The following is a 57671-nucleotide window of genomic DNA, read 5'->3' on the forward strand; positions in this document are numbered from 1 at the left end:
GTAGGATTAGGGTCTGCTACCATTACCACACCTAAAACGGAATATGTGGTCTCTTTAACCTATAATGGTACCAATATTCAAGGTAAGATCAATAATACCTCCAATAAACTCATTGTAAAAATTCCTTACACCAATGGTAGTGGTTCTTATACCAAGGTAACCTCTCAAGCAGTAACCACCGCCGTGGGGCAGAATAATGATACCAATACTCTTACGCTAAATATTCCTCAGGGTAATTTTGGGGTGAATGGTTATTTAGATGCTACCATTACCGTGAGTGGTAGAGATCAAGAATATTTAGTAAAACAGATGGCACCAGGCAAGTCTTACACCATTGCCACTATTCCTTATCAGCTTAATGGAAAAAGTTATCAGTTGGTGTTGAAAGGCATTGGTGGTATACCAGATAAGAAGTTTGGGGTGCAGACCAATGGCAAATTAGAGCATCAGTTTGTTTATATTCCTATTATGGGTAGTGATGGTAAATTATGGTTAAATAACAATTTAGGAGCGGATTATTCGAATCTCAATTCTTCTGCTTTTAATCCGTTACAACAAGCCACCAGTTTATCTGATAAAAATGCTTATGGTTCTCACTTCCAGTGGGGTCGTGATGCTGATGGCCATGAGTTGATTACTTATCCAACTTCGACTTCAGGGCAGAGGGTACATCAAAATATCCCATTATATCGTTACGACCAGTTACAGACTTATACTAATCCATGTCCAGCTGGTTATCATGTGCCGACTAAAGATGAATGGCAGGCTTACTTGAATTTGCTTTCTTCTAAGAATGCGGCGGGTTGGTTTGCAGATCCGTTAAAATTAACTTATGCTGGAGACCTTAACCAACAAGGCAGTTGGCATCCTGCTCCAGGTGCTAATAGCGGCTGGTTCTGGTCGTCTTCTCCTAATAGTAGTGGCTACGCTTGGTACTTGACCTTCAATGGTAGCGATAGCTACACGAGCAGCAACAACTACGGCAACCGCAATCGCTACTGGGGTCGCCCGCTCCGCTGTCGTCAGGATTAAGCGTGCGTTCACATCTGTTTTCCGCCAGCCCGCCGTAGGCAAGCTGGCGGGGATATCTCGGCAAGCTTTATTTATAAGCGTTGCCCTATCTCTAAAATAAAGAGATACTTGTAAACTTTAGTTTGCAGAGCAGAGTTCTTTAAAAGTGCAAAAAATAGAAAGGTCTTGTTCGCAGACATACGAATTCCGTAGTAGCCACATCTGAGTATGTAACACAAAGTTTTGGAAAGAGTAAATACCTATCGGCTATGTTTACACAAGTACAAAGTGGAGGGGTTATGTTGGGAGCTTGTCTGTAGTATGTTTTGTAAAAAACACACAAGAATAGGTTTGGCTAATCCAAGTTTACCCCTATGTCCCGTTTGTGGATAAGGGATAAGGTATGGGGCAGTACCCATTTTATCTATAGGCATAGGTAAGATTAAAAGTAAACTTATTTTGGTTGTTGGGTTGCCGCCCGTTCCCGTTAGGCTTCGCCTTTTCGGGCTTGGGCTTTTGGTTCTTCGGGCAGTTGGAATCCTGCTCCAGGTGCTAATAGCGGCTGGTTCTGGTCGTCTTCTCCTAATAGTAGTAACAACGCTTGGAACTTGAACTTCAATGATAGCAATAGCAACACGAACAACAACAACAACAACAACAATCGCAACTGGGGTCGCCCGCTCCGCTGTCGTCAGGAATAGCTCCACAGAGTGTTTATTATAACGCAAGTAGGCTTTAGTTTCCCTTTGTTTTTGGGAAACGGTTTTTGCACTTTTTAGAACTTATGTTATAAAGTTAATTTAAATAAAAAATATATAACCTATGACTATTCATGATATACTAAATATAGTAGGAGTTCATCAGCAAGCTGGCTTGTGTTTCTTTAAGGAAGGTGGCTTTAGAAAGTGCTATAATCAGCACGCGATGTACTTTACAGAACACATTAAACCTATGAAAGTGCATACCCGTTTCTATAAAAATGCCAATACCCATGTGCATAGTATGGGGTTCCCAGAGATGGCACTGCCCCGCTATATAGACTATTGCCAAAACCACTACCAAGCTCAAATTGCAACAGAAACACCAGAATATGTTCTGCTAAAAACCCAACCGTGGCACACCACCACACCCTACGAAATATGGAGTAGCCTAAAAATACAAAAACACCACCAGCTGAAGGACTTACAAAACCAACAGGACTTACTTATCCAAGAAATAGAGCAAAATACCCTGCCCTACGAAAAATTAACGAAAATGATACAGCAGTTTAGAATAGAATCTGCCACCCCTATAGATGCTTTTAACCTAGTACAAAAACTAAAAAAATTACTGCCTTATGAGTAAGCTCCTCTATCAGCAATTGTACAAAGCGTACTTCGCCGCCCGAAGAAACAAACGCACGAAGCCTGAGCAACTTCGTTTTGAGGTAAATTACGAAACGGAAATTACCCAACTCTACCAAGACATTATCCAGAGAAACTATACCCCGCTACCTTCTAAAGTCTTTGTTACACGCAAACCTGTGGACAGGGAAATCTTTGCCCCAAGGTTTCGGGATAGGGTAGTACACCATCTGATTTATCAATACATTTATAAACACTTAGACCAAAAATTCATCTACGATAGTTATAGCTGTAGAGTGGGGAAAGGTACATTGTTTGGGATAGAAAGAGCCAAAGGTTTCCTAAGAAAAGCCACGGCTAATTATACTCAAGATGCTTATGTGCTAAAGCTGGACATTAACGGCTATTTTATGAACATCAACCGAAACCTGCTCTGGCAGAAGATAGAACAATATTTGGATTATTCTGCGCTCAACATTACCCAGACCGAGCAAGATGTACTCCACTATCTTATCCGCCAGGTGGTATTGCACGATGTCTCTACTAGTGCCAGACGCTGCTCGCCACTATCCTACTGGGCGCGTATCCCTGCTAGTAAAAGCCTATTCTGTACCGCAGAGACTTGTGGGCTGCCCATCGGCTCCCTTACCAGTCAGCTGTTTAGTAATGTGTATCTTAATGATATAGACCACAAAATAAAAGCCCATTTTAAATATTACGGTCGCTATGTGGACGACCTCCTTCTGGTGGATAGAGATAGAGAAAAACTACTGGACATCATCCCTCAAATCAATACTTGGTTGGCAGAAATGCAACTAAAACTCCACCCGAAAAAAATCTATTTTCAGCACTATACCAAAGGGTTTTATTTCCTCGGACAGTATATCAAACCGTATAGAGCCTACATCAGTAAGCGTATAAAAAAACATATCTACCAATTTATAAAAGAAATAGAAGCGTATAGCACCGCTATAAAACAAGGGCAGGTATGGCTAACCGTAGCGGATTTGGAGCGTATAGAAAACCGTTTAAACTCCTACTTCGGAATCCTTTGTAAAGCCCATACTTATCGGTATGTTCATCATATTGTTTCTTGTGTACCGCAACAAATTGCCCAATATATGAGTTTTACATTTATCCCTAGTCAAAACCAAATGAAAGCAACCCTACACCCAGAACTTAAAATGATGTATTCCCAATTACAAATCCAATGATAGAATTAGCTAAAATTCCTGTATACCGTCTGGTGTTTCGGTTTCATATCTATTTAGATCGAGTGGTTCATACTTACCCTAAAAAATATTATTATATGATAGGAGAACGCATCAGAAAAGTGAATTTAGCCCTAGTAGAAAAAATACATGCCATTGCCAGTAGCAAAGGTAAAAGCCAACAAAAGCATTTTGAAAGTCTCAAAAAAATAATAGAAAAACTAAAGTTCTATATGCGATTAAGTTTTGAATACCAACTGTTGAAAGAAAAACAAATGATTTATATTTTTAGCGAAATCATCAGAATAGAAAAACAACTTTATCTATGGCAGGAAGCAGGAAAAGCGAAAGAAAAAAGGCAAACTTAAAGGGTAGAGAGAAGAGCGGTGTTTTATATGGCTATTGCCCTATGGAAGAAGAAAATTAGTATTGCAACAATAAATAGAAAATAAAGTTTAATAAAAAATAAACAAATTATGAGTATCAAGTACAATGTAATAGAAAAAGGACAGCCAGGTGTAGCTGGCGGTGGAGAGAAAAAGTGGTATGCCCAAGTGGCTAACAATGGGGAGCTAACCATAGACGATTTGGTAAAGCAAATAGAGAAGTTTTCTGCCCTAAGTGAGGCGGATATCAAAGGGGTGCTAATCGCTTTGGAAAATGTAGCCCAAGAAGCTTTATCAGAAGGTAAAAAAGTAAGGTTAGAAAAGTTGGGGACACTCTACCCAACACTCAGCAGTAGTGGTGCTGCTACGGAAAAGGATTTTAACCAAAGTCTAATCCGTTCGGTAGGGGTTAATTATAGAGCAGGGAAACGCATATTAGACGCGATGAAAGCGGCAGGCTTTGAGCGTATAAAAAAAGCTAATCCATAACCTCTTGTAAAACCTTTGCAATAGGGCGGTAAAAAATCAGGCGTGGTTTCGTAAGAAACCACGCCTGATTTTATATAAAACCTGCGGTGATTTGGGGTAAAACCTAAGCAGGTTTTAAGGGGATTCAAATCGTTCATTGCTTTAACTTAAATTTTTGTAAATTTGCCATTAACTAAAACAGATTGATAATGTCAAAAAACACGAACACTAAGAATTCTCAGTATTTCATTGATTTAGAAGACCGCCACGGCGCTCATAACTACCACCCGCTACCCGTAGTATTAGACAAAGGCGAAGGAGTACATGTATGGGATGTGGAAGGTAAACAATATTACGATTTCCTATCGGCTTATTCTGCCGTTAACCAAGGGCATTCGCACCCAAAAATTGTAAAGGCCTTAGTAGACCAAGCGCAGCAACTCGCCTTGACTTCCAGAGCGTTTTATAACTCAAAATTAGGACTTTACGAAGAAAAAATTACAAAGTTACTAGATTTTGATAAGGTATTACCAATGAACTCTGGGGCAGAAGCCGTAGAAACAGCCATTAAATTGGCCAGAAAATGGTCTTACGAAGTAAAAGGCATCAAAGGAAATAATGCGAAAATCATTGTTTGTGAAAATAATTTCCACGGAAGGACTACAACTATTGTGTCTTTCTCTAATGATCCCGATGCGCATAATAATTATGGACCTTTTACTCCAGGTTTTGTGCGTATTCCTTATGACGATATTGATGCTTTGGAAAAAGTATTACAAGAAGAAGGCGACCAAATCGCAGGATTTTTAGTAGAGCCTATCCAAGGGGAAGCAGGTGTTTATGTACCAACCGAAGGCTTTTTGAAAAAAGCACAAGAATTATGTAAACAACATAATGTATTATTCATTGCTGATGAGGTGCAAACAGGAATTGCCAGAACAGGAAGATTGATCGCTTGTCATCATGAAGAGGTTCAACCCGATATTTTAGTACTTGGTAAAGCTTTATCTGGTGGTATGTATCCTGTGTCTGCTGTTTTAGCAAATGATGATATTATGAAAGTGATCCACCCAGGGCAACATGGTTCTACTTTTGGAGGCAATCCATTGGCTTGCGCTGTGGCTATAGCAGCACTAGATGTAGTAGAAGAGGAAAAACTATCCGAAAGAGCAGAGCGTTTAGGACAGATGTTCCGTGAGGAAATGAAGAAAATTATCACAAAAACCGATTTAGTCTACCAAGTGCGTGGTAAAGGATTGTTGAATGCCATTTTAATTAACGATTCACAAGATAGCCCTACCGCTTGGAATTTGTGTTTAGATTTAGCCAAAAATGGATTGTTAGCCAAACCAACGCATGGGAATATTATCCGTTTAGCCCCACCATTGGTAATTACAGAAGAACAATTGATGGACTGCGTGGCAATTATTGAAAAAACGATAATGGAGTTTAAGAAATCATAAAATGGTTACTATTATCATACCCATCTATAAGGAAAATCCTACACCTTTAGAAGAAATTTCGATATTGCAAACTTTTAAAGTTCTGGGTGGGTATGATATTGTTTTTATTTATCCCGAAGGGCTTAATCTTACTTACTACGAGACACAATTTCCAACGGCTCAATTTAAAGTTAAGGCCTTTGAACCATTTTATTTTAAAGGGATTTATGGATATAATAGATTAATGCTTAGTATGGTATTTTATCAATCATTTACAACCCCTTACCTATTGATATGCCAAACAGATGCTTTTATCTTTAAGAATACCTTAGATGATTGGATGAGGAAAGATTATGATTATGTAGGTGCACCTTGGCTAAGGCGCAAAAATCGTATTCCTCTTTTTAAACAACTATGGGATAATACCCTATGTTTTTTTAAAACTCAGTTGAACTATCGTGGTAATCAATTGGCTCAAAAAAACAAATCTTTACTTTATAATGAAGTGGGAAACGGGGGACTTTCGCTAAGAAAACGAGAGACTTTTATTAAGATACTTAATGAATTACCCGAAGTTGTAAAGATATATCTAAAACCTGAGAATAAACAAGCATTTTATGCTGAAGATGTTTTTTTTAGTATAGAGCCCCAAAGACATTCGCTTAATTTTAAGAAACCTAGTTATCGTGAAGCATGTTTGTTTGCGATAGAAAATAAGCAAGAGAAAGCATTTGCTTTTAATAAAGGTGTGTTACCAATGGGTTGCCACCGTTGGGATAAGGAGTTAGATTTTTGGCTGCCTTATATTGAAGCACAAGGCTATAATATTCGTAATATATGATTCTGCCATTTGAAGGGAAAAGTATCATTTTGGGGGTGCCTAATCATTTTGGGTTACCAGAATGTTTTAGGAAAAACCTAGAGTATTTAGGATTTACTGTATACCTCATTCCTCATGATGAAAATGTGAAAAGACAACTTTCTTGGCAAGATACTGTTGTGCATGGAGTAAAAAAAATATGTTTTAATAATCGGTTATATAAACCTGAAAAAATTGCAATTTTCCAAGAGTTAATGCAATTACCACTTATAGAAACATGGGGAAATGTAGACTATGCCTTAATTATTCGTCCAGATTTGTTCTCGGAGACTGTTCTCAAAATGGTAAAAGATAAGTCGAACTTCCTTATTGGTTATCAGTGGGACGGTATGCGGAGGTTTCCATTAGCAGAAAAACGAATACCTTATTTTGATAAATTTTATGTTTTTGATAAACAGGATGTTCATCGTTTTTCTAATATATTTCATACTACTAATTTTTATTTTGATTATCTATCAATGCCAAATGCTACTCAGCAAGATGTTTTTTTTATCGGTACTTTTATGAAGGATAGGATGGCAATTTTAGCAAAATTATCTCAAACCTTCGAAGCATTGGGTATATCTCAAAATATGACTGTTGTTTGCCATAATAAGAAAAAAATAAAGCCTTATGAAAGTTTGTTAATCCACTTTGAAAAGTCAGGTCAAGCATTTGAGCAAAGTATAAAAACAAGTATGGCGTCTAATATTTTAATAGATGTAGAGAATACAAAACATCAAGGTTTATCGTTTCGTTGCTTTGAGGCCATAGGATATTCAAAAAAACTTATTACGAATAATCCTCTGGTTAAGAAATATGACTTTTACAATGAAAACAATGTTTTGGTATTAGATGATAATTGGCAATCTTCTGATGTAGCACAATTTATCAAAAAGCCTTATATTGCACACCCAGATATAGAATCATATTATAGTTTTAGCAACTGGATTTACCGTATAATTGATAAGAGATGAAAAAGCTTCTTTTTATTTCACCTGATTACTATGGATTTAATGAAGTGGTTTATGACGGATTGAAAAAATACTCGGGTATGAAGGTTACTCATGTTATAAGTGCCTATACGCAGAGGTATAAATATAAAAATGCCGGTGAGCGTATTCAGAACTTTTTTATGAAAACTTTTTTGAACAGAAACTTAAAAGACGAAAAACAATATACCGAGTTAAATAAGATAATTCATAATAACTATAGCTATGACCAGATTATTGTAAATCGACCTGATGTGCTGTCTAAAGAGAATCTGTCTAAGTTGAGGCTAAAAACTGAATGTTTAAAAGCTTTTTTTTGGGATAGTATTGATAAGATTCCAAAACAGATAGACACTATTTCTTATTTTGATCAATGTTTCAGCTTTGATGCTTCAGATTGCAATACTTATGGCTTTATAAAGAATCAAAATTTTTTCTTTGCAGAGCAACTTGGAAACTCTGAGCGTGATATTATTTATGATGCTTTATTCTGGGGAACAGAGGATAAACGGATAGATAAACTAATCTTTCTATTAGATTATCTTAATTCCAACGGTATCTCTGCAAGAGCTATTTTGTACAATCATTTGAGTGGAGCAGAAAAAATTCATGAACAGTCTAGATATATTACTACTACTAACGCTTTAGTGCCTTTTTCAGAATCATATAAGATAAGTAATAGGTCTAAAATATTGATAGATTTGGCGCATGATAATCAAAGAGGGCTTTCTTTTAGACCCTTTGAGGCGTTAGGATTGCAAAAGAAACTCATTACAGATAATCCAAACATAAAACATTATGATTTTTATAACCAAAATAATATTTGTGTAATTGATTCAAACCATATTTTAATACCAAAAGAGTTTTTTACTACTCCTTATGAACCAGTTGATCCCAAAATTGTTGAACAATACACTTTAAAACAATGGGTTCATACTTTAATAAATAACTAATGAAATCAATCTATTTTTTTTGTCCATCTAATGATAAGCCAACAGGCGGTGTAAAACAAATATACCGTCAAGTACAGATGTTAAACCAAATGAAATACAGAGCTTTTCTCTTGCTCAAAAAGAAGGAGAAGAGAAAAAATAGTTGGTATTCAAGTGGACATACTATATATAATTATAATATTTTCTTTAGTGTTTTAGAAAGTTTGGGGGCTAAGAAAAAAACTATTTTTAATACAATTAAAAAAGTATTTAATAAAAGTAATGATACCATGATAGAGCCAGACGCTATTATAGTAATGCCAGAAATTTATGGTAAAAATATGCATAAAGCATTAGGGAGTAGGAAGTATGTGATTTTTAATCAGAATTGCTTTTATACATTTCAACATTATGGATTTGAATATGATAAAGATAATCCATATTTGAATACTAATTGCTTAGGTGTAATAGTGGCATCTGATGTAGCTTATGAATACTTAAAATATACTTTCCCCAATATTAATATTCAAAAAATTACATTAGGTATTGATGATAAGGTTTTTCATTATAGCTGTGATAAAAAAAAGAAAATTTGCTATATGCCTAGAAAATTGTCAGAGGATTCTGAGCAAATTATATGTATTTTAAAGGCAAAATCTATTACCGAAGGTTGGGAGTTGTGTGCCTTGGATAACCTAGCGGAAGATGAAATCGCAAAACACATGAAAGAATCGGCTATCTTTTTATCTTTTAATCATAGAGAAGGTTTTGGATTACCTCCTGTAGAAGCTATGGCTTGTGGATGTTGTGTAATTGGTTATGCTGGGCAGGCAGGAATAGAATATTTAGATTCTGAGTTTTCTTATCCTATACCAGACGGTGATGTCATTGCTTTTGTAAAAACAATAAAACAGGTGATTAGTTTATTTAATGAAAATGCAACATCCATTTTAGCAAAAGGGAAAAAAGCGTCAGAGTTCGTATTAGAGAAATATAGTTTAGATAATGAATTTGCAACGACTAAAAAGGCGTGGGAAAATCTTCTTAAAAATTAATTGATAGTTAATTCAAAATATTTTCTCAGTACTTTTAAACTACATAAATCTTCAATATCAGTATTCCAAAACTGTTGACAATATGTGTTTGCATTTTTAATAATTTCTAAGCAAGCTTCAGGGTGGTTGATGTAAAAATCTAGTTGAGTTTCTAAATCAGAATAATCGGGTTTTATTTCGATATAATGTTTGCCACCTTCCAAAGTTCCTTCCATAAACCAAGTTTCAATAGTGGGTTTGGGCATTACCGCAATGGAATTAGAAGACATAATCCATTTAAGATTGCTAGCGACATCATTTCCTTGCAAACTTAGGATAAACTTATAATCTAAGTGTTTTTCAATAGATATTTTAGGCTTTACCCATTCAGGATTCCCCCCTTCGGTGTTGGTTTGTCCCAAATCGCATAAGGGATGCCCAAAATATTGATTATAGAATTTAATACGATGATTTTGTACTATGGCACCACGCCCAATTAACAAATTTTTCTTTTGTTCAAAAGGTATATCATTTTTTATCCATACAAAATGACGAGCTTTATCAAGATTTAATAGAATGCTATTTTGATTATTATTAGAAATAGGTCTACTCTTTACAATGCTGGGAGTATTTGGAATATGCGTTACATCACCAAATTCAAAATCGAGAAACAAATTTTCATCAAAAAATCTAGCATATTCATAAGTATCAAAATAATAGGATTTAGGAGTTATGGGGTGTCTTAAATCTTTTACTTTTATTTGGGCGTTTATTTTTGTAACTTCTTGTAAATTATTATAGTAATTAATTCGTTGGTCTAAAATTTTTTTTTCATATTCCAAAATTGAGGCTTCTAATCGTGCTATCTCTTTATCCAAAATAGGTTTTGGTAACAGAAACCTCATATAGCTTCTTAGATAGTATAGGGGTTTTAATACTTTAATGACTTTCATTTATCCAGATTATTGTCTTGAATAGTCGTCTTGTAGACGGATGATATCGTCTTCCCCAAAATAAGTACCCATTTGTACCTCAATGAAAATAAGCACATCCTCACCCACATTTTTTATTCTATGTTTGGCGCCTAGAGGAATCAATACGGTATCGCCATATTCATAAATTGTATCAATGCCATCTAACGTCACTTGGGCAGTTCCTTGGATAATGGTCCAAGTTTCTTGTCTTTTATGATGGTATTGATAGGAAAGTCGATGTCCTGGTAGAACCTCTATTCTTTTTAGCTTGTAGTGTGGTTCATCTGCCAAAACATAATATTTGCCCCATGGTCTTTCGCCTATTTCCATAATTGTCTTAAATTTATTGACAGCAAAATTATAAATTTTTAACCATTAAAAAACCTTTATTTTCTGTAAATTTGCGTTTTTAAAAGATTTTAACATCAAAAAACCAATTCTGTTATGGATAAAGTTCGTGTTCGTTTTGCCCCAAGTCCTACGGGGGCTTTGCATTTAGGCGGTGTAAGGACGGCGTTATATGATTATTTATTTGCTAAAAATCAAGGCGGCGATTTTGTGCTAAGGATTGAAGATACCGATACAGCACGATATGTGGAAGGTGCAGAAGATTATATTATGGAAGCGCTAGAATGGTGCGGCATTATCCCAGATGAAAGTCCAAAGCACGGCGGAAATTATGGACCTTATCGCCAATCAGAGCGTAGAGCCATTTATGACCAATATACTCAAGATATTCTAAAGACAGATTATGCGTATTTGGCTTTTGATACCCCTGAAGAGCTAGACGCCATACGAAAAGAATACGAAGCCAGAGGCGAGGTTTTTGCCTATAACCATATTACAAGAAATCAACTTAAAAACAGCATCAGCTTATCAAAAGAAGAGGTAGAGGAATTACTATCTAAGCAAACTCCTTATGTGGTAAGATTTAAGATGCCTATGGATAGAGTCATTAGCCTAGAGGATATTATTCGCGGGAATTTCAGTGTAAACACAAATGATTTAGACGATAAAGTCTTGGTGAAAAATGATGGTATGCCGACTTATCACTTTGCTAATATTATTGATGACCACGAAATGAAAATTACCCATGTGATTCGTGGGGAAGAGTGGTTGCCGTCTATGGCACTACATACTTTGCTTTATGAAGCCATGGGTTGGGAAGCACCGCAATTTGCACATTTATCATTAATTCTAAAACCAGAAGGCAAGGGTAAACTAAGCAAAAGAGATGGGGCTAAGTTTGGCTTTCCCGTATTTCCATTAGATTTTAAAGACCCAGAAAGCGGCGAGGTTTGGAAAGGTTATCGCGAATCGGGGTATTTTTCTGATGCATTTATCAATATGGTGGCGCTATTGGGGTGGACACCTTCCGAAGATAAGGAAATTTTATCTATGCAAGACATGATTAACGAGTTTGATTTGCATAAAGTCCATAAAGCAGGGGCGAGATTTAGTTTAGATAAAGCCAGATGGTTCAATCATCAATACTTACAGAAAAAATCTAATGAGGAGCTGTTATCAGACTTAAAAGCTTTAGAAAGCGTTAACTTAGAAGGTGTTTCTGATGAAACTTTACTTAAAGTAATTGGCTTAATGAAAGAGCGTGCTACTTTTGTAAAAGATATTTATGAGGAAGGGCGTTTCTTCTTTGAAGCGCCTACGAGCTATGATGAAAAAGGAGTAAAAAAAGCATGGAAAGGCGATGTAAAACTGACTATGACTCAACTGGCAACGGCTTTAGAAACAACAGAGTTTACACCAGCGCATATTAAAGAAAGCCTTCATTCCTTTGCGGAAGCTAACGGTTTAGGTATGGGTAAAGTGATGATGCCGCTAAGGTTGACTTTAGTTGGTGAACTAAAAGGTCCCGATGTTCCAGATTTAATGGCGATTATCGGTAAACAAGAAAGTTTAAATAGAATTCATAAGGCATTAGAAGTTTTGGATTAATATTTAATCTGAATCATCAATTTGAAAAAAATTACTAAATTTGAAACTTTAACAGACCTTTAAACTATGGAATATTTAGAATTTGAAACCCCGATAAAAGAGCTGATGGAGCAATACGAAAAGTGTTCGTTAGTAGGAGAAGAAAGCGGTGTAGATATGAAAATGGCGTGTAGCCAGATAGAAGATAAGATCATCGAAAAGAAAAAAGAAATTTATGGTAATCTAACCCCGTGGCAAAGGGTGCAGTTATCTCGTCATCCAGACCGTCCTTATACTTTAGATTATATCAAAGGGGTTGCCGATGAGGGGAGTTTTGTAGAACTTCACGGCGATAGAAACTTTGCCGATGATGCCGCTATGGTGGGAGGATTAGCCAAAATAGATGGTCAATCTGTGATGCTGATTGGCACCCAAAAAGGAAGAACCACTAAGGAAAGACAATTCCGAAGATTTGGAATGAGTAACCCCGAAGGTTATAGAAAAGCACTAAGGCTAATGAAATTGGCAGAGAAATTTAATATTCCTGTGGTCACTTTTATTGATACCCCAGGGGCTTATCCAGGATTAGAAGCGGAAGAGCGTGGACAAGGCGAGGCTATTGCAAGAAATATTTTCGAGATGTGCCAACTCAAAACGCCTATTTTCTGCTATATCATTGGCGAAGGTGCGAGTGGTGGCGCGTTGGGTATTGGCGTGGGTAATAAAGTGTATATGATGGAAAACTCTTGGTATTCAGTGATTTCGCCAGAAAACTGTTCGGCAATTCTTTGGAGAAATTGGGAACACAAAGAGGAAGCCGCTTCAACCATGAAACTAACTGCACAAGATTCATTAAAAGAAAAAATCATAGACGGTATTATAGAAGAGCCGCTAGGAGGCGCACACTACGACCCAAGTGTGGCATTTAATAATGTAAAATCTTCTATTCTTAATAATATTAAAGCCTTTAGAAAATTCTCTGGTAAAGAACTGGAAGAACAGCGACAAGAGAAATTTATTGCGATGGGGCAGTACAAAGGATAATTATACAATAAACACTAAAACAAAAATATAATGAAATTAACAAAAGTTTTCACATTAGGAGCGGTGGCACTAGCGCTGACTTCGTGTGTGAGTAAAAAACAATTCGATGCACTGAATCTAAATTATAAAAGTTGTTTAGAAAGTGCAGCTGAGCGTCAAAGAGAAATTCAAGATTTAAAATCGGCTAACGCAGGACTTACCAGCCAAAACGATTTATTAAATCGTCAAAACGATGCGTTAAAATCTTCTCTAGATGCGTGTTTATCTAATAGTGGTAAATCTTCGGCGAATATTGATAAATTGGTTGGCGAAATTAACGCCTCTAATGCTTATATCAAACAATTGATTTCTACCAACGCCAAAAACGATAGTTTAAATTTAGCTTTGTCTAATAAACTCAAGCGTTCTTTGGATAATGTAGCCGACCAAGATGTTCAGGTTAAAGTGTTAAAAGGTGTGGTTATGATTTCTCTATCGGATAAAATGTTATACAAGACGGGAGATTATAATGTACAGCCTTCTGCACAGGAAGTCTTAGGAAAAGTAGCAAAAGTCATCAACGATTATGATAAATATTCAGTGTTGATTGAAGGAAACACAGATAATGTGCCTTTAAACTCCAGCAACTTACCGAAAGACAACTGGGATTTATCAGCACTTAGAGCAACGGCAGTTGCCAAAATATTACAAAATCAGTTTGGTGTAGACCCGTCTAGAATTACGGCAGGTGGGCGTAGCGAATACAACCCTAAAACGACCAATATGAGCGTATCGGGTAGAGCAGAGAACCGTAGAACGGAAATTATCATTATGCCAAAACTAGATGAGTTTATGAAACTAATGAACATTGCACCCGTTAAAAAATAAGCTTTTTTAGCAAAAGATAGATAAGCCTCACAGCCATATTGGGTTTGTGAGGTTTTTTCTTTCTGAAATTTATTTATCTTTGTACTATGTTAGTCCAAGAGTTTCAAAGTACCACATTAAACGACTTATGTAGAATACATAAGGTTAAGGATTTGTTTGTATTTGGCTCGGTGCTTACGCCAGATTTTAACGAGAGTAGTGATATAGACTTTTTGGTGAAGTTTCAGGACATGGATTTACATCAGTATTTTGATAATTTTCTTTCTTTAAAGGAGAGCTTAGAGCAATTATTTAAAAGGAAAGTAGATTTAGTAGAGCAACAAACTTTAAAGAATCCCATTTTAATCCAATCGATTAACCAAACAAAACAGCCTGTCTATGTCTCATAAAGTAGAAAAATATCTTTACGATATATCCAACTCTATTGAAGAGATAGAGTCTTTTTTTAATACGATACCTAAAGATTTTTTTTCGTATATACAAAATGTAATGCTCAAAAGAGCGGTTGAACGGAATTTAGAGATTATAGGTGAAGCGGTTAATAAGATAATTAAATTAGACCCTACTTATTTAGAAAATATTTCAGAGGCACGCTCTATCATTGGGTTAAGAAACTTGATTATTCATGCTTACGATAATATTTCCGATGAAAATATATGGGCGATTTTAATTAATCATTTACCAAAACTAAAATCAGAAGTAGAACAACTATTGAAAGAAAATTTATGAGTTTTTTTGAAGAACAATGCCCAGAAATGGATCGCTATTTGGAAGATCATGTGTCCCAAGAGCCAGCGCTTTTAAAACGGTTAAGGAAAGAAACCTACCAAAAAACTACTCAGCCACATATGATTTCTGGCTATCAGCAGGGGCGTTTGTTAAGTATCATTTCTAAACTTTTACGCCCAAAATCTATTTTAGAAATAGGAACATTTACGGGTTATGCTACGCTTTGTATGGCAGAAGGTTTAGCCACGGGTGGCACTATTACCACATTAGATATTAATGAAGATTTAGCCTATTTACCGAAAAAATATTTTACCGAAAGCGAATATGCTTCTCAAATAAAATTTAAGTTAGAAAATGCCGTAGAGTTTTTAGAACATACTACCGAGACCTACGATTTAGTTTTTATAGACGCCGATAAAGAAAACTATGTACAGTATTTTGAACTAGTGAAGCCTAAACTCAATTCTGGCGGCGTGCTGATGTTTGATAATGTATTGTGGTATGGTAAAGTTTTAGATGAAAATCCTAAGAAAAAATCTACGCTCAACATCAAACAACTCAATCAACGATTAGCAGAAGATCCCGATTTTGAAAACCTTATCTTACCATTGCGAGATGGTTTAAATTTAGCCCTTAAAAAATAATCTACCTTATGAAAAAAGCCATTGCCCAAGTTTCTGTTGTTCCCGTGCGTTCGGATAAATCGGATAAAGCCGAAATGGTCACGCAAATGTTGTATGGAGAATCTGCGGATGTTCTGGAAGTTCAAGCCAATTGGACAAAAATTAAAATGCACTTCGATGACTACGAAGGTTGGGTAGATACCAAGCAACTCAAAGTTGTTTCTGATGAATTTTTGGAACAACGCAAGATAACTTTAGTGGCTCAACCTTATAAAGTGGTAACTACAGGTAGCGGGACGATACTTTTATCTATAGGGGCTGAGGTGGAGTCGGATAAAGCTTTTGATGGAACGGAAACGAAAAGGGAAACACTTGGGCTGTTGGCAAGGCAATTTGAAAATGTTCCTTACTTATGGGGTGGTCGCAGTTTTTTCGGAATTGATTGCAGCGGATTTACCCAATTGGTATATAAAGTCAATGGTGTTTCTATTCCTCGAGATGCCTATCAACAAGCAGAACAAGGTGTGGTATTAGATTTTATAGAAGAAGCCCAATTGGGCGATTTAGCCTTTTTTGAAAATGAAGAGGGGTACATTCATCATGTAGGAATGATGCTGGAAGACAACAAAATCATCCATGCCCATGGCAAAGTTAGAATAGATGTTTTAGATTCTATCGGAATTTTTAATCAAGAGCAAAATAAACATACGCATAAACTTAGGTTTATTAAAACCCTATTATAATGTTGTTGTTTTTTGATATACTGAATGGACTTATATTAGCTTTTCTTTTTGTAAAAGCCGTTTTGATATACCCTAAATTGCCAAATAAAATTCCTGTTCATTTTGATATAACTTTAACGCCAGATGCTTGGGGAACAAAAAAGATGATTTTCTTTTTACCTACTGTTGCGTTAGTACTTTTTGTTATATTCTATCTTACTTCTTCAACACCAGAAAACACCAATTTTATCGTACCTATCACGCTAGAAAATCAAGCGTGGCAATTTTGGTTAAGTGAATTGACTTCAAAGATCTTATTATTGGACATTTTATTCTTGCTTTTTGTTTTAATGAAAATGATGATAGTAGAACATCGTAAAAAATATAAGCCTTATGCCGTGGGGTTATTCATTATGGTATTTGTTATATTAATGGTATATGGTATAGTCTCTTACCTTTATAGATGATGGCATTTTTTTATAACATATTGATTTCATTATTGACCTTTGGATTTCGCTTGGGGCAATATTTCAATCCAAAAATCCAAAAAGGGTGGTTGGGTCGCCGTGAAAGTTTGTCTAAAGTGAAACAAACTTTTCGCAAAGACGATAAAGTCCTATGGATGCACGCTGCCAGTTTGGGAGAATACGAACAAGGTCTACCAGTGTTGCAAGCATTAAAGGAAAAACATCCCGATTATAAAATATTAATCACCTTTTTTTCGCCATCGGGATACGAGCAGGTGGTAAAGAAAAATAATATTGCCGATGTCATTTGCTATTTACCGTTTGATAATAAAAATAGTGTTCAAGAATTTGTCAATGCGTTTGATACCAAAATATTTTTTACCGTTAAATACGACTATTGGTATCATTTATTAAAGGCTTTAAAGCAGGCTCAGGCTAAAGTCTTTGTGGTGTCGGCATTATTTTATCCGTCGCAGGTATTTTTTAGACCTTATGGAAAATGGTTTGTGAGGCAATTGCAACCGTCTGTGGATTGGTTTTTTCATCAGACCCAAACCTCTATGGACTTAGCCACCTCTATTGGCTTAAGGCAATCATCCGTTTCTGGGGATACGCGTTTTGATAGGGTAAAAGCCATCAAACATCAAGCCCAGAAAGTTCCTTTTATTAAAGTGTTTAAACAAGATAATCCGCTGGTTATTTTTGGAAGTGTTTGGGAAGCAGAAGAAAATATAGCACAAGGGATCAACACCATGGAACATATTAAAATAATCATTGCACCTCATGATTTAAAACGGGTATCACATATTAAAACGCTATTTCCTGATGCTTTGCTTTACTCCAATATTGAGCAGAAGACCGAGCAATTAAAAGAGGCTAAAGTGTTAATTATAGATAGTATAGGTTGGTTATCTAAGTTGTATGCTTATGCCGATATCGCGGTGGTAGGCGGTGGCTTTCATTCGGCGGGACTGCACAATATTTTGGAAGCGGCAACTTATGGGGTACCTGTATTGTTTGGAAATCATTATCGAAAAAATCCCGAAGCAGATGCGTTGATTAAAGCCAACGGTGGACAATCATTTTCCGAGCCTAAAGACTGTATCCATTTTATCAAAACTTTATTACAAAACAAAGATATGGTAATACGAATGGGTAAAAATGCCGAATTTTATATACACCAACAGCCTAACGCCACCCAAACGGTGGTAGAGAAAATTAGTAATATCACTACCAAAAGGTAAGTCTGTCTCATACTATCGTATGATACCCTATCATATTACCGTATGAGGTACCGTCCTATTGTAATGGGGAGAGAGAGCGGTAGTAAATAAAAAAGCCTCTTTACTATCAGGTAAAAAGGCGTTATATAGTTAAGCAATGGTAACTGTTGTAGATAGGGCTTCGGTTCGTGGCTCTTTTAGTAGCGTACCGCTTCTGCTAAACTGCGTGGTTACGCTCACCTCATAGTTGCCATTAGCTAAATCTGCTGGGACGAGGATGAGCAAACGCGAAGGTTCGTTGAGGACGATATTTTCCATTGGGAGCTTAGTTTCTTGGTTGTTGTCTAAGTTTTTAAAGACAATACCATTTTTAGGGTCTTCGCCTGAAACTTTAATATAAGTCCCTTTGATTTCTGCGTTTTTACCTTTGGTAAGCGTGCCGTCTGTATTGCCTGTGGCTTTATCGGTAATATTGAACAAGCTCATAGGGCTGGCTTGTTCGCCAAGGATTTCTACTTTGGTTTCTGCCGAGGCTTTTCTTAGCTCTGTCCCTTGGTTCATCGCCACATATACGGAGTGCTTCTCTTTATCCCAAGTTTTGTCATAAAAAACGCCTTTAATGGCGGGGCGCATATAGACCAAACCGGTATTAACGCTATAACCATTCAGTACCAGTTCTGAGGTTTTACGGTTAAACCTTGAGATAATATCCAATGCCGTTTCCGTTTGGATTTCCATGCCCTCTTTCTTTAGGGCTTCTATCACTTCGGTAATGCCAATGCTACCGCTGGAAAGCGGAATGGCCACAAAATCATTAGGGTCATCTTTGGTGAGGAGGTTGGGACGCAACCAGGCTTTTAGTGTATTCATTGTTTACTTTTTATGGGTTAAACTTTATTTTTTGTAGGGATAATCCCCTATTTTAGTAGGATGGCAGGCGATGGCTAACGGGTTGTGATGGCTTACTGCACTCATATCACAAACCTTTCGCTTTTTGTAAGAGGAGGATATTTATAACTTTCTGTAATGCTGAATTCGTTCTAGTATCGCATACATTTTTATTTATATTAATTATTTTTAATTAAATGTTTTTATTACATCGGCAGTGATTCTGTAACATTTGGTTAGAGTTGCTGGTGTACATCTTGTTCCGGAACTATTGGGAATTCCAGAATTCCATTGGTAGAACTCAATATTTGAACCTTTAATTCTATATTTTTTATTATAAGGCATATAATTATCTTGAGTTCCTACATACCATATCCCAAAAAATTCATTTGGGTCTTGACAATCGTCATATGCATAAAAGGTGTGTTCAAAATTTATTATTTTGGTTATAGTCCCTCCAAAAATGATATTTACTGGCGTTGAAATGGGTATGTCATAGTTATTATCTTCTTCAGGATTACTAGGGTAAGTAAAACAGTCATTTCTTGTTACTCTTTCTGTTACTTGTTTTGCTTTGTTAAGGACTCCGTCGTTATCAGCATATACATATCCCATATTACTATTAGATTCTGGAACCGGCGTATTAATATTTGGACCTTTATATAGAGTACCATTATTATCCGCTAAAACAAATTTATTACCACTACCAGCCAATGAACTTATTCTAACTTTTCCTGCTACATCTAACTTTTCTGTAGGACTTTCATGCCCTATGCCAACATTTCCTTCTGAGTTAATGGATAAGCCTCCTTTCCAAGCATTGCTCGTATTATTTGAAATAAGGAATACCCCATTAGCTCTTTTTACTATATCTGTAAAATCTGAACTTCCATTTTTTTGTATTCTTAATAAATGGTCTCCTTCTGATCCTACAATTCTTGCACTTCCCAAAATATCCAACTTTCTTTGTGGGGTGGATGTGCCTATACCTAAATTTCCTGTACTTCTATTAAGATAAACTTTATCTCCTCCATTTGTCCAGATACGAAAATCACCATCCTTTGTTGCACTGAGCTCTACCCTTTTGCTAAAATCATTAGGATGTATGGCCACACCTCCACCGCCTGAATTGGTACTATTTACAATTAATGGAAACCAAGAACCGTCAGAAATATTTGTAATCCCATTATCTAAATGTAATTTTTGGTGGTTTAGGTTCACATATCTTTCTGAGGTGAGGGTTCCATTAGCATTGTAAATATTGGTAGTCGCTTCTGTAGCTGGAGCCCAGGCAGTACCGTTCCATTTTAATACTTGGTTATTATTGCTTCCTGCTGGTAAGGCTACCGTTTTACTCTGAGCATCGTAAGTAATCCCTCTAGCTCCCGCTACTACACCTGAAGGTCCCTGTGGTCCTCTAGCACCAGCCGGTCCTGTTGCTCCAGCATCTCCTTTATCTCCTTTGGGGCCTGCAACACCCTGCGGTCCTCTAGCACCAGCTGGTCCTGTTGCTCCAGTGTCTCCTTTATCTCCTTTGGGACCTGCAACACCCTGTGGTCCTCTAGCACCAGCTGGTCCTGCTGCTCCAGTGTCTCCTTTATCTCCTTTGGGACCTGCAACACCCTGCGGTCCTCTAGCACCAGCTGGCCCTGTTGCTCCAGTATCTCCTTTATCTCCTTTGGGGCCTGCAACACCCTGCGGTCCTCTAGCACCAGCCGGCCCTGCTGCTCCAGTGTCTCCTTTATCTCCTTTGGGACCTGCAACACCCTGCGGTCCTCTAGCACCAGCTGGTCCTGTTGCTCCAGTGTCTCCTTTATCTCCTTTGGGGCCCGTTGCTCCTGGTAACCCTTTTAAACCTACCCATTTAGTACCATTAAAATAGTAGTAGCCATCAGCTATAACTTCAGATACTCTCGCATCGCTACCACTATAACTCGTCCCTTTTACAAAAATTAAGGTAGATACCTCAGGATTTGCCATATTCGCTACCCTATCTTTACTTAGATTTGGGATAATAAGTCCCTCGTTAGTAGAGGATTTTGAGTTAGTATTGGCTACCCCAATCTCTAAAGTGGCTTTCGGTGTAGAGGTGTTGATCCCTACTCTACCTTGTTCTTGCTGTGCATAGAGGCTACCCCCTATAGTGAGCATAGATAAAAGTAAAATACTTTTTTTCATAGTGTTATTTTTTTTAAAGTGAATATTATTTGATATTTTAAGACATAAAAAAGCCTCTCTCGAGCCTTTTCGAGAGAGGTATTTATTGAGTTTAAAACTAAATTTAATGCAAAAATTATTGCTTTAACTATATAAGAAAAAGCTACAAGACTTGCATATTTAAAAGATTTTCTAAATATTACGCGCGTGATAAGAACGCTCGCACTGGTGTGTGTGTGTGTGTGTGTGTGTGTGTGTGTGTGTGTGTGTGTGTGTGTGTGTGTGTGTGTGTGTGTGTGTTTACACAATTTTCTGAAACTACCAAATTATTGGAGTAGTTTTTTTGAGAAAATTTTATATCTGTGAAAATGTGTAACATAACGGAGGCAAATTTACAATTAATTTTTAACCCTACAAAGGGGTAATGTAAAATGTATCATTGTACAGTTGTATTTGCTATACTGGTATATTCATACATCAGTAATACTTTTTACATTAGTATATTGGTACACTAGCTACAAAAAACCTTATCTTTGCACAAAATTAGCAGGGATTATATTTGATGAATACTGAAGAACAACAATTACTTAACCAAGGCAAGATGCTCCCCGTAATGGAGCATTTTTATACCATACAAGGCGAGGGTGCTCATACGGGAAAAGCGGCTTATTTTATTAGATTAGGTGGTTGTGATGTAGGGTGCCATTGGTGCGATGTAAAGGAAAGTTGGGATCCAAATCTTCATCCATTAATGGATGCTGAAGAAGTGGCAACCATTGCCGCCAGTTATTGCAAAACCATCGTGCTTACTGGTGGAGAACCATTAATGTGGAATCTGGAAATTTTAACCCGAAAATTAAAAGGTTTGGGTTGCACGATCCATATTGAAACTTCAGGCGCTTATGAAATGACAGGGCATATCGATTGGGTGTGTCTATCACCAAAGAAGACTGGTCTGCCGAAAGAAAGCATCTATCCAAAAGTAAATGAACTGAAATGTATTATTTTCAATCAGCATGATTTTATATTTGCAGAACAGCAGGCGACTAAAGTAGGGCAGCAGTGTAAACTTTACCTCCAAAGTGAATGGAGTAAGCGGGATAAAATGTACCCTAAGATTACGGATTATATTTTAGAACATCCACAGTGGCAAGCTTCAGTTCAAACCCACAAATATCTTAATATTCCATAATTTTTGATATGCAGAAAACCCGATATTCAAGATATATAAGGCCATTGTTTATCACAGCAGATTTGCTAATGCTGATGATTTATTTTTATGGCTTTATCAAGAAACCATTGGGAAATCTAGGGCTAAATTGGGAAAATTACCTTTTGTTTATGCTGGTGGCAGCGGCAATATGGATTTTGGTAAGTGGCTATTCTAAAGTCTATCATGTGCCACGAACGCTTACCTATACCCGACATATGGAACGGGTGTTCAAGCAATTGATTTTCTTTGCGATTCTAATGTTGGTATTAGAAAAACTCTCATCAAAAATTAATTTTGAAGAGCGGCGTTATATTACGGTTGGTGCTTTAATGATGTTGTTTGTAGTCTTTAAAACTATCACTTATTCATCGCTAAAGTACTATCGTTCGCTAGGGAAAAATCATAGGAATGTGATGTTTTTATTTGAGGATGAGATGACTTCCATTCTTAAACAAACGATAAAAGAAAGAACGGACTACGGATACAAAATTTTTGAATACCATCACCCATTAGAAGATATAGAGAAGCTCGCTACATTTTGGCGTCAACAAGGTATAGATGTGGTATTTCTCCCCTCTGAAGCTAAGAAAAATGAAGACCTTATAAAGTGTATTAGTCAAGTAGCCGAAAAATATAGAGTAGAGCTTAATTTTGTTCCTAATGTACTATATCGCCATTTTTCGCAATATGAATTGAGGTATTTTGAGGCGATTCCCGTATTGGTGCCAACCCGCTATCCACTGGATTTCTTTAGTCAAAGACTATTAAAGCGTGGATTTGATATTCTATTTTCCATATTGTTTTTAATATTGATAGGGACATGGTTGTTTCCGATATTAGCTCTTTTAATTTGGTGGGATAGTGGAAAACCTATACTCTTTGTTCAAGAACGGTACGGACAGAAATTAAAAGTATTCCCATGTATAAAGTTTAGAACGATGAGTTCCGATGAACAATTACCTTCTGAAAAAAGAGTTACTAAAATCGGAAGATGGCTTCGTAAAACAAGTCTAGATGAGACCCCTCAATTTATTAATGTATTGCTTGGTCAAATGAGTGTGGTAGGGCCTCGTCCCCATATGCTGTCCGTAGATAATTTCTATGAGCCCAAAATAGAGCACTATAAAATGAGAAGTCTAGTAAAACCAGGGATTACAGGCTTAGCCCAAGTAAATGGACTAAGAGGAGATGGTGATAATGTAGATTTGCGAATGGAAAAACGAGCGTTGATGGATATGTTTTATATCAAAAATTGGAGTGTTGGGTTAGATATGGTCATTATTTTAAAAACTTTAATTTTGATGACTAAAGGTGACGAAAATGCTCAATAATAAGTAAATATTCAATTTAAAATACTATTTTCGCAGTATGTTAAAGTTAATTAGAAAAATGTTGGTCTCCGTAGGAGAATATATTTTGATGCTGGGCAAGGTCATGAAACGCCCGCAGAAGCATAATATTTTTTTCAAATTGTTGATGAGGGAAATTAATGATTTGGGAGTAAATTCTTTTGGTTTAGTGTTGTTTACCTCCGTATTCGTGGGAGCCGTAGTTGCCATTCAGATGTATAATAACTTTAGTGCTTCTAGAATTCCTATCCCATTAGAATTTATTGGTTATGCTACTAAAGTAGTCTTAATATTAGAGTTTTCACCTACCATTATCAGTTTAATTTTAGCAGGTAAGGTAGGGTCTTATATTGCCTCTAGTATTGGAACCATGAGGGTTACAGAGCAAATAGATGCACTAGATATTATGGGGGTGAATTCACCTAATTTTTTAATTTTGCCCAAAATCGTTGCCAATGTGATATTCAATCCGTTACTAATTGCCATTAGTATTGTATTTGGTATTTATGGTGGCTATTTAGCAGGGATTGCTACGGGCAATTGGACGACGGCAGATTATATTACGGGGTTACAGAACTATATGCCCAATTATTTTATATGGTATGCGTTTTTTAAAACGGTAGTTTTTGCCTTTTTAATCGCCACCATTCCAGCCTATTTTGGGTATAATGTAAAAGGGGGATCTCTAGAAGTAGGGCGTGCCAGTACTCAGGCGGTGGTGTGGACAATGGTAACGATAATCATCGCGGAACTTGTAGCAACCCAATTATTTTTAAGCTAATGATTGAAGTAAAAGATTTAAGAAAAAGTTTTGATGGGGTAGAAGTCCTTAAGGGAATTACCACAACTTTTCAAACTGGGAAAATCAATTTGGTAATAGGACAATCGGGTTCTGGTAAAACGGTATTTTTAAAATGCCTACTCAATGTTTTTGAGCCTACCTCGGGAAGTATTTTGTTCGATGGTAGAAACTTGGTGACCATGGGTAGAGAGGAAAAAGAACAAATCCGTTCCGAAATTGGTACCGTATTCCAAGGCAGTGCCTTGTTCGATTCTATGACGGTGGAAGAAAACATCTCTTTCCCGCTGGATATGTTTACAAACCTGACCTTTACAGAAAAGAATAAACGCGTAAAAGAAGTGATTGGAAGAGTACATCTAGAAAATGCCAATACGAAATACCCCTCTGAAATTTCTGGTGGAATGCAGAAAAGGGTAGCCATTGCAAGAGCTATTGTAAATAATCCAAAATATTTATTTTGTGATGAGCCAAACTCTGGACTTGACCCTAATACGGCGATAGTAATAGATGAGCTGATTGCCGAAATTACAGAAGAATATAAAACCACCACCATCATCAACACCCATGATATGAACTCGGTACTGACGATAGGGGAAAATATTGTTTACCTCAGAAATGGAGTGAAAGAGTGGGAAGGGAATAAAGATATTATCGTAAGAGCCACCAATCAACATTTGATAGACTTTGTCTACTCTTCTGCGTTGTTTAAGCAAGTAAGAGAAACCATGCTGAAAAACAATCAAACGAGTCTAGAAGATTAATTATTAATAAAAATATTAAAAAATGAAAAAGTTATTTATGACCTTGGCAATCGCCTCATCATCATTAATGATGGCACAAGTCAGTTTTGGATTTAGAACCAATGTATTGTTCAATGCAAGCTCACCAAAATGGGAAGATTTAAAGGGCAATATAGCTTCTGCTGTAGATAATAAAGGTAAGAACCTTACAGGCTTTAATGTTGGATTTTCTGCCAAAGTAGATTTGCCTGCTACGGCGATGTTTGTAATGCCAGAAATCTACTACACTCACTTTGCGAGTAAAACAAATGTTGGGTCTGATGTAGAGCTGAAAGCAGTAAGCAATAGAATTGATGTGCCCGTGCTTTTAGGGTATAATGTAGGGGTGAGCAACATCAATGTATTTTTAGGACCTGTGGCATCTTATAATTTAGCAAAGGAAAATACATATCACGATTTTAAGGAAAATGCGACTAAAAACTTTACTGTTGGTTACCAGTTAGGGGCTAATGTAAGAGTTTCAAAATTGGTAATCAATGCGCGTTACGAAGGCGCTTTTTCTAAGGATGAGAGAAAATTTATTAAAACTGTAACCGCCGGAGCAACACAAGAAGTGAAATATGACAACCGTCCAAGTTTCTTCCTAGTTGGTTTAGGATATGAATTTTAAATATAATCGCCGCATTCAGAATGGAGTGCGGCGATTTTAGTTTTAATCTACTTCTTTGGAAAGGATAGTGTATACTGGGAAGTGGTCACTATAGCCACCCGTAAACTGGTCGCCATTCCAAGAGCGGAATGGATAGCCTTTAAAACTACCTTCTTTATTGATGAGATAAGGCGGTGCATAGACTTCGGTTTTGTATACAGTATAAGATTTTGGATTATTGTTATTAACTAAGTTTTCAGATACGATAATTTGGTCAAATAAATTTGGTGCATCTCTATAAGCGAGTGAGGCTACCCCTTTTTTATAAAGTGGATACATCAAGTTTAAAAATGGATGCTCTGGACTTAAATCTTTACGCTTACCCACAGCTTTTACATAATCACGAAGACTGGTACTGATGGGGTCATCATTAAAGTCGCCCATAGCGATAATTTTAGTATTGGGATCCAATGCTTTTACACTATCCATTTGGCTTCTTAGGAGTTGTGCAGCCGCATTTCTTTTAGGTAGAGAAATTGCCTCACCCCCTCTTCTAGAAGGCCAGTGGTTAACAAAAATTGTAACCTTTTCCCCGTCTAAGTAACCTGAAACTACGAGTAAGTCTCTGGTATACTCTCGGCGCCCCTCTTGGTTGTAGAGTTTAAGCTCTTTTTTGGTGATATAAGTGGGGCTAAATCTTCTTTTTTGATAAATCATAGCCGCATCAATTCCTCTATAATCGTAAGAGTTAAAGTGAGCAATACCATAATCAAAACGCTTAAGTGCAGGTTGGTTGATGAGGTCTTGTACTACTTGTCTGTTTTCTACCTCTAAAAGCCCTACAATAACTGGAGCAGTTTTGGTAACTGATACTCCTAATTCTGAAATCACTTGGGCAGAATTGGCTAATTTTTGATTATAAATTTTGGTGCCATAATTTTTACCACTTAGTGGGGTAAAGTCTTCATTAGAACCTTGGTAACGCACTACTTTTTTTCCGATGAGTTTAGCGTCAGACCATTCGCCTCTGTAGTCTTCGTGTGGTAGAACCTGTACAGAATCTACGGGGATACTTCTGTGGAAATTAGGGTTGCTTGGGGATAGCGTACCGTCGATATAGTCGGCAGAAGGGATAGTGTCCCAAAGGTTTTCTACATTATAAAATCCTACGGCAGCCATTTTTCTAAGTTTTCCTCTTTGGGAAAAGCCCATTACAAAAATACTTAGGGCTAATAGTGAGATTATTTTTTTCATTACAATATGTTTATTGTTTTTTAATGCAACAAAGTTAATTAATTTCTGAGTAAAAAAGGAAAATATATTCGCATAAATAAAGGAACTTAGGCGTATCGCCTTTGGTAAAAGACTTCTGATGGGCTTGATAAATATCAACCAAAAAAATCCTAAAATTCTGATTCCTTTTCATAAAAATAGGTTAATTTTGTAGATGAATAATTGATTTATTCAAGTTAATCAAGGTAAAAAAGAATGTTATGATTAAAAAATTGTCATTAATCTCTATGTTCTCTCTATTGCCCGCATCATTTTACTACGCACAAACTACGGTGTATGCCTATGTGAAAGATGCCGATGGGAAACCCATCGAAAATGCAATGGTGGATTTAAGAGAGTCTGATGAAGATGTGAAAGCCGATAAAATCGGTTATTTCCAACTAGTGGATTTGATGCCAGGACACTACCAGTTGATGGTAACCCAGCCTAATTACGAAAAAAAGGTGTTAGAATTTGATGTTGCTGAGCACGAAAAAAAGAAAAATCTGGGGGTTATTACTCTTTACTCTAATCTTTCTAACGCAGATCAAGGTATTGTTGTTCTTAATGATGTGAACGATGCTGATGGCGTAGAGTCTCAACCTACATTAGGGCTGTTGCAATCTTCCAGAGATGTGTTCAGTAATATTGCAGCCTTTGATTTAGGTGCTTATTGGTTCCGTCCAAGGGGAATTGATGGAAGAACCAATGGCGTGATGATGAATGGGGTTTCTATGGCAAATGCAGATAATGGGAATGTAGACTACGGAAATTGGGGTGGATTGAATGAAGTTCTACGCTATCCAGAAATTGCTGTAAACCATTCCCCATCTGAATATGCTTTTGGAGGTGTAGGCTCAGTAATTTATAAAAATATTAAACCTAGTGAGCATCGTAAAGGTTTCCAATTGACACAATCGCTTGTTAATAGGAACTATCGATACCGTACAGCTTTAAGATATTCATCAGGAATGAATAAAAATGGCTGGGCTTTTACAGTAATGGGGGCTAGAAGATGGGCACAAGAAGGGATTCAAGAAGGAACTTTCTATGATGCTTATGGTACTTACTTAGGTGTGGAAAAAAAGGTAAACGATAAACATACCATAATATTCAATTATATAGGTTCGCCATATAGAAGAAGTACTGCTAGCCCGAATACCCAAGAAGTAGTAGATTATAGAGGAGTACACTATAATGCCTACTGGGGTTGGCAAGATGGTGAAAAACGAAGCGAAAGAGTGAAAACGGGCTTTCAACCGATATTCCAATTGACTGATTATTGGAAAATAAATAGAAATACTCAATTGTGGACCACGGTATCTTACCAATTCGGTAAGGACAAGGCTTCTAGGTTAGATTGGTACAATGCACAGAACCCATCACCTTTATATTACAGAAATCTTCCAAGTTTTATTTTAGGGCTAGACAACCCTAATAATGGTGATCTGGAACAATTAGAAGTAGTTAAAAATAGATGGATTAATAACGATCAAAATTATACGCAAATTAATTGGAAAAGACTTTATAGAGCGAATCAAAATAGAAAACAAGCCGTTTATTATCTCGTGAATGATGTTAATGATGACAAAGTTTGGAATGCCTCTACACATCTATCCCACAATTTTTCGGATAATACACAGTTTTTCCTTAATGTATCTTACCTGAATTACGCGTCCGATCAATATAGAGAAGTTAAAGATTTATTAGGTGCAGAATACGCTCTCAATGCAGACCCATTTGCAAGTTCTAATCAACCTAAACTTTCGGGATATTTTAATGATGGTGAAGCTAATCCGAATAAAAAAGTTGGGGATAAGATTGGATATGATTATACCTACCGTAAACAACAAGTGGATATTAATCCATCATTAAAATTTGGTGCAGGTAAGTTTGATGTCTTTGTTTCAGCAATGGCGTCTTACGCGTCCAATTCTAGAGAAGGTAAATTCAATCATTATTTGTATCCTGATACATTAGGTAAATCTCAAGATTATAATTTTTGGAATTTTGGTTTGAAAGGACAAATAATCTACAAAATTGATGGAAGAAACTTCTTAGTATATAATGGGGCATATTATTCTCAAGCTCCTATTCTTAATGATTTGTTTATCAATCCAAGAGTTAATAATACTACGGCGCCGTTTATTAAGAATATGTTGGTCAATGCAAATGATTTAAGTTATGTGGTTAATGCCCCTTCACTTAAGCTGAGAGCAACAGCGTATTTAATAGATACCCAAAACGGAACTAATGTACAGCGTTTCTTTGCCGATGGAATTAAACTAAGCGATGTAGACGCTAGCGGAAACACTACCAATACGCGTAGCGCCTTTGTAACCCAAGTGATGTCTAATGTAGAACGAAGAAACCTTGGTGGAGAGCTTGGAGTAGAAGTTAAGATAACCCCTACTCTTACTACAAGTGGTGTTGCCAGCTATGGACAGTTTACATATAGAAATAACCCGAATGTCTATTTCGTGTCAGACGCCGTAGGGAAGTTCTCTAATGGCTTGTCATATAAAGACTATGGAAAATCGTATATTAAAAACTTTAGACAAGGAGGTACGCCGCAAGAGGCTTATTCATTAGGGCTTAAATACAGCTCACCAAAATATTGGTGGATTGGAGCAACTTGGAACTATTTAGGTGAAAATTACTTAGATCCATCACCATTATTGCGTTCAGATTTCTTTGTTAACAATCCTAATACAGGTACTCCTTATGCTGGGCTAGATGAGGCAGAATACAAACGAATTACCAAACAAGTGGCATTGGCACCAGCATATTTCCTTAATGTAAATGCAGGGAAATCTTGGTTATTTGGAAGGTATTATCTAATGATTACAGCTACGGTAAACAATCTTTTAGATAATAAAAGCTATGCTACAGGTGGCTTTGAACAAACTAGAAATGTAAATTACGCGGACTTTAAAAAAGATTTTGATAGAGAATATCCAAATTTTGCTCCTAAATATTTCTATACTCAAGGGAGAAGTTACTTTATCAATTTACAACTTAGATTTTAATCTTAATTATTAAAACAATGAAAACAACAACATATTTAAAAATTTCGTTAATGGCTTTGGCGAGTTTCGGAGCCTTAACCTCTTGTGTGAAAAATGATGAATTCGATGTGCCGAAATTTAAGTGCGACAATCAGTTCGAAGCTGCAAACTCTAGTATTACTGCGGTTAAACAATTAGCCCCTACACCAGCACCTCCAACTTATGAAAGTAATCATGTAATTACAGACGATGTAATTTTCGATGGTTATGTTATCTCTAGTGACGAAGGTGGGAATTTTTATAAACAATTAACCATTCAAGACAATCCCGAAAACCCAACTGCCGGAATTCAGATTGCAATTAACAAAAGTAATTTGTATACCGACTATCCTGTAGGTGCACACATTAGAGTTAGAGCTAAAGGACTTTCTGTAGGGGAGGATAGAGGCGTCGTAAAACTTGGTTACGAAAAACCGACTGGGCAAATTCAAGAGGCCAAAATGATAGATTTTATTTCTGGAGTCTGTGGTGGTGATAAAATGGATATTGCTGCTATAAAGCCTATGGTTTATGATAACCTTACAGATGTCCTTAAAGATGAAAATATTAATACTCTTGTAACTATCAAAAATGTACAGTTTGCAGAAGCAGATGGAAAGTTAACCTACGCCGATGTGGTGAACAATTTAAACTCTGATAGAACTTTAGTAGATAAAGATGGAAACAAAGCCGTATTAAGGAATAGTGGCTATGCTAGATTTGCAGGTAAAATAATGCCTCAAGAAAGTGGAGATATTACTGTAGTAGTTTCTAAATATACTTCTGGTAAAAATGTAACCTGGCAGTTATATATTAGAGATTTAAATGATGTAAAGTTTGATCAGCCGAGATTCTTGGATAGTTCTAAAGTCTATGGTGGCACGAATATCGTCTATGAATCATCATTTACAGAAAATTTTGAAAAGCTGTCTAACAAAGGTCCAAAATACTACGATATAGACGACGCACGATTTATAAATTATAGTGCATCTGGAAATAGATTTTGGGGGCAAGGTTATTACAAAACAGATAATAATAGATATTTGAAAGCACAAGCATATGGACATAAAGGTGATGAACCTGTTAGTACTTACTTTATGATGCCAGCAGCTTTTACAGGAACCTCAAAACTATCATTTAAGACACAAGATAGATTCTATAAGGGAGATGTGTTAAAAGTATACTATACTACAAAATATAAACCTGGCACAGAGCTAAATCCAAATGATTTGGTGGATATTACTTCCAAATTTACTATTTCAAAGGGAAACACTTCTAGTAACGGTTCCCAGTGGATAGATAGTGGAGAAGTTACAATACCTGCCACGGGGAATGGCTTTATCATTTTCCAATATTTAGGAGATAAGGATATTACAACTACGATGCAAGTAGATGATGTTACGCTAAAATAAACCCTATGTGAGTTAATAAACAACCGCTTATAGCCGCCTCAAAAATACTTTTGAGGCGGTTTTTTATAAGAGTATTGGTCTGAAGTTATAGTAATTCTTTATCTTATTCATAAAGATGTTATAAACTATGTAGTATACTATAATTTATTGTAGGTATAGCGTAGAAATAGATTTTTAATAAGTATCCATAGAATAAAATCCTTAAGGGTTTTATATTTTTCCCTCAAGGGTTTTTGAATAAACCTATGAGGGTTTTTAGAAATACCCTTAAGGGTATTTTATACTGCTACGGTAGAAAATAGTTAAACGATGCTTATAGCGTATGGTCTTTTTCAAGATAAATATTTTATTATTTTTTGATGTTAAAAATCAAAAAGCCCTTCGGAAATCGTTTCTTCCAAAGGGCTTTTGTTTATTACTATTATCAATGGCTAAAAATTGACTCTGAATTTTCTATCTTTAATAAGCTCGGCGATGGCGTGCATATCTTTACCAATGAGTCTATCTTCCTCTAGCTTTGGCACTGCGGAGCGCAAAATACTAAAGTTTTCTTCTATAATATCCGAACATATCGATGGCCTTCTAAATTCTAATCCTTGGGCAGCATACATTAGTTCTACCGCTAAGATATTTACCAGATTATCCAATACTTGGTTGAATTTCCTACCCGAAATACTGCCCATAGACACATGGTCTTCCTGACCTAAGCTTGTAGGAATAGAGTCCGCCGATGCAGGGAAGCATAAAGTTTTATTTTCGGTAACCAACGCCGCTGAGGTATATTGCGGAATCATAAAGCCAGAGTTAAGTCCCGCCTCGCTGTCTGTTAATAATCTTGGTAGACCGTATTTTCCTTCTATCAACAAGTAACTTCTTCTATCCGAAATATTCCCCAATTCTGCCGCCGCCAATGTAGCATAATCTAAAGGCAACGCCATTGGTTGCCCATGGAAATTTCCGCCCGAAATTGCCTCCTCTGCACTAATTACGATGGGATTGTCCGTTACAGAGTTCAATTCTGTTTCTGCCATTTGTTTTAAATGAAGGTAAGCATTTCTACTTGCCCCATGCACCTGTGGTACACATCTAATGGAATAGGGGTCTTGCACTCTACCACAATTTTCATGGCAACTAAGATTCTCCGAACCTTCTAAAAATTGGCGCATACGCTCGGCTACCATTTGCGTGCCTTCATATGGTCTAATACTATGCAACTCCTTTTTGAAAGGACTTGCCGAACCTCTATAAGCTTCTAGCGACATGGCAGCGGTCATATCTGCTAAGTCTAAAAGATACGCCATTTTTTCTATGCCATAGATAGCATGAGCCAAAATAAACTGCGTTCCGTTGATTAACCCTAAGCCTTCTTTAGCTTTTAACTTTAAAGGGGCCATGCCATGTTGTTTTAATACTTCTCCTGCAGGTTGGGGATTACCATTTACCCAAATTTCGCCTAATCCGATGAGCGGTAATACTAAATGAGATAATGGCGCCAAATCCCCAGACGCCCCTACCGAACCTTGTTCTGGCACAACTGGGATTAAATCTTTTTCCAGCATAAATATCAACCGTTCTATCATTTCCAACGATACTCCAGAACAGCCTTTAGAAAGGGCGTGTACTTTGGCAATCATCATCAGTTTTGATATTTTTTTGTCGATAGGTTTGCCTACCCCTACGGCATGGCTGATGAGTAAGTTGTGCTGCAATTGTGTCGTTTGCTCTTCGGAAATTTTAGTGTCGCATAGCGGACCAAAGCCTGTGTTGATGCCATAAACAGTACGGTCTGAGGCTACAATTTTCTGAACATTTTCTTCAGATTTAAGGATTTGCTGTTTAGATTGTTCGCTGAGTTGCGCTTTATGAGGATGGTTTAAAATATCTAAAACATTTTCTATACTTAGAAAATCTACACCATAGGTATACATATTATCGTAATTTTAATGATTAAAAAAAGCCTTACATATCGTAAGGCTTACAAAATTACAAATAATTTTTTATTATTAGGCTTCGCTTTCTGCTTGAAATGTGCGCTGTGCTAACTCCTGGTCGAATAAATAGAGTGCAGAGTTATTATCTTGTACCATTTTAATTTTAGCAACTAATTGAGAAGCGGAAGCTTCTTCCTCTACCTGCTCATTGATAAACCATTGCATAAAAGATGCTGTGGCATAGTTGCCTTCGTCAGTGGCAGTTTTATAAATATTAAAAATACTTTTGGTTACTTCTTTTTCGTGAGCTAAAGCTTTTTCGAAGATGTCTTGTACGTTTTTAAAATCCTGAGCCGGTGCTTCTATAGCCCCCATTTTGATTCTTCCGCCCAAATCGTTTAGGAAATCAAAAATTTTATCTGCGTGCATCAATTCTTCTTTGGCTTGTACTCTAAAATAATTGGCAATACCATCTAAATCTTCGTTGTAAAACCAAGCCGACATCGACATATAATATTGAGCTGCATATTGCTCCTTAGTAATTTGATCGTTAAGTAATTGTTCTATTTTTTCGCTTATCATAATTGTTTTAATTTGGTTGCAAAGGTAGTTAATTTTTAGGGAGTTACCCAATTTTACTTATAGGAACAGAATCTCCTTTTATCCCTTACTAGTAAAGCCAATAGCGATAAAACCTCTATTTTAGAGAATTAATTTGTATTTAATCTATTTTAATGAGTTGTGTGCTATATAAAAAGTTATTAACATTTATAAAGTGTTGATATACCTCTCATAATCAACACTAAAAAAAACATATCCACTAGTTTCTAACATTAGTTTTCTTTAACCTATAAAAGATTTATCTTTGCCCTATGGTACAAAAGGATACAATTTCGTCATTAAATAATGAAAATTTAGCCAAAGAATTGTCTATTTCTCAGGGTAAAATGCCACCTAATGCGATTGATTTAGAGCGTTTGGTGATTGGTGCTTTTATGATTGATAAAAAAGCCCTAGACGATACTTATGACCTATTGCTACCAGAGGTGTTCTACGATCCTAGGCATCAGGAAATCTATAAAGCCATTATGAAATTATTTGGGGATAATAAACCCATTGATATCATGACGGTAATCCAAGAGCTGAAAAGGCAAGAAAAACTACAAATGGCAGGTGGCGATGGCTATATCATCGACTTAACAACTGCCGTGGGTTCTTCTGCTCATATTGAGTACCATGCCAGAGTAATTTTAGAAAAGTATATCCTTAGGCGGCTCATCAATGTTTCGGCTGGGGTAATAGATAATTCCTACAAGGAATCTACCGATGTATTTGAACTACTCGACCGTGCCGAGCAAGAATTTTTTGATATTACTAATGGTACCATTAAAAAAGGATTCGACACCGCCAGCACCTTAGTGAGCGAAGCCATTGAAAAAATTAAAGCCTTAAAAGACAAAGAAGGGCTTTCAGGGATTCCCTCTGGATTTAAAATGCTGGATAAAGAAACGGGTGGATGGCAAAATTCGGATTTAATTATCATCGCCGCGCGTCCAGGTATGGGTAAGACGGCATTTATCCTATCCATGGCGAGAAATATTGCTGTGGAACACCAAGTGCCTATTGCGGTATTCTCTTTAGAAATGGCTTCGGTGCAGTTGATTACGAGGATGATTTCTTCGGAAACGGGGATTTCGTCAGAGAAATTGCGTAAAGGTCAAATGTCCGATGAAGAATGGCAACGCCTCTTTAATAATGTAGCGGCTTTGGAAAACGCCCCTTTATTCATTGACGAAACCCCAGCGTTATCCATTTTTGACTTTAGAGCTAAAGCCAGACGACTCGTCATGCAGCACGGCGTAAAAATCATCATGGTAGATTACCTTCAATTAATGACTGCAAATGTAGGCAAAGGCGGTAACAGAGAACAAGAGATTTCCACTATTTCCCGTTCCTTAAAAGCGATTGCAAAGGAGTTGAATATTCCAATCATTGCCCTTTCTCAGTTATCTAGATCCGTGGAAGCTAGAACTAATAAACGCCCACAATTGTCCGACCTAAGGGAATCGGGGGCGATAGAGCAAGATGCGGATATTGTATCGTTTATCTTCCGTCCAGAATATTACAAAATAGACCTTTGGGATAATGATGAGGAAGGTGCACAGACCAGCACTACCAATCAGGCAGAAATCATCCTCGCTAAGCATAGAAATGGAGCCACGGGGGAAGTAAGGCTTTCATTTATTAAAGAAATTGCAAAGTTTGGCGATTTAGACCTTTATGGCAGTTACCAAGATTCTAATTTTGGACAATTTGAAACTCCGAGCGGTTTTGAAACCATTAGAACAACCGTACAACCCAGTGCGGCTTTTGATATTCCAGATCACCCAAATCTTTCGGGTTCTTCTATGAACAATCTTGAAGATGATGACACAATGCCATTCTAATGACGATAGAAATTTATACAGACGGAGCGTGTAGTGGAAACCCTGGCAAAGGAGGCTATGGCATCGTGATGCGAGTGCCTGAAAAAAATTACGAAAAAACATTTTCCCAAGGTTATAGAAAAACCACAAATAACCGTATGGAGCTACTCGCTGTTATTGTCGCATTAGAAAAAATCAACAGTCTCAATCACAACATTCATATCTATACCGATAGTAAATATGTAGCCGATGCGGTCAATAAAAACTGGATTTATGGTTGGGTAAAAAAAGGCTATAAAAAAGTAAAAAATCCAGATTTATGGCAACGCTTTATACCTTTATATAAAACTTACCAACCTCAGTTCCATTGGATAAAAGGACACAACGGACACCCAGAGAATGAACACTGTGACCAATTGGCCGTTGCTGCCACCAATTCTAACAACTTATTGATTGACGAAGGCTACGAGCAATCAAATATTTCGGGGTTATTTGATTGATTTTATCCATTCTACAATGGTATTAAGCACTGTGGGTGCCATGGTTTCTTTAATTTGTGCATACTCCATAGGCGAGCCTGTAGTGGCTGTTTGAAAGAGATGATTCAGTTGGTCAAAGGCGATGATTTTAAATGATTTGTGGTGATTTTTTTCTAAAATCGCACGAATGCCTTCCAAATTTTCTTTTGAAGCAACTTGCTTGTCCAATCGACCATTGAGCGCCAAAACAGGACATTGCACTTTGGATAAATACGCTTCTGGATTGAATTGGATGAAATACTGAAACCAAGCCGATTGAAGCATTTTGACTAATGAAGTGTATTGTATTTCTAATTGTTGTTCGTTTAATTGATTGTACATCGCATAGAAATCACTTTTAAAATGTTTATCCAAATCCACAGCAAGGTCTGTTCCTTTATAATTAATGATAAAATCGTATAGTTTTTCATTAAACTTGCTACTTTGGAGTTGCATTTCTTTAGATAAACCACTATCTGCCAATATAGCTTGATTTTGTTGTAACATCAATTGTTTGATAGGAATTCCAGGTGCTGCCATAAGTACTATGAAATGAATTTCTGGCATTTTAGATGCCACCATTGGGGCAACCATTCCGCCTTCGGAATGTCCGATAAGTCCAATGTTTTCGAAGCCATTTTGTTGTAAATAATTTACTGCCGAAGCAATATCGCCAGCGAAGTCTTCGGTTGTTGGGTCGTCTTTCCCTTTTTCTGAGCCTCCAATACCTCTATCGTCCATACGAAGTGAAGCAATGCCCTTTTTGGCCAAAGCATCGGCAATCACTAAAAAGGGTTGATGCCCAAAAAGTTCTTCATCACGATTTTGAGAGCCACTTCCCGTAATAGATACGACAATGGGTTGTTTTTTATCGAAATTTTTGGGTGTGGTGAGTGTTCCCGCCAAAGTGTTTCCTTCGATGATGTTTTTGATGATTACCTCTTTGTTGTCATAAGGAAAAGGTGGTTGTGGCGTTTGCGGTCGGTTTAATGCACTTTCGTTGGCTTTTAAGCGTTTTAATTTTAATGGTAAGTGCATACCATTTTGAATAAATGTTCCTTCGATGATTTCATCTGTGATTTTTGCTTTGTATTGAATCCCAATATTCGAGGCGTCGAAAATAATCGAATCGTTGCGAACAATGGTGTTTTGAATAGGAATATCTTTTGCTCCTTGCATTGGGCTATCCATAGTGCTTCGGTACTGATTTTCTTGATTTTTAACATGAAAAATCAAAGGTAATTTGGTACCCATAACTTGTAGTTCTCCTTTCCAATCGCCAATAGGGTTTTGTGCAAATAGGAATTGAAAACTAACGATTAAACTGATAATAAGACTGACTTTTTTCATGATAATATAAAGGTTTGAGTGAGTGAATTCATAATAAATAGGATCACAAAAAACAAAACGATATGAAACCATTTTTTAGTATTGGTAGCGGTGCGAAATCCGTTGAATAGCAAGGCTATATTCCAAACAAGCAAAGGCAACATCGCTAAACTAAAAATGGTAACGAGTAGTAAATCGGTGGTGTTTTTCATTATTTCGGCTGGGTTTTGTGCTGTGTCAGCAATGGTTTTTATTGCTTCGTCAATAGCCGGAATACTTGTAATCAACACCATCAAAATTGTTGGGATTAGGGAAATGGCTATGGTCTGAAAAATATCAATCCAGCGGGTTTTGGAATTGAAAAGTTTGCCGAGTGTATAGAATATTACTATAGTGGTAGCAATGACCAACGAATTGTTGATAAAAACTTCTTTCCAACTATTGGCATAAGTCAAATGAAGGATTCCGTCCATTTTGATAGAACCTATCAGGCATGCAGCATAAAATAATATCAAGGCACTTATCGACCAAAGGGTGAGTTTTTGGTCGGATAGACTTGCGAAAGAATTCCATAGTGTTTTGATTTTCATGATTTTTTATTTTTGAGTTGTTGAATTTTTTCTATTAAATCGTCCATTTTGTTTCGCATGGTGGGATAGGATAATTCGGCTTGTTTTGCCATTTCTTTGATGCTACCAAGTTGAGTATAAAGGCTTGCTCATCTCTCGAAAGTTGTAAATACAAGGGCAAATCGTAATTGCCACGAATGATGGTTTCGCAATGGGTGCAAGTTAATTCGCTTACGCGAAGGGCAGCATCGCAACTGGGACATTGTATGGGTAGTTTCATTATATCAAAAATTATTTTTCATAAAGTTAAAAATAATTTTAATTATGTTAAAATTTATTTTTGTTTTTATAATTTAAAATTTTTAATGATTTGATTATTAAATGATTGTAATGTCACATTAAAACAAAGAGAAAGTAGAAAAAATTTAAAACGGCATTTAAAACACTTTCTTATATATCAGTTTTTAATAAAAATTTAATTAACTTTGAAAAAATATTTATCATATGAACACTTCAATAATCAGTGCTGAAATCAACAACTCGGATATTCAATTATTAGAAGAGTTATTGAAAAAATTTAAAGCAAAAGACATTAAAATAGAAGATAAGAATATCGAGGTTCATCAATCGGTTTTAACCGAATTAAATAAAAGATGCGAAGATGTTGATAATATGGTGGATGATACCGCTGTACAGGAAAAGGCTATGAAAATATATATCAAATAAAATGGCATCCTTTAGCAGAAAAAGAATATTATGATATTTTAAAATATTGGATTGAACACAATCAGTCTATACTTATGCTTTAAAAATAGCTTCAGAATTAGTTAAAAATTTAGAAATACTAAGGGTGAATCCTTATTCGGGAGTAATATTATTGGAACTAAGAATAACATTAAAAGAATACTTATACTTAAAAACTTCAGTATTTATTATTTAATATCGGTTAAAACTATCAAAATTATCATGTTTTCAGATAATAGAGATAATCCAGATAAACTCAATACATCTTTTCGAGGGTCAAGAAATTTCTAATAAATAATAGAGTATACCCAAATTTAAGAAATTAGAACCTATATATTAGACCTTAGAAGTGAGAGATTAGAAATTAGTGGGGATTATAAAAAATAGGCAATAAGTTCCATAGCGTAAACATTTGCTTTTCTATAAAAATATCCTCAAGTTTGCAAAAGGATTTAAGGTTTAGCCGATGTATGCCATTTTAGATATCGAAAGTAACGGCGGTGCGTACCGCAAAGAAAGCATTATAGAAATTGCCATCTATCAGTTTGATGGTCATAAAATTACCGACCAATTTAGCTCCATGGTAAATCCCGAAGCCGAGATTTCACCTTTTGTACAAAAACTAACGGGCATCACTCCAAAAATGGTAAAAACCGCACCTAAATTCCATGAATTAGCCAAAAGAATCATTGAGATTACCGAGGATACGACCTTGGTGGGGCATAATGTGGATTTTGATTATCGAATGTTAAAACAATCCTTTAAGCAGTTGGGTTACGACTTTCAACGCAATACCATAGACACCATTCCTCTAGCCCAAAAATTGATTCCTAATGAAGGAAGTTACTCCTTGGGAAAGTTGTCTAAATCTCTAGGATTTCCCATTGCCGACCGGCACCGTGCCGCGGGTGATGCTAGAGCAACATTGGATTTGTTTAAACTTTTGTTGAGTAAAGACGAGTCCCAAGAAATTATCCAGCAACATCAGCAGGAAAATAAGTCTAAAAGTTATATCAATAAAATTAAATCCCTAACGGAAGACTTGCCCGCTACAAAAGGCATCGTTTATTTTCAAAATAGAAAAGGGGATATTTTGCACACCGAGTATGCCGATGATATGTTTAAGTTCGCAAAAAAAATATTTCACTCGCCATCTAAAAAATGGGTAAAAGTCCAAAATCAAACCGAGCATATCTCTTATGATTTAGTGGCTACGGAATTGCTGGCGGCGCTTATCATCAACACTAAACAACTTTCTTCTGATGTACATTTTCCTTATGGTTTGACTTTTGAGCAGGGACATTGGGCGGTTCGTAAGCATATCAAATACCCTATTCTTCGTTTTAAAACGATTTCCCAAGCCAAAAAAGCCTTAAACTACATCGAAAACAAACCGTTTTCGGAATTAGAATTATACGACTTAGTGAATGTTAAAGATAAAAATATCTTACTGACAGGCACGGGACGCACCAGAGGCGAAAAATCTTTTATCTTCATTGAACATGGCACTATTACGGGCTATGGCTTTTATGATTGGTTTTCGCAAATCAGCACTCGAGAAAATATTATGAAACGCTGTATTATTGTATCCGAAGTTCCCAAAAGTTTATGGTACGAATTCCAGCTTTCTTTATTAAAACAAGAGTTTAAAATCCAAGCAATACCCGATTAGTTTTCTTTGCGCTTTTTGGTTTTAGAGCCTTTTACTTCATCTTTTATAAATGGATATTTTTGTAGCATGTCTTGCGCTAACTGAGGTTCCATAGTTAAGGCAATGGCTAAATTTTCCCGAGCTTCCAAACGCTTACCTAAATTAAAATAGGCATTGCTTAGTTGATAAAATAATTCAGCTCTGTTATGAATTTTTAAGGCGTCATTTAGCGCGGTTACTGCCTCTTGATAATGTTCTACCAGCATCAGTACTTCCGAATACGCATACCAATTATAAAACCTATTGGGTTCTCCTTCCACTAATTTTTTAAGGCATTCTAAACTTTCCTCAAATTGCTGAGCATCAATATATAAAAATGCCAATCGCTTTTGGTAATCTAAATTGTCTTCATTAAGAGAAGTCGCTTCCTTAGCAAAATGCAATGCCTCGTGCATCCTTCCCATCTCTTCGTAGAGATAAGATTGTTCCATCATCGAAAGATAAAACTGTGGGTCTTCTCTAAGCGACTGTTGGAATGCCTTCATCGCTAAAATCGGTTGCTGATTTTCCTTGTGACAAAGTCCAATACGATAATAGGTATAAGCCTTAGTGTATTCCATTTCCAACATTTCAAAATAGACCAAGATAGCATTATCCCAATCTTTCAAGGCTTCATAGCAAGCAGCTTTGTTAGCATACACCCCTACCGATTCTGAATTGATAGCTAATAAATAATCAAAGGCACGAATGGCTTCTTCATAATTTTTTCTATTGAAATGAAATTGCCCCAACTCAAACCAAGCGGTTTCAGAAAAAGGAAATTCTTCAATATAATGTGTGATAAATTCTAACGCCTCTTCGTTTTTGTTAAGTTTATTAAAACAGAGTATTGTATTTTCCAAAGCATAATCATCCTGAGGGTCGTTTTTAAGTGCCAGTTGATAATGCTTTAGCGCGTTAAAAGGGTCGTCTAAATTTACATATTCATCTGCGATAAAATTATGCAAAAAGTTTTCTTCTTCGTTAAAAGATAAGGCTTTTTCACAATACTCAATGGCGCGTTTGGAGTTTCCATGTACGGAATAATATTTCGCACAACATACTAATAAATCCGTAGTCTCCAGACCTATACTTTGTAATTCTTTGATTAATTTTTTAGCATCAGTATAGCGTTGAAGTTCTAACAGAACCTCTAATTTTTTTGTTTTAATATCGATAGAATGCGGGTGCAGTTGCAAGCCATAATTAACCGCCATTTCTGCAAAAGAAATATCTCCTAGCTCTAGATAATGGATGATGATTTCCTCCAAATCTCCCGTATCAAAATAACGCTCCTCGTTATTTTCTATCATTTCCTCGAATTGTCGAGCCAACTCGTTTTCAAAAAATTCTTCCATATTATAACTCACTAATTGGCTATCAACAATTTCTAAGCCAATATAGATTTTATTTCTGCTATTATTTTATCCGCCAATACCTCTGCTTCCTCTTGAGATTTGGCTTCGGTATAGATACGAATGATAGGTTCTGTATTAGATTTTCTAAGGTGTACCCAATTATTTTCAAAGTCGATTTTCACCCCATCTATGGTAGAAACTTTCTCATTTTGGTATCTGGATTTCATTTGTTCTAGTAGGGCGTCTACATCAATATCTGGAGTTAATTCTATTTTCTTTTTGCCCATAAAGTACGCTGGATAAGTCGCTCTTAATTCCGAAACGGTTTTGTTTTCTTTTGCTAAATGGGTTAAAAACAAAGCGATTCCCACTAAAGAATCTCTGCCATAGTGCAAATCTGGGTAGATGATGCCACCATTGCCTTCCCCACCAATTACGGCATTTTCAGCTTTCATCAAACTGACTACATTCACTTCCCCAACGGCGCTGGCTTTATAATCAGAATCTAATCCTTTGGCAACATCTCTTAGCGCACGGCTCGAAGATAAGTTAGATACGGCCACCCCTTTTTTATGTCTTAAAAGATAATCTGCTACGGCGACTAAAGTATATTCTTCGCCAAACATTTCCCCTTTTTCATCAATGAGGGCTAATCGGTCTACATCTGGGTCTACAACAACACCTAAATCAGCATGTTCTTTTTTTACCAACTCACAAATATCAGTAAGATGTTCTTTTAATGGTTCTGGATTGTGTGGGAAATGACCATTAGGTTCACAGTACAATTTCACAACTTCACAGCCTAATTTCTCTAGTAACTGAGGAATAGCCAAACCACCCGTAGAATTTACCGCATCTAATACTACTTTAAATTTTTTCTCTTTTATAGCCTCGGCATCTACCATGGGTAAGTCCAAAATTTGCTTAATATGAATATCAAAGGCGTCATCACGCGTAGTATAGGCGCCTAAATCATCTACTTCGGCATAATTAAAATCTTCACTTTCGGCAAGGGCTAAAACTTTAGCGCCATCATCACCGCTGATAAACTCCCCTTTTTCGTTAAGAAGTTTTAGTGCGTTCCACTGTTTTGGGTTGTGAGAGGCAGTTAAAATAATCCCGCCATCTGCATTTAATTCTGGCACCATAATTTCTACCGTTGGTGTAGTGGAGAGTCCCAAATCAATGACATCTATTCCCAAACCTTGTAAAGTGGCTACCACTAAAGATGATACCATAGCTCCAGAAATACGGGCATCTCTACCAATAACTAAAGTCAAATCCTTTTTGTTTTTGGTATTTTGTAACCAAGTTCCAAAGGCTGAGGTAAACTTAACCACATCTAGCGGAGTTAAATTATCGTCTACCTTTCCTCCAATGGTTCCTCTAATTCCTGAAATTGATTTAATTAATGCCATAGTGTTGATGTATTACAGTGTTTAATTTTAATTAAATTCTTTATGCAAAGGTAATGATTTTTGTTTTACCAAAAGGGATGAAATTTGAGGTTTTAATGACCTTATTATTCCGATAACTCATAAAATTTTGTATCTTTGTTATCTCAACTTTTATAATAAAATACAATGAAAAAAGAAGATATCATCAAAAAAATTATTGAAGAGCAACAAAAAGTCATAGATAATTTTCAGAACTCTGTGAATCGTTTTCGTACCGCTTCGGATATGGATGAGGAAGCGACCCACGACCCAGAGGACTTTTCGCATCAAACTGAAGCTAAGGATATGCAATTGCGGTATGAACAATTAGTGAAAAATGCAGAACAAAACCTCGCGTTTTTAGAACAATCTATTAATGAAACACACGGAGGTATAGAGTCTGGTGCTTTAATAGAAACCGATAAAAACTATATTTTCGTAGGTATTTCTGTATCGCCGTTTAGATTTAATGATAAAGATGTGATTTGCATTTCCGAAAGCGCCCCTATTTTCTCAAAAATTAAAGAGGCTAAAGTAGGCGACCAAATTGATTTTGGCACACATACTATCGAAGTTCTTAATATTTCATAAACTTTATTCATGGAATTCTTAGGCTATTGTTCTGCAATTATTATTGGACTCGTTCTTGGGCTAATAGGTGGTGGTGGGAGTATCTTAAGTGTTCCTGTTTTTGCTTATTTATTTGGATTAGATGCTGTAACCGCAACGGCGTATTCTTTATTTGTAGTGGGGTGTACCAGTTTGGTCGGCTCGGTCGGTTATTTTAAGTCTAAACAAGTTCAGCTTAATGTAGCATTGTTATTTGGATTACCATCTCTACTTGGTGTTATTTTTTCGAGAAGATTGGTTGTGCCACATTTACCAGAATACATTATCCACCGTTGGGGAATTACCTTAACCAAAGATATGTTCCTGCTGTTGCTATTTGCCATACTCATGTTATTGGCATCGTATAAAATGATTTCTAAAACTCATGCAAATGACACTCCTCCAAAACCATCATCGCATAGAAATATATTGCTGGTTTCTCAAGGACTACTCGTGGGGATAGCCACGGGACTCATTGGTGCGGGAGGCGGATTTTTAATTGTTCCTGCACTAGTGATGTTGTTGGGCTTAAAAATGAAAGAAGCCATTGGTACCTCATTATTTATCATTTCCATTAATTCCTTAATGGGCTTTCTCAGTTCATTAGACAAAATGACCATTGATTGGCTGTTTTTATTAACATTCGTCAGTTTATCCATTGTAGGCATTGTTATTGGATTAGTATTATCGAAAAGAATAGATGGTAAAAAACTAAAGCCTATTTTTGGCTGGTTTGTCCTGATGATGAGCATTTATATTATTATTAAAGAAATTTTATTAAAATAAAAAAAACGATGAACATAGAACAAATATACACTGGTTGTCTTGCACAAGGGGCTTATTATATAACTGATGGCAAAGAAGCCGCTATTATAGATCCTTTAAGAGAAGTACAACCTTATTTAGACCGATTGGAAAAAGATGGGGTTACTTTAAAATATATTTTTGAAACCCATTTCCACGCCGATTTTGTTTCGGGGCATTTGGATTTAAGTAAAAAAACGGGAGCACCAATTATCTATGGACCCACGGCACAACCAGCATTTGAAGCTACTATTGCAGAAGATGGACAAATATTTCCTTTAGGTAATGTTAAAATTAAAGCCATACATACGCCTGGGCATACTATGGAAAGCACCTGCTATCTTTTAATTGATGAAAACGGAAATAATACCGCATTGTTTAGTGGGGATACCCTATTCCTTGGCGATGTGGGGCGTCCTGACTTGGCTCAAAAAGCCACTAATCTTACCCAAGAAGAATTGGCAGGTATGCTCTACGAGAGTTTGTATAATAAAATCTTACCATTGAACGACGACTTAACCGTTTATCCAGCCCATGGTGCGGGTTCAGCGTGTGGTAAAAATATGATGAAGGAAACCGTAGATAGTCTTGGTAACCAAAAAAACATCAATTATGCACTCAACCAGCCTAATAAAGAAGCCTTTATCAAAGCGGTTTTAGATGGATTATCGGCAGCGCCAAAATATTTTGGGATGAATGTCGCGATGAACAAAGGAGGCTATCGTAGTTTTGACGAAGTGATGCAACACGCCAACACACCACTTTCCGTAGAAGATTTTGAGGCTGTCGCAGAACAAAATCATGCTCTAATTTTAGATACGCGTAGTGCCGCAGATTTTCACAAAGGCTTCATTCCCAATGCCATTAATATCGGTATTAAAGGAGGGTTTGCACCTTGGGTCGGAGCCATGATTGTAGATGTACAGCAGCCTATCGTTTTGGTTTGTGATGAAGGCACTCAAGAGGAAGTCATTACGAGATTATCTCGTGTAGGGTTTGATAATGTCTTAGGCTATCTAAAAGGTGGATTCGAGGCTTGGAAAAATGCAGGAAAAGAAATGGATACCATTAAAAGAATTTCCGCTCAAGAGTTTGAAAATCAATACACCGAAGAGGCTAAAGTGGTAGATGTAAGAAATTTAGGAGAGTATACCTCGGAACATATTGTAGACGCTTATAATTACCCTTTAAGCGAAATTAACGATTGGGCAAGCAAACTTGACGACCAGCCGTTTTTTCTCCATTGTGCAGGCGGCTATAGAAGTATGATTGCCGCGAGTATTCTTAATTCTAGAGGTATCCGAAACTTTGTAGAAATTGATGGTGGTTATAATAAAATAAAGGACACCAACATCCCAAAAACAGATTTTGTATGTCCTTCTAAATTAAATTAATAATGAAAAGTACAAAATTATTTTTCACGCTACTTTGCTGTTTTGGACTAATGACAATAAAGGCTCAACACACCGCTTTGGGTAGCATCATCAATGGCAAAAACACTTTGCTTATTGATGTAAGAGCACCCGAAGAATTTTCCGAGGGCAGTGCTAAAGGAGCGATTAACATTCCTTTAGACCAAATAGAACAACACTTAGGCGATTTGCCAAAAGATAAAAATCTGGTGCTTTTTTGCCGAAGTGGAAGGCGTGCAGAAAAGGCACAAAATGTATTAAATCAACATAATTATAAACTATTGTATAATGGGGGCTCTTGGAGCACCGTAAAATCTTTACAAAAAATGAATATCTTAGAACAACTTCAGTTCAACGCTGACAAACCTAGCGTTGCAATCATCAAAAAAAATGACCACATTAAATACTTTGCAGTGGGATTGGGTAAAAATACTCTGATGAAGAAACACATCACGGCGGTACCTGCCACTCTTGTGATGGTAAAAGGTGAGGTAGAGTTTCATATCAACGGGGAAACACTTCATTTAAAAGTAGGGGACACTTATGAAATCCCTGTAAATGTAGAACATGAAGTAGTAGGTGTAACCAACGAAAATGTATTTTTAATCACCCAAGAATTATAACACGCCTTTACGCGGATGTGGTGTACGACTATACACCCCCTCGTTGTCTTATAATACAACAGAGGGTTGTCTTATAAGACGCCACCTAAACACGGAAAAAGCCACGCTTAAGTTTTAATGGGCGTGGCTTTAGCCATCTTAGCAAATGATAAACTAAGATATAACTACTGTTATAGATAGAACCTCTTTCCTTGGCTCTTTCAGTTTGGTATTACCTTTACTAAACTGCGTAGTTACACTCACTTCATAATTACCATTAGGTAAATCCGCTGGCACCAAAATAAGCAAGCGCGAAGGTTCGTTAAGGACGATGTTTTCCATAGGGAGTTTGGTTTCTTGGTTGTTGTCTAAGTTTTTAAAGACAATACCATTTTTAGGGTCGCTGCCCTCTACCTTAATATAAGTTCCTTTAATTTCGGCGTTTTTCCCTTTGGTGAGGGTACCGTCGGTTTTGCCTGTTGCCTTGTCGGTAATGCTAAATAGGCTCATCGGGCTGGCTTGCTCGCCGAGTATTTCCACCTTGGTATCTTCGCTGGCTTTTCTTAATTCTAAGCCTTGGTTTACATTCACATACACCGAGTGCTTTTCTTTGTCAAAAGATTTATCATAGAACACGCCCTTTATGGCAGGACGCATATAGACCAAACCCGTGTTTACGCTATACCCATTGAGTACCAGCTCCGAGGCTTTACGGTTAAAGCGGGTGATGATATCTATGGCNGTTTCGGTTTGGATTTCCATGCCNTCTTTTTGTAGGGCTTCTATTACTTCTTTAATGCCGATGCTACCGTTGGAAAGTGGTACAGCAATAAAATCATTTTTATCATCTTTGGTGAGGAGGTTGGGGCGAAGCCAGGCTTTTAGATTGTTCATAGTTTACTTTTTATGGGTTAAATTTTATTTTTTATATGGTTGTTTCTACAGTGTTAATTCCATTTTGCTAAAGTGGTAAGCGTATGATATTGGATTACATAAGTTCTATGAATCGGTTAATAAGAAACCGTTGGAGGTGCATATGCTTTTGAACATAGAAAATGTAAAAATGCTTAAAATTTCTAAAGTCGTTAGGAGCATTATGGTGATCACTTCAGCATTACTCATTTTAAGTTTCTTTTTGGGAGGCTAGTGAATTTTTCAAAATCATTATAAAATTGGCTACGCCAAACCTTCGTTTTCATCTACAACACAAAAAATATTCGTAATTCTGTTGTAATTAATTATGAGATATAGTTGTTAAATATTTGAATTTTAGGAACTTAAAAACACAACTATTTCTCTTTTTATACAACTTATTTCTCTTAAAAATATTAATCGAACTTAGGTTTATATAATTTAAAATTCCTTATTATTTAACATAATTCAAATAGGTTAGCCTCTACTCTAGATCCGCTCGTGACTACTGCATTTTTGCCTTAATCGACCTTAGCTCATCATAAGCCGTCAATCTTTTACACAACGTGCTCCACCATAAACACTCCAATCAGAACTTGTTCTAAATTTACACAATATATATCTAATATAACAATGCTGTTCCGATAACCTGCAGTTTTGATTTACATAATATATAAAAGAAATATCATATTCAGAAGGGTTTGGGGTGAATATATGTTCATTTAAACTCCACCCACATCCTCCTCCAGGACAAAAAGGTGTACCTGACACACTACAAGAAGTGGTAGCGTTGTTTGCAATATTCATTTTTCCATTCAAATAATCAGGATGAGTAGCGGGAAGATCTTCTTTTGATAAGACACGAAATCCTGTAGGACAAACATTACCCATGTAAGAATGTCTATCACCAAAAGCATGACGATCATCTATAGTAGGATTATAATACGGATGAAACAATGGTGAATGTATATTAGAATAATCAGCTCCTAAGTTTTGGTCTAACCATATCTTACCATGATTGTCTACCACAGGATAATACAAGTAATCGTGAACACCGTCGCCAAACTGTTTGTCCGGTATTCCAGGAATAACTCTTAATGTAAAAACACTCTCATTACCATTAGTATTTTTTGGATAATGGAATTGAACTAATTCTACGCCTTTTCCGTCATTACCAATTCCTGCATTAATATCTAATTTTTTTACATTCAATGTTCCTCCTATGGACTTAATAGTCGCTATAATTTTAGTTGTGCTACTGGTATAAGAGGTCGCTTGCCAAGATAATACTAAAGTCCTTGATATGTTGTCTTGTGTTTTATAAGCGGGTACATTTGCTGTAAAATACCCCGCAGGAATTGATCCCGAGCCAGTTGCCGAAAAAGGAATTTCTACAATAGTTCCACTAGTAGTTATGGTTCCCTGATAGTCTACAGATGGCTCTGTAGTATTATCAGGATTAACATTAACATCCCAAGTCGCATTAGTAGTAGGTTGTATATAAGGCATGTAATTATTGTCATAAAAAGATGGAATAAACTTTTCAACACTCTGTAATCTGGCATTACTTGGAAGCGTAAATGTTACCCCTTCTAAGGCCTCTAAAACAACCTGAGCATTGACAAAGCCAAAACAACTAAGTAGACTTAATAACGTTAATTGAAATTGTTTCATTTGTTAGTTCGTTTAAGTTTATTGTCTCATTTATTATTTTATAGCATCTCCCGTAATGGTAGCCTCATTATTCGTTCTTTTAATCACACCAATAGCTGAGTGCTGCGTTCTGGTTTTAGTACCTCTAGCGGTGAGTAAGCTTACCCCACTACCTACTACCGTTACTTGTCCCGTACCTTGCTGTACAACTACGCAACTAAAGCCTGCAGGTAAACCAGAAGGAATGGTAACCGTAGAAGCACCTGATGTATTGATATAAACATAGCCTCCGTTATCAGTAGTAGCTAAGGTATAATTGCTTGTTTTTGTACTTACTGGTGACTTGGTAGATATGACATTGCTATTACTTATTTCTATACCTGTTCCTGCACTGTAAGTTTTGCCCAGGCTGCTAGCGTCCCCTGTTTTAAGGATACCATTAGCATCTGCCATCACCACACGGTTTCCATTACCAGCCAATGAGCTTACTCTAACATTTCCTTGTACATGTAATTTTTCTGAAGGATCCGATGTACCTATCCCTACATTCCCTGTAGTTCTGTCAATAGTCATACGGTCTCCATTTGCCCATAGTCTGAAGTTACCGTCTTGCTTTACACTTAATTCTACTCGCTTTGTGGCATCTCCATTGGTAACAAGGGCTAAGCCACCACCATTCGCGTTGGTAGAGTTTATAGTTAATGGGTAATATGAGTTAGCTTCGAAAGTGGTAAGTCCGCCTGTAAATTTTAAAGTTTTATTCCCCATTGTTACCGTACGATTAGAAGCTAGTGTACCATCATTAGTGTAAATATTAGTATTACTATTATCATCACTAGCTGGTGCCCAAGCGGTGCCGTTCCATTTTAATACTTGTCCATTAGCACCTGCGGGTAAAGAAACTGTTTTACTGTTTGCGTCATAGGTTATCCCTCGTGTTGCGTTAACCACGCCAGAAGGCCCTTGTGCTCCAGTAGCACCGGTATTTCCTTTTGGGCCTTGAGGTCCTGCTGGACCTACAGCACCAGTATCGCCCTTGTCACCTTTTGGGCCTATTATAGATACACCGGTACCCCAACCAGAATTGGTTTTGGGCCCATATAGTTTTTGAGATTGTGTATCTATATAAAAATCATCAATATTTCCCAAAGTATTAGATGGTGCTCCAGTACCATGGCGTAGAGTTTTACCATCCTTACCTACAACATTATTGGCTAGAGGCTTCCAAGTCCCCCCATTAAGGTTATTGGTTTTATTTTCATAATAATAAAACCCAGGATTTACTTCTACATTACCTATTCCAGAAATTCCTTGTTCCGTGTTATATACAATCATCCCATCCATACGCGTTGGGAAATTATTAGCTACATTGGGTCCTGATTGCACCAAAGTGGTTAGGGTAACCAAATTGGTTCTTGGAAAAACTAAGCCTTTACCAATATTTATACTGCCATTCCATGTTGTAGATGAAGAAGCATCTAGAAATGCCGTAGAATTTGGAACTAAATTCTCGCCTACTTTTTGGTTAGTTCTAATTTGTGCTTGAGTTAATTGAGTTATAAGCAATGATCCTGCTAGTATGTATATTTTTTTCATATCTAAATTATTTTAATTGATTAATATGCACTTATTGACACCCAGTTTACGCCATCTGAAATAAAACATGCTGATAAACCCGCTTGAACGCCAGAAACACCAACTTCATCATCTGGACCCATAACAAAACCACCTGAACCTTCATTATAGAAACATAAGTGCCGTCCTCTACTTGTAACAACATTAGGCATAATGATGTTTCCACCAGCATCATTTGTCATACGAATTAGATCATCATTTGGTCCAACCGTAATGGTTGTCCCATTATCTGTTCTGGTATTCCATACATAGCGCGTATTAGTAGAGGCTACCGCATTTGCACCTAGTTTATGCCATTTATTCTCTTTAAAATAATAAAAGCCCGTAGCGTCTACATTGGCGGTAGTGCCCGTAGCGGTGCCTGTAATATCATCAATATAAATCAATGTAGATTCTTCTAATCCAATGCCCATATCGGATGCTCTTTTTCTACTAACCCTTGGAATCAAAACGCCCTCTTTGGTCGTAGCATTTTTATTAATATTAGCTACATTTATTTCTAGTGTGGCTTTAGGCGTCTGTGTATTGATGCCGACTTTACCTTCATATTGTCCGTAAACAAGCCCCGTAGCTGTTTTTAGAAATACTACCAGCCCAATTAATTTTGTAATGTTTTTTTTCATAAGACTAAATTTTTAAGTTATAAATTGTAAGTTTTGAGTGATGAGAGATCTGCACTCAAAAAACTAAGTTCTAAGTTCTCACCTCTAAGCTCTAAACTATTGCCTACTGCCTTCGGCTTACTGCCTACGGCAGGGTAAAAGCGATGAGTTATAAGTGATAAGTGGCTTATCGCTTTCTGCTTACTGCCTAAAGCGAATATTGAGTGATTGCCTGAAGCCTTTAGCCTACGGCATATAGCTGTAAAAAAACTAAGTTCTAAGCTCTCGCCTCTAATCTCTTTTTTCGAAAAAAAGTTGTATAATACGCGCGCTACGCGGGTTTTAACTTGTGTGTGTGTGTGTGTGTGTGTGTGTGTGTGTGTGTGTGTGTGTGTGTGTGTGTGTGTGTGTGTGTTTACACAATTTTCTGAAACCACCAAATTATTTGGGTAGTTTTTTTGAGAAATTTTTATGTTATTGATGTGGCGTGTCATAACGACGACAAAGGTACAATAATTTTTTTATTGTGCAAGAGAATGTTAGAAATTAGATTTTAGAAGGTGAGAGTTTTGTGTTATATACTGCCTATGGCTTATTGCCTACTGCTAAAATCTAAAATCTAAGAAATTATTTCTCTATCTTTGCATCATTAATCGATCTATTATGAACTTCTTTAAAAAATTATTTGGTAAAAACGGTCCCGACTTTCGTCAATTGGTGGAAGACGGGGCTCAAATTGTAGATGTACGCACCGCTGAGGAATTTTCTGGAGGACATATTTTTAAAGCCATCAACATTCCATTGCAAGACCTCAATGAGAAAGCCCATCAACTCGATAAAAACCATCCCGTAATTACTTGTTGTGCCAGTGGTGTGAGAAGTGCTTCTGCGGTATCGGTATTGAAAAACAATGGATTTATCGTCTATGATGGCGGTGGATGGCAATCGCTACAAAAAGAAATTTCAAACTAAACACAAATTATGTCACAAAAATTTCAAGAATTAATCCAATCGGAGCAGCCTGTTCTTATTGATTTTTTTGCCACTTGGTGTCAGCCTTGTAAGGTGCAATCTTCAGTTTTGGAACCCGTAAAGAAAACCATAGGCGATGCGGCGAGGATTGTAAAAATAGATATCGACCGCTATCCGCAAATCGCAGCCGACCAAAGTGTAAGGTCTGTGCCGACCCTCATCTTATTTAAAAATGGGGAAGAACTTTGGCGTGGCAATGGTGTCCACGATGTGAATACTTTAATCCAACTTTTGCAACAATATACCTCATGAAACGATTGTTAATCTTCGTCGCATTATCTTTATCCGCCTTATTTTTTGCCCAAGAGAAAGATATTATTTCCGTAATGCATACCCAACAGGACAGCTGGAACCAAGGGGATTTGGAAGGTTTTATGCAAGGCTATTGGAACAGTCCCGAGTTGGTATTTATAGGCTCTAAAGGTAAAACTTATGGCTGGGAACAAACCTTAGCGAATTATAAAAAGGCTTATCGTACCAAAGCAGAAATGGGAACGCTTAGCTTCTCTAATATCGAAGTGAAAATGCTGGGCGAAAATTACGCCCTAGTAACGGGCAATTGGGCATTAAAAAGACAGCCTAAAGATATTGGTGGTATCTATTCTTTAATTTTCCAAAAGTTTGAAGACGGTTGGAAGATTATTTTAGACCATACCAACTAATTATTTCAACTCAAAGAGGTCTGCGTCTTTTAAAAACGGATATTTCGCTCTAAATTGTTGGAGGTCGGCGGTATCTAAATCAAGCATTACCAAGTTATCCTCTTGTTGAGAAATTAACGCTCCCGATGGATGGTAAGCATAGGTGCTTTCGGGATAGGATAGCCCATTGCCGTCTTTTCCCGTTCTATTAACACCAAATACAATGGCTTGATTTTCTATGGCTCTCGCTTTCAGCAAATGTTGCCAAGCCTCTATTCTCTGCTGTGGCCAATTGGCTAAATATAAAACCACATCATAATCTCCTTTATTCCTACTAAATACTGGAAATCTTAAATCATAACAGATTTGCAATAAAAATCTTACTCCTTTATAAGACATTATCACGCGTTGGCTACCTGGCGTATAAATTTTATCCTCACCAGAGTAAGAGAATAAATGACGCTTATTATAATAATAGGAAGAACCATCGGGCATTACAAAGTAGCATCGGTTATAAAAATGTTCATTTTCCTTTACAGATACTGTCCCGCAAATTGCTGCTTGCTTTTGATAAGCAAAACTTTTCATCCAATTTAAGGTGGTATCTTCTCTATCCGCAATGTCGTTAGCCTCCATACAAAATCCTGTGGTAAACATTTCTGGCAACAGGAAAAGGTCGGCTTCTATATTCTCAAACTGTACCTCAATAATTTTAAAATTTTCTTGGGGATTTTTCCATTGAATATCAAGGTTTAGAGCAACTATTTTCATGTTTTTATAATAATTTTAATGGTGACACCGTTAGATAGACGATATAAAAACCGTATCTTTGATGATGAATAAAACAAAAATATAAAAAGATTATGAAAAAAGGTGTGTTAATTTTAATGATGCTTGTGTTAGGACAAATGACTTTTGCACAAGCGTGGAACGGACAAGGCGACAAAAAAGTTCAAGTGGGACTTTCTGCATGGGGCTATGGCTCTGGGCTTTCTGGTACTTTCGATTATGGGGTGTCTGATGCCATTTCACTAGGTGGCGGAGCGAATTTTTACTTTAATAAAAACCAAAACGAAGGCTTTTTCCTTTATGGTAGAGCCAACTATCATCTACAAGACGCTTTAAACCTTCCTGATGAATTGGATATTTATCCTGGTTTAGATGTTGGGGTTTTAGGTAAAACTTTTGGATTGGGTGCCCATATTGGGGCTCGCTATTTTTTCTCACCTAAATTTGGTGTTTTCGCAGAAATAGGAAATAATGGGGGATTAGGAGTTTCCATTAATCTTTAAAATGATCAAAATCTATCATTAATTTGAAAAACTTTAATTTGAAAATAATGAAAGAAGTACTTGAATCTTTGTTTGAAAACCATGAAATAGAAATAGAAGATTTGTATAACATTATTAAAACTGCAAAAAGCAATCTTAAAAATAGAGAATATAAGGAGTTTAACAATTTTTTAAATTTATTACTTTTAAAACAAGGTTTAAATGTAAACGAAATACATCAAATAAGTATATTTGAAAGAAAATGTAGTATAATAAATAACAATTTTAAAAATAAACCTGTTAAGGCTACAACAAAAATTCCAAAGACTATGAGTTTTAATGAGTTTTGTGAATGTTATTTTAGAAAAATGGAATTTAAATCTATAAAAACCTTAGTTAAAGAATTAAAAATAGAAGAAAAAGAGTTTTGTCAAATTTGTAATAATAAAAATATTAATATAAACACTAAAAGTTATTTAGAATATAATGAATTTGTAAAGATTAAAAAAAACATTATAAAATTACTTAGACAAAAATATGCAAAGTATAGATCTGATCATGAGATAGAAAAGGTTATTAGTAGAACTAAGTCTAGAAAAACTAAGCTTCTCACTGGAAAAGATAAAAAATATATTGAAAAAAGAATTAATGGTAAATCATCAAGTGCTTTACTTGTTCCCAAAGGATTTCATATGTGATGTTTATTTTTGTGTTGTCATATTATTATTCAGCTAAATGATTCCAATTTTCTTTCTTACCTTTGCACGATAATTTAATTTAAAACTGAAAATGGCTTTATTTAATCAGATATTACAATTTATACTTAGTATTTCATTCCTTGTTATTTTACACGAGTTAGGGCATTTTATCCCGGCTAAATTATTTAAAACTAAGGTGGAAAAATTTTATTTGTTTTTCGACCCATGGTTTTCTTTAGTAAAAAAGAAAATTGGCGAAACCGAATATGGTATTGGGTGGTTGCCTTTCGGAGGCTATGTAAAAATTGCAGGTATGGTGGACGAAAGTATGGACACCGAACAACTTAAAAAGCCTGCTGAACCCTGGGAATTTAGAGCCAAACCCGCGTGGCAAAGATTGATTATTATGCTGGGTGGGGTAATCGTCAACTTTTTCTTAGCATGGATTATTTATGGTTGTTTAAGTTTTTTCAATGGGGAAACTTACCATGATAATGCCAAGTTCCAAGATGGAATATATGCAAGTGAAGCCGCTCAAAAAATGGGACTTAGAACGGGGGACTACATCATAAGCATTGATGGTAAGCCTACCGAAAGAATGGAAAACACAATGATTAACTTACTACTCGCTAATGAAGCCACCGTGCTAAGAGATGGTAAGGAAGTAACCATTCCAATAAACGAAGATGGTGTGGCAGAAGTATTAAAAGCCGACGAGGCTAGAATGTATTTCTCACCAAGATTTGAAGTTATAGTAGATTCCATAATGCCTAAATCGCTTGCACAAGAAGCAGGACTACAAAAAGGCGATAAAATTGTTGGCGTTAATCAAAAAAGTATCAAATATTTTGATGAATTAAGCAGTATTTTAGATGCCCACAAAGGTAAATCGGTAGAATTAAAAGTGCTACGCCAAGGTAGCCCGATAAATCTCTCTACAACTGTTGGGAAAGACGGAAAGCTAGGGTTTTTATTTTCTAGTAAAGAAATAGCTAATGCCATAAATCACACGGAAGTTACCAAACATTACACACTATTGCAGGCGATCCCTAGAGGATTTGAGCGCACCATTGATGCTTTGGTGATGCAAGTAAAACAGTTTAAAATTATTTTTAATCAAAAAACACAAGGATATAAGAAAGTATCTGGGCCTATCGGTATTGTTAAAATGATGCCTACGAGTATCAACTGGGAAGCTTTTTGGAGTTTTACGGCTATGTTTTCAATTTGGCTAGCTTTCCTTAATCTATTACCGATTCCAGGGCTAGATGGTGGGCATGTGATGTTTACACTTTGGGAAATGATTACTGGTAAGCCAGTGCCACAAAAAGTATTAGAAAATGCCCAAATGATCGGCGTTATTTTCCTTATGGGATTGATGCTGCTGATTATTGGTGGAGATATTTTTAAACTTTTTAAATAATTTTTTTAGAAAAAATTTGGTTGGTATTAGAAAAAGTTTCTATATTTGCACCACGAAAAATGAACAAAACATTCCTCCTTAGCTCAGTTGGTTAGAGCATCTGACTGTTAATCAGAGGGTCGCTGGTTCGAGCCCAGCAGGAGGAGCCAAAAAGACTTACAGCAATGTAAGTCTTTTTTTATGTCTTATGTTTTCGTATATGGTTTTTTGGATTAAACTTTCCCAAACCTCATCATATTAAAAAATGAGAGGCGGATTCTGGCCGAACGATATAGAAAACTTATTAAGATAATTCTAAAATTTGATTCGCATTTTTAGCACTAGAAGGTCTATGGGTGATGATGATTTGTGTTCCCTTTCGTGGTAAGACTTTTAGATTTTCTAAAATATTTTCTTCGGTTTCGGTATCTAATGCCGATAAACTATCATCAAAAATTAAGATACTCGGTTGCTTAATTAACGCTCTTGCAATACAAATTCTTTGTTTTTGTCCACCTGAGAGCATTACGCCACGCTCACCGACCATCGTGTTGTATTGGTTTTTAAATCCGATAATATTTTTATGGATATCCGCCATTTTAGCAT

Annotated in this window: 59 protein-coding genes, 1 tRNA gene and 2 pseudogenes (1 of these 62 running past the window's edge); 41 read left to right on the forward strand and 21 right to left on the reverse strand. The window is 36.5% G+C overall.

Annotated features, from left to right (window positions below):
- A partial coding sequence (locus tag C237_RS0102530) for a fibrobacter succinogenes major paralogous domain-containing protein (RefSeq protein ID WP_018674921.1) occupies positions 1-1032 on the forward strand: 1032 nt, incomplete at its 5' end.
- Positions 1033-1498: 466 nt separating this feature from the next.
- On the opposite strand, the gene C237_RS15070 is transcribed toward C237_RS0102530, so the two are convergent.
- The gene (locus C237_RS15070; protein ID WP_281166422.1) at positions 1499-1630 is read right to left on the reverse strand and encodes a hypothetical protein; all 132 of its coding nucleotides are present in this window, start codon (positions 1628-1630) and stop codon (positions 1499-1501) included.
- Positions 1631-1833: 203 nt separating this feature from the next.
- Here C237_RS15070 and C237_RS0102540 point away from each other — a divergent pair, with 203 nt between their 5' ends.
- The 9 genes from C237_RS0102540 to C237_RS0102580 all read left to right on the forward strand — a co-directional run bounded on the left by C237_RS0102540 (position 1834) and on the right by C237_RS0102580 (position 9699).
- Positions 1834-2355 carry a hypothetical protein gene (locus C237_RS0102540; RefSeq protein WP_018674923.1) on the forward strand — a complete coding sequence of 174 codons (522 nt, stop codon included), beginning with the start codon at positions 1834-1836 and terminating at the stop codon, positions 2353-2355.
- On the forward strand, positions 2348-3568 hold the full coding sequence (locus tag C237_RS0102545) for a reverse transcriptase domain-containing protein (protein WP_018674924.1): 1221 nt from the start codon (positions 2348-2350) through the stop codon (positions 3566-3568). The genes C237_RS0102540 and C237_RS0102545 overlap by 8 nt, the downstream gene beginning before the upstream one ends.
- The gene (locus C237_RS0102550) at positions 3565-3933 is read left to right on the forward strand and encodes a four helix bundle protein (protein ID WP_018674925.1); all 369 of its coding nucleotides are present in this window, start codon (positions 3565-3567) and stop codon (positions 3931-3933) included. The genes C237_RS0102545 and C237_RS0102550 overlap by 4 nt, the downstream gene beginning before the upstream one ends.
- 108 nt (positions 3934-4041) lie before the next feature.
- Positions 4042-4440: an HU family DNA-binding protein gene (locus tag C237_RS0102555; protein WP_018674926.1), complete on the forward strand. Its 399-nt coding sequence runs from the start codon at positions 4042-4044 to the stop codon at positions 4438-4440.
- A 188-nt stretch (positions 4441-4628) separates the two neighbouring features.
- Positions 4629-5882, forward strand: a complete 1254-nt coding sequence (gene rocD / locus C237_RS0102560; RefSeq protein WP_018674927.1) for an ornithine--oxo-acid transaminase — start codon at positions 4629-4631, stop codon at positions 5880-5882.
- A gap of 1 nt (position 5883) precedes the next feature.
- Positions 5884-6702 (forward strand): DUF5672 family protein, encoded by an 819-nt coding sequence (locus C237_RS0102565; protein WP_018674928.1) that lies wholly within the window; start codon positions 5884-5886, stop codon positions 6700-6702.
- Complete coding sequence (locus C237_RS0102570) at positions 6699-7697, forward strand: WaaS/CpsH family glycosyltransferase (protein WP_018674929.1); 999 nt, start codon at positions 6699-6701, stop codon at positions 7695-7697. The genes C237_RS0102565 and C237_RS0102570 overlap by 4 nt, the downstream gene beginning before the upstream one ends.
- A complete protein-coding gene (locus tag C237_RS0102575) occupies positions 7694-8665 on the forward strand; it encodes a WaaS/CpsH family glycosyltransferase (protein WP_018674930.1) in 972 nt (323 codons plus the stop codon). The genes C237_RS0102570 and C237_RS0102575 overlap by 4 nt, the downstream gene beginning before the upstream one ends.
- On the forward strand, positions 8665-9699 hold the full coding sequence (locus C237_RS0102580) for a glycosyltransferase (protein WP_018674931.1): 1035 nt from the start codon (positions 8665-8667) through the stop codon (positions 9697-9699). The genes C237_RS0102575 and C237_RS0102580 overlap by 1 nt, the downstream gene beginning before the upstream one ends.
- Here the strand turns inward: C237_RS0102580 and C237_RS0102585 are convergent.
- Both C237_RS0102585 and C237_RS0102590 read right to left on the reverse strand, forming a co-directional pair.
- Positions 9696-10631, reverse strand: coding sequence for a glycosyl transferase family 90 (locus tag C237_RS0102585; protein ID WP_018674932.1), 936 nt, complete (start codon positions 10629-10631; stop codon positions 9696-9698). The two genes, C237_RS0102580 and C237_RS0102585, sit on opposite strands and share 4 nt — an antisense overlap.
- A 9-nt stretch (positions 10632-10640) precedes the next feature.
- Complete coding sequence (locus C237_RS0102590; RefSeq protein ID WP_018674933.1) at positions 10641-10982, reverse strand: phosphomannose isomerase type II C-terminal cupin domain; 342 nt, start codon at positions 10980-10982, stop codon at positions 10641-10643.
- 114 nt (positions 10983-11096) lie between these two features.
- Between C237_RS0102590 and gltX the strand changes: the two genes are divergently transcribed.
- The 9 genes from gltX to C237_RS0102635 all read left to right on the forward strand — a co-directional run bounded on the left by gltX (position 11097) and on the right by C237_RS0102635 (position 18283).
- Positions 11097-12608: a glutamate--tRNA ligase gene (gene gltX / locus C237_RS0102595; protein WP_018674934.1), complete on the forward strand. Its 1512-nt coding sequence runs from the start codon at positions 11097-11099 to the stop codon at positions 12606-12608.
- Between the two features lie 66 nt (positions 12609-12674).
- On the forward strand, positions 12675-13631 hold the full coding sequence (locus C237_RS0102600) for an acetyl-CoA carboxylase carboxyltransferase subunit alpha (protein WP_018674935.1): 957 nt from the start codon (positions 12675-12677) through the stop codon (positions 13629-13631).
- A gap of 30 nt (positions 13632-13661) precedes the next feature.
- The gene (locus tag C237_RS0102605) at positions 13662-14498 is read left to right on the forward strand and encodes an OmpA/MotB family protein (protein ID WP_018674936.1); all 837 of its coding nucleotides are present in this window, start codon (positions 13662-13664) and stop codon (positions 14496-14498) included.
- Positions 14499-14584: 86 nt separating this feature from the next.
- Positions 14585-14887, forward strand: a complete 303-nt coding sequence (locus C237_RS0102610) for a nucleotidyltransferase family protein (protein WP_018674937.1) — start codon at positions 14585-14587, stop codon at positions 14885-14887.
- The gene (locus C237_RS0102615) at positions 14877-15227 is read left to right on the forward strand and encodes a HepT-like ribonuclease domain-containing protein (RefSeq protein WP_018674938.1); all 351 of its coding nucleotides are present in this window, start codon (positions 14877-14879) and stop codon (positions 15225-15227) included. Before C237_RS0102610 ends, C237_RS0102615 begins: the two co-directional genes overlap by 11 nt.
- Positions 15224-15871, forward strand: a complete 648-nt coding sequence (locus C237_RS0102620) for an O-methyltransferase (protein ID WP_018674939.1) — start codon at positions 15224-15226, stop codon at positions 15869-15871. The genes C237_RS0102615 and C237_RS0102620 overlap by 4 nt, the downstream gene beginning before the upstream one ends.
- Positions 15872-15879: 8 nt before the next feature.
- The gene (locus tag C237_RS0102625; RefSeq protein WP_018674940.1) at positions 15880-16593 is read left to right on the forward strand and encodes a C40 family peptidase; all 714 of its coding nucleotides are present in this window, start codon (positions 15880-15882) and stop codon (positions 16591-16593) included.
- Positions 16593-17039: a DUF1648 domain-containing protein gene (locus C237_RS0102630; protein ID WP_018674941.1), complete on the forward strand. Its 447-nt coding sequence runs from the start codon at positions 16593-16595 to the stop codon at positions 17037-17039. The genes C237_RS0102625 and C237_RS0102630 overlap by 1 nt, the downstream gene beginning before the upstream one ends.
- On the forward strand, positions 17039-18283 hold the full coding sequence (locus tag C237_RS0102635) for a 3-deoxy-D-manno-octulosonic acid transferase (RefSeq protein WP_026315448.1): 1245 nt from the start codon (positions 17039-17041) through the stop codon (positions 18281-18283). Before C237_RS0102630 ends, C237_RS0102635 begins: the two co-directional genes overlap by 1 nt.
- 129 nt (positions 18284-18412) lie before the next feature.
- On the opposite strand, the gene C237_RS0102640 is transcribed toward C237_RS0102635, so the two are convergent.
- Together C237_RS0102640 and C237_RS13850 are read right to left on the reverse strand one after the other, a co-directional pair.
- Complete coding sequence (locus C237_RS0102640) at positions 18413-19132, reverse strand: DNA-binding domain-containing protein (protein ID WP_018674943.1); 720 nt, start codon at positions 19130-19132, stop codon at positions 18413-18415.
- Positions 19133-19339: 207 nt separating this feature from the next.
- Positions 19340-21328, reverse strand: a complete 1989-nt coding sequence (locus C237_RS13850) for a collagen-like domain-containing protein (protein WP_018674944.1) — start codon at positions 21326-21328, stop codon at positions 19340-19342.
- Positions 21329-21869: 541 nt separating this feature from the next.
- Here C237_RS13850 and C237_RS0102650 point away from each other — a divergent pair.
- From C237_RS0102650 to C237_RS0102670, 5 genes are read left to right on the forward strand one after another with little or no spacing between them, the layout of a single operon-like run.
- Positions 21870-22499: a 7-carboxy-7-deazaguanine synthase QueE gene (locus tag C237_RS0102650; protein ID WP_018674945.1), complete on the forward strand. Its 630-nt coding sequence runs from the start codon at positions 21870-21872 to the stop codon at positions 22497-22499.
- An 8-nt stretch (positions 22500-22507) separates the two neighbouring features.
- On the forward strand, positions 22508-23851 hold the full coding sequence (locus C237_RS0102655; protein ID WP_026315449.1) for a sugar transferase: 1344 nt from the start codon (positions 22508-22510) through the stop codon (positions 23849-23851).
- A 37-nt stretch (positions 23852-23888) separates the two neighbouring features.
- Positions 23889-24650, forward strand: a complete 762-nt coding sequence (locus tag C237_RS0102660) for an MlaE family ABC transporter permease (RefSeq protein WP_018674947.1) — start codon at positions 23889-23891, stop codon at positions 24648-24650.
- Complete coding sequence (locus tag C237_RS0102665) at positions 24650-25432, forward strand: ABC transporter ATP-binding protein (RefSeq protein WP_018674948.1); 783 nt, start codon at positions 24650-24652, stop codon at positions 25430-25432. The genes C237_RS0102660 and C237_RS0102665 overlap by 1 nt, the downstream gene beginning before the upstream one ends.
- Positions 25433-25454: 22 nt before the next feature.
- Positions 25455-26081 carry an outer membrane beta-barrel protein gene (locus C237_RS0102670; protein ID WP_026315450.1) on the forward strand — a complete coding sequence of 209 codons (627 nt, stop codon included), beginning with the start codon at positions 25455-25457 and terminating at the stop codon, positions 26079-26081.
- A gap of 42 nt (positions 26082-26123) precedes the next feature.
- Here C237_RS0102670 and C237_RS0102675 read toward each other — a convergent pair whose 3' ends face one another.
- Positions 26124-27314, reverse strand: coding sequence for an endonuclease/exonuclease/phosphatase family protein (locus C237_RS0102675; protein WP_018674950.1), 1191 nt, complete (start codon positions 27312-27314; stop codon positions 26124-26126).
- 239 nt (positions 27315-27553) lie between these two features.
- On the opposite strand from C237_RS0102675, the gene C237_RS0102680 reads away from it, so the two are divergent.
- Positions 27554-30361, forward strand: coding sequence for a carboxypeptidase-like regulatory domain-containing protein (locus C237_RS0102680; protein WP_018674951.1), 2808 nt, complete (start codon positions 27554-27556; stop codon positions 30359-30361).
- 17 nt (positions 30362-30378) lie between these two features.
- A complete protein-coding gene (locus tag C237_RS0102685; protein ID WP_018674952.1) occupies positions 30379-31791 on the forward strand; it encodes a M949_1556 family lipoprotein in 1413 nt (470 codons plus the stop codon).
- Positions 31792-32222: 431 nt separating this feature from the next.
- Here C237_RS0102685 and hutH read toward each other — a convergent pair whose 3' ends face one another.
- Positions 32223-33719 (reverse strand): histidine ammonia-lyase, encoded by a 1497-nt coding sequence (gene hutH, locus C237_RS0102690; RefSeq protein ID WP_018674953.1) that lies wholly within the window; start codon positions 33717-33719, stop codon positions 32223-32225.
- Between the two features lie 75 nt (positions 33720-33794).
- Entirely contained in the window at positions 33795-34304 is a 510-nt protein-coding gene (locus C237_RS0102695; protein ID WP_018674954.1) for a ferritin, read from the reverse strand.
- 290 nt (positions 34305-34594) lie between these two features.
- On the opposite strand from C237_RS0102695, the gene dnaB reads away from it, so the two are divergent.
- A complete protein-coding gene (dnaB, locus tag C237_RS0102700; RefSeq protein WP_018674955.1) occupies positions 34595-36169 on the forward strand; it encodes a replicative DNA helicase in 1575 nt (524 codons plus the stop codon).
- Entirely contained in the window at positions 36169-36648 is a 480-nt protein-coding gene (gene rnhA, locus C237_RS0102705; RefSeq protein WP_018674956.1) for a ribonuclease HI, read from the forward strand. The genes dnaB and rnhA overlap by 1 nt, the downstream gene beginning before the upstream one ends.
- Here rnhA and C237_RS0102710 read toward each other — a convergent pair.
- From C237_RS0102710 to C237_RS15185, 4 genes and pseudogenes are all read right to left on the reverse strand, one after another.
- Positions 36637-38016, reverse strand: coding sequence for an alpha/beta hydrolase (locus tag C237_RS0102710; RefSeq protein ID WP_018674957.1), 1380 nt, complete (start codon positions 38014-38016; stop codon positions 36637-36639). The two genes, rnhA and C237_RS0102710, sit on opposite strands and share 12 nt — an antisense overlap.
- Positions 38013-38585 carry a YIP1 family protein gene (locus tag C237_RS0102715; RefSeq protein ID WP_018674958.1) on the reverse strand — a complete coding sequence of 191 codons (573 nt, stop codon included), beginning with the start codon at positions 38583-38585 and terminating at the stop codon, positions 38013-38015. Before C237_RS0102715 ends, C237_RS0102710 begins: the two co-directional genes overlap by 4 nt.
- Positions 38582-38677 (reverse strand): hypothetical protein, encoded by a 96-nt coding sequence (locus C237_RS15180; protein ID WP_018674959.1) that lies wholly within the window; start codon positions 38675-38677, stop codon positions 38582-38584. The genes C237_RS0102715 and C237_RS15180 overlap by 4 nt, the downstream gene beginning before the upstream one ends.
- Positions 38678-38781: 104 nt before the next feature.
- Positions 38782-38844: pseudogene (locus C237_RS15185) on the reverse strand (DUF2089 family protein); the annotation flags it as partial.
- Between the two features lie 224 nt (positions 38845-39068).
- On the opposite strand from C237_RS15185, the gene C237_RS0102725 reads away from it, so the two are divergent.
- A complete protein-coding gene (locus C237_RS0102725) occupies positions 39069-39290 on the forward strand; it encodes a hypothetical protein (RefSeq protein ID WP_018674960.1) in 222 nt (73 codons plus the stop codon).
- Between the two features lie 484 nt (positions 39291-39774).
- Positions 39775-40980, forward strand: a complete 1206-nt coding sequence (locus C237_RS0102730; protein ID WP_018674961.1) for a 3'-5' exonuclease — start codon at positions 39775-39777, stop codon at positions 40978-40980.
- Here C237_RS0102730 and C237_RS0102735 read toward each other — a convergent pair.
- Together C237_RS0102735 and glmM are read right to left on the reverse strand one after the other, a co-directional pair.
- A complete protein-coding gene (locus C237_RS0102735; protein ID WP_018674962.1) occupies positions 40977-42356 on the reverse strand; it encodes a tetratricopeptide repeat protein in 1380 nt (459 codons plus the stop codon). The genes C237_RS0102730 and C237_RS0102735 overlap by 4 nt on opposite strands.
- Before the next feature lie 32 nt (positions 42357-42388).
- Positions 42389-43774: a phosphoglucosamine mutase gene (gene glmM, locus C237_RS0102740; RefSeq protein ID WP_018674963.1), complete on the reverse strand. Its 1386-nt coding sequence runs from the start codon at positions 43772-43774 to the stop codon at positions 42389-42391.
- A gap of 165 nt (positions 43775-43939) precedes the next feature.
- On the opposite strand from glmM, the gene C237_RS0102745 reads away from it, so the two are divergent.
- The 4 genes from C237_RS0102745 to C237_RS0102760 are packed head-to-tail and all read left to right on the forward strand — an operon-like array spanning position 43940 to position 47240.
- Positions 43940-44383, forward strand: a complete 444-nt coding sequence (locus C237_RS0102745) for a hypothetical protein (protein WP_018674964.1) — start codon at positions 43940-43942, stop codon at positions 44381-44383.
- 9 nt (positions 44384-44392) lie between these two features.
- The gene (locus tag C237_RS0102750) at positions 44393-45187 is read left to right on the forward strand and encodes a sulfite exporter TauE/SafE family protein (protein WP_018674965.1); all 795 of its coding nucleotides are present in this window, start codon (positions 44393-44395) and stop codon (positions 45185-45187) included.
- 8 nt (positions 45188-45195) lie between these two features.
- Positions 45196-46599, forward strand: a complete 1404-nt coding sequence (locus tag C237_RS0102755) for an MBL fold metallo-hydrolase (RefSeq protein WP_018674966.1) — start codon at positions 45196-45198, stop codon at positions 46597-46599.
- 2 nt (positions 46600-46601) lie between these two features.
- Positions 46602-47240, forward strand: a complete 639-nt coding sequence (locus tag C237_RS0102760; RefSeq protein WP_026315451.1) for a rhodanese-like domain-containing protein — start codon at positions 46602-46604, stop codon at positions 47238-47240.
- 153 nt (positions 47241-47393) lie between these two features.
- Here C237_RS0102760 and C237_RS0102765 read toward each other — a convergent pair whose 3' ends face one another.
- From C237_RS0102765 to C237_RS13860, 5 genes and pseudogenes are all read right to left on the reverse strand, one after another.
- On the reverse strand, positions 47394-48113 hold the full coding sequence (locus C237_RS0102765; protein ID WP_018674968.1) for a DNA-binding domain-containing protein: 720 nt from the start codon (positions 48111-48113) through the stop codon (positions 47394-47396).
- A gap of 97 nt (positions 48114-48210) precedes the next feature.
- A pseudogene (locus C237_RS15190) lies at positions 48211-48461 on the reverse strand (IS982 family transposase); the annotation flags it as partial.
- Positions 48462-48680: 219 nt separating this feature from the next.
- On the reverse strand, positions 48681-49805 hold the full coding sequence (locus tag C237_RS0102770; RefSeq protein WP_018674969.1) for a hypothetical protein: 1125 nt from the start codon (positions 49803-49805) through the stop codon (positions 48681-48683).
- A gap of 33 nt (positions 49806-49838) precedes the next feature.
- Complete coding sequence (locus tag C237_RS15075) at positions 49839-51380, reverse strand: collagen-like triple helix repeat-containing protein (RefSeq protein WP_018674970.1); 1542 nt, start codon at positions 51378-51380, stop codon at positions 49839-49841.
- 20 nt (positions 51381-51400) lie between these two features.
- On the reverse strand, positions 51401-52042 hold the full coding sequence (locus tag C237_RS13860) for a hypothetical protein (protein ID WP_018674971.1): 642 nt from the start codon (positions 52040-52042) through the stop codon (positions 51401-51403).
- Between the two features lie 639 nt (positions 52043-52681).
- On the opposite strand from C237_RS13860, the gene C237_RS0102785 reads away from it, so the two are divergent.
- From C237_RS0102785 to C237_RS0102795, 3 genes are read left to right on the forward strand one after another with little or no spacing between them, the layout of a single operon-like run.
- Positions 52682-52993 carry a rhodanese-like domain-containing protein gene (locus tag C237_RS0102785; RefSeq protein WP_026315452.1) on the forward strand — a complete coding sequence of 104 codons (312 nt, stop codon included), beginning with the start codon at positions 52682-52684 and terminating at the stop codon, positions 52991-52993.
- Positions 52994-53002: 9 nt separating this feature from the next.
- A complete protein-coding gene (trxA, locus tag C237_RS0102790) occupies positions 53003-53305 on the forward strand; it encodes a thioredoxin (protein WP_018674973.1) in 303 nt (100 codons plus the stop codon).
- On the forward strand, positions 53302-53715 hold the full coding sequence (locus C237_RS0102795) for a YybH family protein (protein WP_018674974.1): 414 nt from the start codon (positions 53302-53304) through the stop codon (positions 53713-53715). Before trxA ends, C237_RS0102795 begins: the two co-directional genes overlap by 4 nt.
- Here the strand turns inward: C237_RS0102795 and C237_RS0102800 are convergent, their stop codons facing one another.
- The gene (locus C237_RS0102800; RefSeq protein WP_018674975.1) at positions 53716-54465 is read right to left on the reverse strand and encodes a nitrilase-related carbon-nitrogen hydrolase; all 750 of its coding nucleotides are present in this window, start codon (positions 54463-54465) and stop codon (positions 53716-53718) included.
- A 92-nt stretch (positions 54466-54557) separates the two neighbouring features.
- Between C237_RS0102800 and C237_RS0102805 the strand changes: the two genes are divergently transcribed.
- The 4 genes from C237_RS0102805 to C237_RS0102820 all read left to right on the forward strand — a co-directional run bounded on the left by C237_RS0102805 (position 54558) and on the right by C237_RS0102820 (position 57235).
- Positions 54558-54986 (forward strand): DUF6646 family protein, encoded by a 429-nt coding sequence (locus tag C237_RS0102805; RefSeq protein ID WP_018674976.1) that lies wholly within the window; start codon positions 54558-54560, stop codon positions 54984-54986.
- Between the two features lie 47 nt (positions 54987-55033).
- The gene (locus C237_RS0102810; protein WP_018674977.1) at positions 55034-55663 is read left to right on the forward strand and encodes a hypothetical protein; all 630 of its coding nucleotides are present in this window, start codon (positions 55034-55036) and stop codon (positions 55661-55663) included.
- Between the two features lie 91 nt (positions 55664-55754).
- On the forward strand, positions 55755-57086 hold the full coding sequence (gene rseP / locus C237_RS0102815) for an RIP metalloprotease RseP (protein WP_018674978.1): 1332 nt from the start codon (positions 55755-55757) through the stop codon (positions 57084-57086).
- A 72-nt stretch (positions 57087-57158) separates the two neighbouring features.
- A tRNA-Asn gene (locus C237_RS0102820) sits at positions 57159-57235 on the forward strand.
- Between the two features lie 134 nt (positions 57236-57369).
- Here the strand turns inward: C237_RS0102820 and C237_RS0102825 are convergent.
- Positions 57370-57671: the 3' end of an ABC transporter ATP-binding protein gene (locus C237_RS0102825; protein WP_018674979.1), read on the reverse strand. Its footprint extends 1354 nt past the window's final position; only the last 302 of its 1656 coding nucleotides appear in the window; its start codon lies off the right edge, out of view; its stop codon occupies positions 57370-57372.

Source organism: Riemerella columbina DSM 16469, from assembly GCF_000374405.1.
Classification (GTDB): domain Bacteria; phylum Bacteroidota; class Bacteroidia; order Flavobacteriales; family Weeksellaceae; genus Riemerella; species Riemerella columbina.

Coding starts and splice junctions, on each gene's coding strand:
- C237_RS0102715 (WP_018674958.1), bottom strand. CDS start 38,585: ATGAAAATCAAAACACTATGGAATTCTTTCGCAAGTCTATCCGACCAA.
- C237_RS0102665 (WP_018674948.1), top strand. CDS start 24,650: ATGATTGAAGTAAAAGATTTAAGAAAAAGTTTTGATGGGGTAGAAGTC.
- glmM (WP_018674963.1), bottom strand. CDS start 43,774: ATGGCATTAATTAAATCAATTTCAGGAATTAGAGGAACCATTGGAGGA.
- C237_RS0102805 (WP_018674976.1), top strand. CDS start 54,558: ATGAAAAAAGGTGTGTTAATTTTAATGATGCTTGTGTTAGGACAAATG.
- gltX (WP_018674934.1), top strand. CDS start 11,097: ATGGATAAAGTTCGTGTTCGTTTTGCCCCAAGTCCTACGGGGGCTTTG.
- rseP (WP_018674978.1), top strand. CDS start 55,755: ATGGCTTTATTTAATCAGATATTACAATTTATACTTAGTATTTCATTC.
- C237_RS0102610 (WP_018674937.1), top strand. CDS start 14,585: ATGTTAGTCCAAGAGTTTCAAAGTACCACATTAAACGACTTATGTAGA.
- C237_RS0102555 (WP_018674926.1), top strand. CDS start 4,042: ATGAGTATCAAGTACAATGTAATAGAAAAAGGACAGCCAGGTGTAGCT.
- C237_RS0102540 (WP_018674923.1), top strand. CDS start 1,834: ATGACTATTCATGATATACTAAATATAGTAGGAGTTCATCAGCAAGCT.
- C237_RS0102570 (WP_018674929.1), top strand. CDS start 6,699: ATGATTCTGCCATTTGAAGGGAAAAGTATCATTTTGGGGGTGCCTAAT.
- C237_RS0102755 (WP_018674966.1), top strand. CDS start 45,196: ATGAACATAGAACAAATATACACTGGTTGTCTTGCACAAGGGGCTTAT.
- C237_RS0102710 (WP_018674957.1), bottom strand. CDS start 38,016: ATGAAAAAAGTCAGTCTTATTATCAGTTTAATCGTTAGTTTTCAATTC.
- dnaB (WP_018674955.1), top strand. CDS start 34,595: ATGGTACAAAAGGATACAATTTCGTCATTAAATAATGAAAATTTAGCC.
- C237_RS0102640 (WP_018674943.1), bottom strand. CDS start 19,132: ATGAATACACTAAAAGCCTGGTTGCGTCCCAACCTCCTCACCAAAGAT.
- C237_RS0102620 (WP_018674939.1), top strand. CDS start 15,224: ATGAGTTTTTTTGAAGAACAATGCCCAGAAATGGATCGCTATTTGGAA.
- C237_RS0102660 (WP_018674947.1), top strand. CDS start 23,889: ATGTTAAAGTTAATTAGAAAAATGTTGGTCTCCGTAGGAGAATATATT.
- C237_RS0102695 (WP_018674954.1), bottom strand. CDS start 34,304: ATGATAAGCGAAAAAATAGAACAATTACTTAACGATCAAATTACTAAG.
- C237_RS0102625 (WP_018674940.1), top strand. CDS start 15,880: ATGAAAAAAGCCATTGCCCAAGTTTCTGTTGTTCCCGTGCGTTCGGAT.
- rocD (WP_018674927.1), top strand. CDS start 4,629: ATGTCAAAAAACACGAACACTAAGAATTCTCAGTATTTCATTGATTTA.
- C237_RS0102680 (WP_018674951.1), top strand. CDS start 27,554: ATGATTAAAAAATTGTCATTAATCTCTATGTTCTCTCTATTGCCCGCA.
- C237_RS13860 (WP_018674971.1), bottom strand. CDS start 52,042: ATGAAAAAAAACATTACAAAATTAATTGGGCTGGTAGTATTTCTAAAA.
- C237_RS0102760 (WP_026315451.1), top strand. CDS start 46,602: ATGAAAAGTACAAAATTATTTTTCACGCTACTTTGCTGTTTTGGACTA.
- C237_RS0102795 (WP_018674974.1), top strand. CDS start 53,302: ATGAAACGATTGTTAATCTTCGTCGCATTATCTTTATCCGCCTTATTT.
- C237_RS0102675 (WP_018674950.1), bottom strand. CDS start 27,314: ATGAAAAAAATAATCTCACTATTAGCCCTAAGTATTTTTGTAATGGGC.
- C237_RS0102745 (WP_018674964.1), top strand. CDS start 43,940: ATGAAAAAAGAAGATATCATCAAAAAAATTATTGAAGAGCAACAAAAA.
- C237_RS0102685 (WP_018674952.1), top strand. CDS start 30,379: ATGAAAACAACAACATATTTAAAAATTTCGTTAATGGCTTTGGCGAGT.
- C237_RS15075 (WP_018674970.1), bottom strand. CDS start 51,380: ATGAAAAAAATATACATACTAGCAGGATCATTGCTTATAACTCAATTA.
- C237_RS15180 (WP_018674959.1), bottom strand. CDS start 38,677: ATGGCAAAACAAGCCGAATTATCCTATCCCACCATGCGAAACAAAATG.
- C237_RS0102590 (WP_018674933.1), bottom strand. CDS start 10,982: ATGGAAATAGGCGAAAGACCATGGGGCAAATATTATGTTTTGGCAGAT.
- C237_RS0102615 (WP_018674938.1), top strand. CDS start 14,877: ATGTCTCATAAAGTAGAAAAATATCTTTACGATATATCCAACTCTATT.
- C237_RS0102650 (WP_018674945.1), top strand. CDS start 21,870: ATGAATACTGAAGAACAACAATTACTTAACCAAGGCAAGATGCTCCCC.
- hutH (WP_018674953.1), bottom strand. CDS start 33,719: ATGTATACCTATGGTGTAGATTTTCTAAGTATAGAAAATGTTTTAGAT.
- C237_RS0102575 (WP_018674930.1), top strand. CDS start 7,694: ATGAAAAAGCTTCTTTTTATTTCACCTGATTACTATGGATTTAATGAA.
- C237_RS0102770 (WP_018674969.1), bottom strand. CDS start 49,805: ATGAAACAATTTCAATTAACGTTATTAAGTCTACTTAGTTGTTTTGGC.
- C237_RS0102735 (WP_018674962.1), bottom strand. CDS start 42,356: ATGGAAGAATTTTTTGAAAACGAGTTGGCTCGACAATTCGAGGAAATG.
- C237_RS0102750 (WP_018674965.1), top strand. CDS start 44,393: ATGGAATTCTTAGGCTATTGTTCTGCAATTATTATTGGACTCGTTCTT.
- trxA (WP_018674973.1), top strand. CDS start 53,003: ATGTCACAAAAATTTCAAGAATTAATCCAATCGGAGCAGCCTGTTCTT.
- C237_RS0102580 (WP_018674931.1), top strand. CDS start 8,665: ATGAAATCAATCTATTTTTTTTGTCCATCTAATGATAAGCCAACAGGC.
- C237_RS0102635 (WP_026315448.1), top strand. CDS start 17,039: ATGGCATTTTTTTATAACATATTGATTTCATTATTGACCTTTGGATTT.
- C237_RS0102630 (WP_018674941.1), top strand. CDS start 16,593: ATGTTGTTGTTTTTTGATATACTGAATGGACTTATATTAGCTTTTCTT.
- C237_RS0102725 (WP_018674960.1), top strand. CDS start 39,069: ATGAACACTTCAATAATCAGTGCTGAAATCAACAACTCGGATATTCAA.
- C237_RS0102810 (WP_018674977.1), top strand. CDS start 55,034: ATGAAAGAAGTACTTGAATCTTTGTTTGAAAACCATGAAATAGAAATA.
- C237_RS0102545 (WP_018674924.1), top strand. CDS start 2,348: ATGAGTAAGCTCCTCTATCAGCAATTGTACAAAGCGTACTTCGCCGCC.
- C237_RS0102605 (WP_018674936.1), top strand. CDS start 13,662: ATGAAATTAACAAAAGTTTTCACATTAGGAGCGGTGGCACTAGCGCTG.
- C237_RS0102565 (WP_018674928.1), top strand. CDS start 5,884: ATGGTTACTATTATCATACCCATCTATAAGGAAAATCCTACACCTTTA.
- C237_RS0102655 (WP_026315449.1), top strand. CDS start 22,508: ATGCAGAAAACCCGATATTCAAGATATATAAGGCCATTGTTTATCACA.
- C237_RS0102800 (WP_018674975.1), bottom strand. CDS start 54,465: ATGAAAATAGTTGCTCTAAACCTTGATATTCAATGGAAAAATCCCCAA.
- C237_RS0102730 (WP_018674961.1), top strand. CDS start 39,775: ATGTATGCCATTTTAGATATCGAAAGTAACGGCGGTGCGTACCGCAAA.
- C237_RS0102600 (WP_018674935.1), top strand. CDS start 12,675: ATGGAATATTTAGAATTTGAAACCCCGATAAAAGAGCTGATGGAGCAA.
- C237_RS0102550 (WP_018674925.1), top strand. CDS start 3,565: ATGATAGAATTAGCTAAAATTCCTGTATACCGTCTGGTGTTTCGGTTT.
- rnhA (WP_018674956.1), top strand. CDS start 36,169: ATGACGATAGAAATTTATACAGACGGAGCGTGTAGTGGAAACCCTGGC.
- C237_RS0102585 (WP_018674932.1), bottom strand. CDS start 10,631: ATGAAAGTCATTAAAGTATTAAAACCCCTATACTATCTAAGAAGCTAT.
- C237_RS13850 (WP_018674944.1), bottom strand. CDS start 21,328: ATGAAAAAAAGTATTTTACTTTTATCTATGCTCACTATAGGGGGTAGC.
- C237_RS0102670 (WP_026315450.1), top strand. CDS start 25,455: ATGAAAAAGTTATTTATGACCTTGGCAATCGCCTCATCATCATTAATG.